The sequence below is a fragment of the Devosia sp. ZW T5_3 genome, from assembly GCF_044987315.1.
Taxonomy (GTDB): domain Bacteria; phylum Pseudomonadota; class Alphaproteobacteria; order Rhizobiales; family Devosiaceae; genus Devosia.
In genome coordinates, this window is record NZ_JBJDRE010000023.1 from 1 (window position 1) to 55415 (window position 55415).

A 55415-nucleotide genomic window follows, 5' to 3' on the forward strand; every position below is an offset into this window, starting at 1 on the left:
GCGCTTTCCTGATCGGTCGTATCCACCGTCGAGGCATTGAACGACAGCGCCCGCGTGCGCAGCCCCGCCACCGTCAAAAAGCTCCCCGCCCCCGTCTGGTCGAGCTTGAGCAACATATTCTTCCCGCTCTGAGCGGCCATGTTTTGGTCCTTTCAAGAATTGATAGGGCTAGGCGGCAGCCTCACTGAAAAACCGCAGCGTCACCGCCGCCCGCGCCAGCCCTGTGTCCCGGTCGATCATCGTATCGGTCCGCACATGCCCGGCATGGCTCACCACCAGCCCGGCAGCGCTCACTCCGCCCGCCAAAGCCACCACACGCTCGGCAATGGCCAGCGCCCGTCTGCGGCTGGGCTGATCGCCCCAGCAATGCACCAGCACCAGATGCTCCTGCCCCGGCGCAATATCCCCATCGCGCTGCACCACATCATGGCGGGCAATCACCACATAGGGCGCCGCACGCCCCTTGGGCGGTGCATCGAACACGCCATTGGCCCCGATGATCGCGACCAGTTCAGCATCGCTCCCCAGCGCGCTCACCAAAGCGCCCTGCAGCGCCACAATCGGATGCATGGCCTACCCCGTAAAACTGATTTCGCTGCAGGTGCAGCTCAGATAAGCCCGCCGCCCATTGAGGTCAGCTGCCCCCACCACATCCAGATTTCGCCCGCGATAAACGATCCGATCACCCGGCCCGATATCGCTGCGAAACCGCAGCACCACGACATGGGAAATCGCCACCCCGCGCCCATCGGCGCTCGTATCCTGCCGCCCCGAAAGGCTGCGCACTCGCGCCCAAGTGCTGGCCAGCGGCACATAAAGCACGCCATGCCCCGCATCATCCTCGACCACCATCTCGCGCCGGCGCAACTGCACCCGATCGGTCAGTGTGCCGATCGGCGGCACCCGCTCGTTCATAGCCGCACCCGCTTGTGCCCGGCCACCAGCCGGTCAAACCCGGACGGCACAACGGCTCCCGAACCCGCCACGATCACCGCGTCACGATGCTCGAACCAATATCCGACCAGCACCAGCAGCGCCTGCCGGATATCGGCCGGCACATCGCTGGGCTCAGTCCCGAACCCGGCGACATAATCGATCTCGATCCCCTGCCGCTCCCGCAGCAGCGGCATGCCCGCCACCGAGCGCGGCAGCAACAACCGGTCCGGCTCCCCCAAGAACTGCGCCAGCGGAATGGCATGCAGCGCCCCCGCTCCATCCACCGCGTTGATTTCCGTCACCGCAATAAACGGGCTCACCGGCAGCTTGACGACCCGGCTCTCCGGCCAGGCATCGAGCACCACCCGCCAGCTCTGTGCCAGCAGCGCCCGCCCCGTCACTCCCTCCACATGCATTCGCGCCGCCCCAATCAGCGTCGTAATCAGCGCGTCGTCGGCAATGTCATCGACCTTGAGAAACCCCTTGGTCTCGACAAGCGAAACCGGCTCCTCCGCGGGCCCCGCGAGAAGATAGGAAATCATGTTTTTTGCCTTTTGGTTTTGGTGCGCGGAGTCCGCTTGGATGACGCGTTAGGTGGGCACCGCGCCCCGAAGGGAAGTCCGTCAGCCTGAGTCAGATGGAGCGAAGGCCCGAGCACCGGAGCGGAGCGTACATTAAGTACGTGAGCACCGGAGCACAGGGCCTTCGCTCTAGCTGGCCAGGATCACGGACTTTACGAGGCGGCAAACTTCAGCAGCTTGATCGCATCGTAGTCAGAGATCCCGCCACCGACCCTTTTCGTCGTATAAAACAGCACATAGGGCTTGGAGCTAAACGGATCGCGCAACACGCTCACCCCCTGACGATCCACCACCAGATACCCACGCCGGAAATCGCCGAACGCCACCGACAGCGAGCCTGCCGCCATGTTCGGCATGTCCTCGGCCTCGACCAGGTCAAACCCCATGAACCGTGCCTTGCCATCGGCCGTTGCCGCGGGCTGCCACAGGTAATTGCCATCGGCATCCTTGAGCTTGCGCAACGCGCCCTGCACCTTGCGGTTCATCACCCAGGATGCATTCTGGCGGTAGCCGGCCTTGAGGGCATAGACCAGGTCGATCAGCACATCGCTGGCATTGGTGGCCGGCAGCGTGCCCGCCGCCCCCGTTGCCACATAGCCAAGATTGCCCCAGCTCCAGCTGGCCTCGGCCACATTGGTCGCCGTCAAAAATCCCTTGGGCTTGTTGACGCCATCGCCGCTCACAAAGGCCGTGGTTTCCTGCGCCGCAAAGGCCGCATTCACCTCCTCGGCAATCCACTGGCCGACATCCACCGCCGCATCGTCGAGAAAGGCCGAGGTCGCCGCCGGCATGGCATAGAGCTCCATAGTCGGATAGCTCAGTTCTGCCAGCGTCTGCGAATTGGTCACCGGGCGCGCCGCCGTTTCACCCACCCAGCCCACTGCCGGGCCGGTCACCGAAATCGGCCGCTTATAGACCGCGCTCGACACCTGTCGCACCCCGGCAATAGCGCGAATGGGCGACAAAACCGTCATCAGCCGCGTGATCTCGTTTTCCGTCTCGCCCGGTACCACATAGCCGCCATCGGCACCGACGCCGATGGACAGCGCCTTCTCCTCGCCGCGCTTCACATAGGAGGAAAACGCCTCCTTATATTCGCCCTCGGCCACAGCGGCCTTGCCATCAAGCAGCGGGCGGGCGCGATCGATCAGCGCACGATCCATCGCCGCCTTCTGCCCATCGAGCACCGCGTTCAGCCGATCCAGCTTGCCCTCCAGCAAGCCATCGGCCGAGCCGCGTTTTTCGAGCTCCCCCAGACGCTGGTTGTTGGTCGCCTTGAATTCCTCGAAGGCATGCGAGAATTCGGCGAAGAGAGCGCCAATATCGCTCCCCGCGCCGGCCTTGGTTTCAAGGCCGTCGTTGCTGTTGGTCATGCAAATGTCCTTATCGGTTGCGGATAGTTTGCGTCGCCGCCGCGATTGCGGCGCCGGTCGAAAGGGATGAGGGCGCAATCCGCGCGTCCTCCATCATGGGAAAAGTCACGATCGAGATTTCGAACAGATCGATCGCCCACAGCTTGCGCTTGCCGGCTTCGCGCGTGGCCTTGACGGTGCGAAAGCCGATGGAGAGTCCGTCCAGCGCCCCGCCCTCGATCAGGCGCTTCAGCGCATCGGCCCGCTCCACCCCCGGCACCAGCCGTCCGGCAGCGAACAGCCCATGGCCGTCTTCGTGCAGCGCCTCCCAGATGCCCACCGGCTCCTTGGGATCGTGCTGGAACAGCATCCGGATCCGATCGCGCCGCTGCGCCAGACTGTTGGCAAAAGCCCCCGGCATGACGATATCGCCCCCGGCATCCACCCGGCCAAACACGCTCGCATAGCCGGAAAATCGCCCCTCGCCATCGATGCGAATGGCTGCCATCAGCGCTTGCCCGAAGGTTTGCCCGCGCTCTTGTCGCCCGCCTTGGGGCCGGCCAACGTGCCCGCCAGGTTCCAGGCAAATTGCCGGAAGGTCTGCTGGGCATTTTCGCGATTTTGCTTATTGACCATAGATTTAGTCATCCTTCCTGAACAGTCGATTCAAGCTCGCTATCTCCTGCACGAAGTCGTTGAAGTGCTGATTCACCTTCGCCATTTCCCGCAGGCTCCACACCAGTAACGCCGTCGAACTGCTCGCCCACAAAAACAGCGCCAAATGCGCCAAATCCCCCCGCTCAATGACGGTGCGCGTAAGCTCGTCCATGTTCTTGCTCCTTTCTTCCCCTCGCCCCTTGAGGGAGAGGGACATCTTTTCCGCGTTCAGCGGTGAGGGGTTCTGCGTCCGCCCATGCTTGAATGCCTACGGAAGCAACCCCTCATCCCAACCGAAATTCGCCTTCGCGAATTCGGTGTCCCTTCGGGCACCTTCTCCCTCAAGGGGAGAAGGAAGAGGCCTAAAGCCCCACCATCGCCCGCTTCTCCGCGTCGCTGAGAAACGGCGCACTCCCCACGCGTTCCCACAGGGCCGCGCGGTCTTCGGCCAGTGCCTCCACGCCATCGAAGTCGGGCAGCACCACCGCCCCACCGAACGCCGGCGAGAGCCAATTGCTCAATTCCTCAGCCACCCGCACCACCAGCGGTACCAGGGTTTGTCGCCACAGCGCGCGGTTGGCTTCGGCCAGGTTCGCGTAAGTATTGTCGCCCGGAATGCCGAGCAGCATGGGCGGCACGCCGAAGGCCAGCGCGATATCGCGCGCCGCGGCGTGTTTGGCCTCGATGAAATCCATGTCGCGCGGTGTCAGCGCGATGGTTTTCCAATCGAGCCCGCCTTCCAGCACCATGGGCCGCCCGGCATTGGCCGCGCCGGCAAAGCCCTGTTCCAGCTCGCTCTTGAGCCGCTCGAACTGCTCCTCGGTCAAATTGCCGCCGCCCGCCGAATAGACCAGCGCGCCAGACGGCCGCGCCGCATTGTCGAGCAGCGCCTTGTTCCACTGCCCAGCCGCATTGTGGATATCGAGGCTGGTCTGCGCTGCCTCGAGCGGCGCCATGCCGTAATGGTCGTCCATGGGATGAAACAGCGCCATATGCAGCACGTTGGGCAGCGGCTCGCTGTCCTGCCGCAGCCGCATGGTCCGCCCACCGGCCGTATAATCATAAGCCACCGGCCAGCCATCGGCCCCGGCCACCACCTTCATCCGGTCAGGCCGCAGGCAAAACAGCCCACGCACCTGCCCCTCGACAATCCCCGCCTGGAGATACGCATTCCCCGCCGTCTGCAGGTAGGCATAGACCGCCTCCAGCATCTCCCCGCCCGATTGCCGCCCATTGGGGCGCTTCAGCAGTTCCACCAGCGGATGCTCGTCGAGCTTTTTGCCATCCTCGCTCACCACCAGCGGCACCCGATTGGCCGCCTCGGCAATCAACCGCACACAGCGATAGACCACCGGATTGCGCGCAAATCCCTGATTGACTAGGCTTGCAAATCCCCGCTGGCTCCAATTGGCCGGCCCCAGGGAACTCAGGCTCATCAGCGTATGCCCGGCAAAATTCTTGGTTTCTACAGGCGCGTTTGCGCCGCCGCCCATCAGGCGGCTGATCCAGTTCGGCATGTTTTTGATCCTTTCCGTAACGGAGCGAGAGCGCCCGGCTCCACCCACCGGGTCATTCCCGCGCAGGCGGGAACCTCCGTTGCCTATTCTTAAGGTCAGGCCGAAGGCTAAGTCCCCCGCACCCGCGGCCTTGCATCCTCCAGCAGCAATTCCGTCACCGCCCAGACCAGCGCATCCACCCGGTCCGGCGAATGCCCGCCGCTTTTGCCGTCCGCGCCGAAGCCGCACATTTCGTCTTCCAGCGCCGTCAGCCCCGCCACATGCCGCACCAGCCCACGCCCATAAAGCGCGGCGACCGGCTCCGCCCGCAGCCATTTGCTCCGCGTGGCCCGCACCGCACGCACCGGCACATTGACGTCAATCTGCTCGATTACCGATTGGACCAGGTCCCCGCCCTGATTGACCTCGACCACGATGGCATCGGCCTTATGGGCATGAAACGCCTCCACCGCCCGCCGCGCCCAGGCTAAGGGGGCCGCCGGTTTTAGCGTACGATCCTCCAATATCACCGCACCCTGGCCCACCCGGCCCGCCACGATAATCCCGCACGCGTCGGACTTGGCCGTCCCGGTCACTGGCGGATCGACCGCCACCACAATGCGTTCCGGCACCACGCCGCTCACCGGCGCAAACATGTGCCGCTGCCACAACGCATCGGGCAGGTCCTCGATCAGTTCCCCGTCCAGCTCCTGCCGCCCCAATACCGAGCCGCGATAGCGCCCGACAATGGCGTCGAGAAATTGCGGCGCCAATTGCGCCCGGTTCTCGGCCGTCGCCATGCGGCTCACCAGGGTTTCCGGGTCGCCCAGCAGCCGCTTGAGCAGCCGCGTCGGCTTGGGCGTCGTCGTGGCCAATTGCTGCGGCCGGTCACCCAGCCGCAGGCCGAATTGCAGCATGTCCCAGGCCTCTTCCGCCCGTGGCCATTTGGCAATTTCATCACACCAGGCCGCCGCGAATTGCGGCCCGCGAAACCGGTCGGGGTCGGACGCCGAAAGAATGCTCGCCTCCACCCCATTGGGCCAGATCAGCCGCTGCCCCTTGAGCACCGGGCGCTCCTTGTCCGAGTGCACATTGAGAATGCCGCTCTCGCCCCGCACCATGATGGAAATAGCCTCGGTCATGGTTTCGGCCACCAGGGCAATCGGCCCGATCTTGCGGGCCGCCAGGCTCCGCACCCATTCGGCGCCAGCACGGGTTTTGCCCGAGCCACGCCCGCCGAGCAGCAGCCAGGTGGTCCAGTCCCCGTCCGGCGGGCGCTGCTTGTCCAGCGCCCAATAGTCCCACTCGTAATAGTGTTGCTCCACCTCATCGTCGGATTTGGCGGCAACTTCGGCCAGCGTCTCAGCGGTTCTTGAACTGGTCAATGCGCTTGGCCAATTTGTCGCGCAGGTCGGTCATGTCCTTCTTGGTCGCCGGCTCCACATTGGGCTGCGCTGCGCCAAGCTCGATCAGCTTGTCCAGCGTCTTGACCGACATGCCGAGCACATTGGCCTGTTTTTCGATCGGTTCGTTCACCGCCATCTCCAGTCGCCTTACCTGCTTATCCAAAACCTTCATCATCAAGGCGATCAGCCCTTCCCGGCGCACCATGCGTGCCCGGGCACTGATCCAGCCCTCCGCCTCCCGCCGATGCCGCAACTGCGCCGGCGTAATGCCGTAGCGCTTGCAGATCGTCGCCGGCACAAACTTGCGCCCTTCATATTCTTCGCGAATGGCCGCCCAGTTCGGCGCCGCGCCATCCGAGCTCGCGTCATTCATCTCGCTGCCCCGCTGCCGGGCCGGCCTCTCCGCCTGACCCACTTTTCCGACCATGCCTGAACTATAGCTGACCAGCGTGACGCGGGGATAAGTTGGATAAGTGGGGCTCTTCACTACGCACAATGTGCTTCCCCCACAGTGTCATTCCCGCGAAAGCGGGAACCTCCGTTTGCCGCACCAAGGAAGAAAACAGAGGTTCCCGCTTTCGCGGGAATGACATTGTGGTTGGGGCTAGGTCAGAGCCCCGATCTGCCTCCCTCCCCCTTGTGGGGAGGGATTGAGGGTGGGGGTTCCGATCTCTCCGCCGACATAGAGTTCGTGGAGCCCGCACCCCCACCCTAGCCCTCCCCACAAGGGGAGGGAACCGGATCGCGGCTCCCTTCCAAAGCACCCAAACAAAAAGCCCCGCTCCAACCGGAACGAGGCCCAAATCCCCCAGCAAACCCACCAATTCTACCGCCGAACGAAATCCACATTCTTGCAGGCGATCAGCATGCAGCCGGACAATTGCATGCTGTCCTCGTCGACCAGCGTGACCGAGCCGTCCACCGTCTGGCCGTCATATTTCACCGTGCCGCGCCATTGGTTTTCGCCGGCGGGTCGGGCGCCATTGACCACCAGCTTATTGAGCATGGCGACGTTCTCCGGCTTGCGCGCGTCGCGGCGCAGCCAGGTCAGCTTGGCGCAGATCTGGGTGCCGTCCCCGCAATAGCTGACGACGAAGCGCGATTCCCCGGTCGTGGTCTGCCAGGTGCCGACCGGCGAGAGGTCCTGTGCAGCGGCGGGTGCGGCAAGTCCGATGGCCAGGGCAGCGATGGTCTTGAACAAGGTCATGATTGTTCCTCGACATATGTTCATGCCTCGGGCCACAGGGGTCCGCAGGGCGATGGAATGAAGTGTTGGTCGACCACATGCCAGAGCGGAGCTGAACTGGCCGCAAACTGCTCATTCAGTTTTCATTCATCGCATGGCGAAGGTGTGGCCGCCGCCTGTCATTCCCGCATGGGAACTATGCCGGAAGCGCAGGTCCGAATTTGCGGGCCGCATCCAGCGCCAGCCCCAGCCCCACGCTGCCCAGCACGTCGGTGCGCACCAATTCGGACGTGGGAAACAGCGCTCGCAGCCGATTGGCAATGGCGGGCACCTGGGTCGAGCCGCCTGTCAGGATCAGGCTGTCGATCTCGCCCGCACTCACCCCGGCCCGCCGCAAGGTCTCGGCAATGGTCGCTTCAATGCGCGCCACCGAATGCTCCAATGCCTGCGTCAAATCATTGATCGTCATGATGGTTTCCACTTGCCGCTCGCGCACGGTAAACTGGAACGCGGTTTCCGCCGCGTCCGACAGCTCAATCTTGGCCGCCTCGACCGCCCCTACCAGCCGATGGCCCAGTCGGTCCTCGATCAGCTCGATCATGGTCTCGACCCGCTCGGCCTCCTGCGCCTCGCGCATGGTGCCCCGCAAGTCGCGCAGCGTCTGCGCGGTGTAGAGCCGGTTGATGCGGTGCCAGGTCGAGAGGTCATAATAGGGCGCCACCGGCAGGTAGCGCTTGCCGTCCTTGGTCTCGCTGCCAAGCCCCAATTGCGGCATCACCTTGGCCATGGACAGCAGCCGGTCAAAGTCCGTGCCCCCCACATGCACGCCCGCCGTCGACAGAATATCGCGGGCCCGCTCCACCGACCGCGCCCGTTCCGGCGAGACCCGCACCACCGAAAAGTCCGACGTGCCGCCGCCAAGATCGACGATCAGCGCCAGCCGCTCCGCCGTCACCTGCCGCTCGTAATCGAGCGCGGCGGCAATCGGCTCATATTGAAAATCGATATTCTGGAAGCCCTGCTTGCGCACGGCGTCCTCAAGCTGGGCCTCCGCCGCCCGGTCAGCCTCCATATCGTCATCCACGAAATGCACCGGCCGCCCCACGACCACATTTTCCACCGGTCCAAGCAGGTCCGTCTCGGCCCGCCGCTTCAACTCGGCGATGAAAATGCCCAGAATTTCGATGAAGTCATAGCGCCGCCCCTTGACCCGCGTGGTGTCCCCGATCAGCGAGGTGCCCAGCACGCTTTTGAGCGAGCGCATCAGCCGCCCCTCGCCCCCGGTCACATATTCAGCCACCGCCTGGCGCCCGAAATGCACCAGGTTGTCCTCGAAGCTGAAGAACAGCACGCTGGGCATGGTCTGCCTGCCATCTTCGAGCGGCAGCAGGCGCGGCACGCCATCAGCGCCGACAAAACCCATGGTCGAATTGGACGTGCCAAAGTCGAGGCCGCAAGCAAGGGTCATGGGAGCCATCCATCATGGGAGACTGCGCCCAGCGGCGCGAGGGACGGCCCTCATAATGGCTCAAAGCCAACGACGCAACCTCGGAACGAGCAGAAGCCGCCCACGCACGGGGTCATTCCGGCGCAGGCCGGAATCCTTGCTGAAGGTCATCCACGTTCACGATTTTTGGAATTAGGCGGGTGAACCCAATCAAGCAGCCTTGCGACGCTGCTCCTGCGCCGGCCGCAAATCCACCACTTCCAGCCGCCCCATGCCCTTGCGCTGCGCCTTTTTCAGCGCCTGTGCACCAGCCTCGAAGAATGTCCGGTCGAACGCGCCCTGCGGATTGGTCACCGCCAGCCCGACGCTGACCGTCACCGTTCCAGCATGACTTTCCTTATGCGCCAGCCCCTGCCCGCGAATAGCCTTGCTGATCTTCTGCGCCAGCGTGCGCGCCATCAGCGCCGGCATATCCGGCAGCGCCACGACGAACGTCGCACGCCCCATGCGCAGGCAGGTGTCATCATCATGCGGCAGTGCATCGGCAATGGTCTGCATCACCGTCATCACGCAATCATCGGTCGCGCCCTTGCCATAGCACCCGAAATATTCGCGATAGCGGTCGATCTCGATCACCAGCAGGCTCATCGACACCCCGGCCTCGGCCGAACCCTCCCAGGCCCTGGTCAATTCCTCTTCGATGCGCGCGCCCAGCTTGGGCTTCATGCCGATCTGCCGGGCAATCGCTGCCTGCCCATAAGCCGGCCCCCGCTCCTGCCGCACCGGTCGCAACGCGCCCAGCGCAGTCCGCACCCGGCCCCAGAAATGCTCCGCGCTATCCTTGGCAATCACCACATCGGTCATATCGTCGCCTGTCCCGGGCACCTACAACAGCAGCAATGATCAGGACACAACATGGTTAATCGGTGGTTAATACTTATGGTTAAGCAAGTATTACCGAAAGTCTAAAGCTGCTCCGGCGGTTCCCATTCCGGCCAGTCCACCGCGTGCTCTTCCCAGGTATCGGGCTCGACTTCGGTTTCGAGGAACGTCCGCCCGGACACCGACACGCCCACATCCACCACCGTTTGCGGATCACCCGACACCAGCGGGTGCCACCAAGCCAGGCCCTTGCCTTCGGCGATGCGGCGATAGGCGCAGGTGGTGGGAATCCATTTGATCTCGGTGACATTCTGCGGCGTCAGCTTGATGCAATCGGGCACCTTGGCCTGTCGCCCCGGATAGTCGGTGCAATGGCAGCTATCCCCGTCCAGCAGCTTGCAGCGCACATCCGAGGTGATCAGGATGCCGGTGTCTTCGTCCTCGAGCTTGATCAGGCAGCAGCGCCCACAGCCGTCGCAGAGGGATTCCCATTCCGCTTCGCTCATCTGCTCGAGTGTTTTTTCTTCCCAAAAGGCCATCTTAACCTGACATGCGGCATGGTGTTGCCGGTTCGCTCTTATACGCCATTATTGGCAATCATATTCCAGCGATTGAGTTGCATTCAGCGCTTTGGCCAGACAATTGTCCGCCGGAGGCGCAGCCGGGGACCAAGCGGTGCAGGATCCGTTCTACACGAAAGACAAGCGGCCCAGGAAGTCGTCCATGCTGGCGGCCGATGCGTGGCTGGATTCCTCGCTATACGACTTCTGGCAGGGCCTGGGCCGGGGCTGGACCAAGTTCCAGGACATCATGTCGGTGTTCCGCGTCACCGGTATCAAACGTTTCTTCGTCGAAATTTTGTCCGACGCCTTCACATTCGGCGCCATCGGCGCGGTGCTGATGACGGCGCTCGCCCTGCCCGCCTTCGATGCCACCGCCTCCGGCGAGTATAACAAGGCCGAAAACTATTCCGTCGTGTTCCTCGATCGCTTCGGCACCGAGATCGGCCGCCGCGGCATTCGCTCGGACGATTCCGTCGCCCTCAAGGACATGCCCGATTACCTGATCAAGGCCACGCTTTCGACCGAAGACCGCCGCTTTTACGATCATTTCGGCATCGACGTCGTCGGCACTTTGCGCGCCCTGATGAGCAATGCCTCAGGCGACGCCTCCACCCAGGGCGGTTCCTCGATCACCCAGCAGCTGGCCAAAAACCTCTTCCTCTCCTCCGAGCGTACCATCGAGCGCAAGATCATCGAGGCCTTCCTCGCCGTCTGGCTCGAATGGCATTATTCCAAGGACGAAATCCTCAAACTCTATTTTGACCGCGCCTATATGGGCGGCGGCAATTTCGGCGTCGTGGCCGCCGCCGATTACTATTTCGGCAAGAAGGTGCAGGACATTAACCTCGCCGAAGCCGCCATGCTGTCGGGCCTGTTCAAGGCCCCCACCCGCTATGCCCCGCACGTTGACCTCGCCGCCGCCCGCGGCCGGGCCAATCTCGTGCTCTCCAACATGGTCGCCGCCGGCTTCCTCACCGAGGGCCAGGTCACCGCCGCCCGCCGCCATCCGGCCACCCCGGTCGATCGCACCGCCGACGCCAATTCGCCGAATTACTTCCTCGATTGGGCGTTCGAGGAATCCAAGAAGATCATCGAAACCACCCGTCACGCCTCCAATAACTTCGTGGTCCGCACCACGATCGACACCACGCTACAGAAATATGCCGAGGAGGCCGTCACCTCCACGGTGCGCGAAAATGGCGAGCAATATGATGTGTCGCAGGCCGCCATGGTGGTCACCGATACCGGCGGGGCCGTGCGCGCCATGGTGGGCGGCACGGACTATGGCAAAAGCCAGTTCAACCGCGCCATCGTCTCCACCCGCCAGCCCGGCTCGGCCTTCAAGGTCTTCGTTTATGCCGAGGCCATGGAACAGCTTGGCCTCAAGCCGACCGACACCATCACCGACCGCCCGGTCTGCATCGGCGATTGGTGCCCGCAGAATTACGGCCGCAATTACAAGGGCACCGTGACCCTGCAAAGCGCCCTGGCCCAATCGCTCAACACCGTTGCCGTGACCCTGTCGATCAAGACCGGCCGCGATCCCATTGCCGCGCTCAGCCACCGCATGGGCCTGCGCGCCGATTACCCCGTCACCCGCTCGCTGGCGCTGGGCGTCGCCTCGGTGTCGGTGCTGGACATGGCCTCGTCTTATGCGGTGCTGGCCAATGACGGCCTCAAAACCCCGGCCTATGGCATTACCCGCATGGCGACGCTCAATGGCGAACTGGTGTTCGAGGCCGATCCCAATGCGCCGCGCGAACGCCTGCTCAGCGAAACCACCGTGGCCGGCATGAATTCCATGCTGCGCGGCGTGGTCACCGGCGGCACCGGCCGCCGTGCCGATGTGCCCGGCGTGCCGGTCGTCGGCAAATCGGGCACGACCTCATCCTATCGCGATGCCTGGTTCTGCGGCTTTACCGGCAATTACGTCGCCGCCGTCTGGTTCGGCAATGACGATTACCACCCCACCAAGACCCTGACCGGGGGCACCCTGCCCGCCATCGCCTGGCAGAAATTCATGGCCTATGCCCACACCAATATCGACATCAAGCCGGTCTTCGGCGTCGATTTCGTCCCCACCCAGACCGTGGTTGCCGCGGCCGACCCGGCCGAGGAGCAGGTCGAAGTCGCCCAGCGCCCGCCAACCCTCACCCCTGCTGCCGCCCGCAAACTGCTCGACCTCGCCGGCCTGTTCCGGGGCGAACTCCGCGCCGCCACACCGATCAACAACCAGGCAGCCGTACCCGGCTCGAGCGCGGGGCTGTAAACCAATCGCGCCTTTCGCCCATCCGGCCCCGTTGCTATAGCCATACCAGCCAATCCCCGCGTCGAGGTCACCCCGCAATGCCGATTCCCGCCCCCTCGAGCCGCTGACCGCCCTTGCGTTTCGTCATTCACCTCCTGCTGATGATTGCAGTCGCCCTGGGCATCGGCTTTGGCCTGTCCTGGTATGCGCTCAATGACGGACGCCTGTTCGGCGGCGCGCAAATTGGCCCCTGGAGCGCCTGGCCCGATGTCGGATCAGGTCAGCCCAATCCCTATACACGCGCCCACCTGGCCCGCGCCGCGTCGCTGCAATTGGGCCTCAGCGAAGGCATCCAGTTCGCCGCCAGCGCCGACAGCGCCGGCGAACCGCTCATCCGCAATTGCACCTATCATCTGGGGGGCACGACGCCCCTCGCCACCTTCTGGACGCTCTATGCCGTGGATAGCGACGGCATCAATATCGCTGCGCCCGATGGCCAGGCCGCCATCCGCTCGGATAGTTTGGCCCGCGCCAATGATGGCGCCATAACACTCAATGTCGGCACCCGCCTCATGCCCGGCAATTGGCTCGAACTCACCGGCACCGGCCCGTTCAGCCTGGTGCTGACCCTTTACGACACCACGGTCTTCTCCGGCCTCAACGGCAGCACCAATAATATGCCCTCCATCGAGCGGGAGGATTGCGCATGATCCGTACCCTGCTCTGGCTATTGGCTGGCGCCGTATTGGGCGGCATCATCCACATATTGGTGATCCTGACCCTGCCCGCCCTCGCCAAGGAAACTGTCTGGACCCGTATCGAAGCGCTGGGCGCGACCAATCGCATGCTGGTGCTGCCCAAGGTCGAACCCGGCCAGCCCAATCCGCTGGGGCTCGATCCGGACCTAGCCTATGCCGTGTGTCAGGTCGACCTCAGCCAGGGCCCCGCCTATATGAGCGGCATGATGCCCGACGCCTTCTGGTCGGTCGCCATTTTCAACCAGGCCGGCATCGTCACCTATTCCACCACCAATCGCGACGGCATCGGCCAGACCCTGGAACTCGGCATTTTCAACGCCGCCCAGACGCGCCTGCTCGCCCAGCAACAACTCGACATCGCCGAAGGCCTGCTCGTGGTTGAATCGACCAGCGACAGGCTCTTCGTCCTCGTCCGCCTCGCCCCGCCCCACCAAGCCATGCGCGCCCGCTTCGAACAGGCACTCGCCGATGTGCAGTGTGGCACGCGCGGCACCCCGGCGAACCCGAGCACGGAACCGACCGTGGCGCCCTAAGAACGGGGGAGCGAGGGTAAGCACCCCCCCATCCACGATGTCACCCCGGCGCAGGCCGGGGCCCATCTCGAGATGCAACCCCAGCCGCAAGGTGCATGAGTGACCCGCATGGCTGAACATCAGGCGATCTAGCGGCGCGTTGTGATATCTCAAGATGGGTCCCGGCCTGCGCCGGGATGACACAGTGGCTAACCCGCCCCCATCACCCCGCCGGCCACCGCCAACCCAACCACCACCATCCACGGCGGCACTTTCCACACCACCAACAACACAAACCCCGCCACGACCAGCACCAGATCAACCGGCCGAACAATCGCGCTCACCCAAACCGGGTCATACAACGCCGCTCCCAAAATCCCCACCACAGCCGCATTGGCCCCACGCATCCCCGCCTGCGCCAGAGGCCGCGCCCGCAACCCATCCCAGAATGGCAGCACCCCAACCAGCAGCAAAAACCCCGGCAAAAACACCGCTACCAGCGCAATCGCCGCCCCCAGCACCCCATTGGGCACCGGCCCACTCACCGCACCCAAAAACGCGGCGAATGTAAACAACGGCCCCGGCACAGCCTGCGCTGCCCCATAGCCCACCAAAAACTGATCCTTGGCCACCCAGCCTTTGCCGACCACTTCGGCATCGAGCAGCGGCAACACCACATGCCCGCCACCAAATACCAGCGATCCTGCCCGATAAAAGGCATCGAACAGATTGAGTCCCTGCGATCCCACCACATTGGCCAATAGCGGCAGCCCGAACAGCAACACACCAAACAGCACCAGCATCGCCGCGCCAAACCGCTTGCTGATCCCAAACGAAACCGTGGAATGCGTCGCCGCCAATTCGCCCCGGCACCACACTAGCCCGGCCACGACACCAAGCCCAATCGCCGCCACCTGACCGATCGATCCCGCCGCCAACATGGTCAAAGCCAAAGCGCCCACCGCGATGGCCGACCGTTGCCGGTCCGGCGCCAGGCTCCGGGCCATGCCCCAAACCGCCTGTGCCACCACCGCAACCGCTACGATCTTGAGCCCATGCAGCACGCCCTGCGCCACCGGCCCATCCAGCGCCCCTGCCCCCAAAGCGAGCAAGACCAACAGGATCGCCGATGGCAGGGTAAAAGCCGTCCAGGCCGCCAGCGCACCGAGCGGTCCGCCACGCCATAGCCCCAGCGCAAAGCCGACCTGGCTCGAAGCCGGCCCCGGCAGGAACTGGCACAGGGCGACGAGATCGCCATAGCCCTGCTCGTCGATCCAGCGGCGGCGGGTGACCAGTTCGTCGCGAAAATAGCCGAGATGGGCAATCGGCCCACCGAACGAGGTCAGCCCCAGCTTGAGAAAAGCCAAAAAAACTTCGCCGGGATTGCCCTGACGGGCTGGTGTCACTTCGTTCATGCAGGTCCCATCTGGCAGGCCGCGCTATTTGGGCAGCACGATTTCCCGGTCGATCACCTGGGTCTCGTAACGTGACGGTATGACAACATCACTACGCCGCATACCCGCCCCGCCATCGCCGCAGAAATCGCGCCGGTTTGCCCGGTCGACATAGCCCGACATGCGCCGCAGCGCTTCGTCCACCGCCAGCGATTGCTCATGCGGCGTTTCCACCAGCAGATGGTCCAACGCATAATTGTAGGACTGGTAGCGATAATTCAGCGCCCGCACGAACCAGGCGATGTGAATGTCGTTCTCGGCCTTGCGATTGGCCACATTGCGCGCTTCGGCCGGTCCCAGCCCGCTCAGATTGGCCAGCGCGATTGCCCGCTGCCGATCCACCTCGACCACTTCGCAGATCGATTTGAACGTGCCCGGCACCGTGTCGAGATCGGCCGCGATATGCCGCCCCACTGTCGAGTAGCGCACCCGCGAGGATTCATACTGGGTAGTCCGAAGCCAGTTATAGTAGCGGTCCACCGAGAAATTGCGGTCCACCTCGGGCAGGATGCGGGTACGCTGCCACTCGACCGCCGTGTCATAGAACCAGTCCTTGGCATGGGCCGCGATCAGGAACCGCCAGACGCGATTATGCATCTCCCCTTCCTGGTCGGTCTGGTTGAAATCCGAATAGGGTTCCTTGCGCTGCCGCGCCAGCCATCCGCCCACCGCCGGCATGGCCGTGTCATGGGTAAAGCTGGGCGCCGCCCGGCCGAAATCGCCAACCGGCCGTGCGCCACCGGTGCAAGCCACCAACAGTCCCGCCAGCGCGATCGAACCAGCGGCCCGCAGTGCCACTCCCAAAATGTCAGCCACGCTTACGCTTTGGCCGCGAGGGGGCAAGCCGCTTGCTCGGCACAGCATTTGTCCCCCGCTCATAACGCACCCCGGTAAAGATGAAGATCTGCGCACCACCGCTCAGCCTCGTTGCGGATTTCGGCGCTGTTTCACGCAGATTAAATTTGACGAGCTTACCCAAGCCGGCCTCCAGCCAGTTCGCCCCTCCGTCCCTACCGGAGGCAGCCTCAAAAGGACCATCGGACAGGCGACGCCGCTCGGTCTGTCCGTCCCCGCGTGAATCTTTTCACGCCTGCGCATTAAGAGATCGTCAAGGTTAACAGTCCGCTAACGAATTCGCCGCAAAAGTGACCGCGCATCGAATGTGATGCGAACGCGAGTCGATGGTCCCGGATATGCTTGGCTTTCAGCCCTACGAAACATTTCAGCTGCTCATCGAAACCGGTGGCATCGACCGGACCAACACGCTGCTGATCGCGGCCTGCGACGCTTATACCCGCCGCGGCAAGCCCACGCCTCCCGAAATGGAACAGTTCGAGGCCCTGGCGAGCCGCCTGTTCCCCACGGCCGCTCCCCAGGCCCGCGCCAAGGGCGCCGCCATCCTGGGACGCGCGGAAATGCTGTCGCCAATGCTCGAGCGCCTCGTCGTCGAGAATATCGGGGAAGACCTCAACGGCTTCCTGCAATCGGCTGCGGAACTGTCCGACCAGACGGCGCTCGAAGTCATTGCCCGCCAGGATATCCCCGCCGCCGCAATCATTGCCACCCGCCCGGACCTGTCCAATGTGGTGCTGGCCAAGCTGTTCCAGTTGAACTCACGCAAGGTCTATCGGGCCCTCGCCGCCAACACCGCCATCCAGCCGCGCGGCGCCTATCTCAGCGCCCTCGCCCGCTCCGCCCAGATGGACCACGTGGTCGCCGAATCACTGGCCAAGCGCAGCGATTTCGACGCCGCCCTATTAGCCCCGGCCTTTTTTGATCTATCCGACACTGACCGGATCAAGGTCATCCAGGCCTTCGCCCACCGCGGCACGCCCATCGCCCCGATCAGCAAGACCATCGAACAGCTTACCGTCGCGAGCGCCGATCTCACTAAGGCGCTGATGAAGCTCTTCTCCGAAAACCGCCGCCCCGAAGTCACGCGCCTGCTCAGCCAGATCACCGGGCTCGATGAAGTGCGCTGCGGCCAGATCGCCCATGACGTCTCCGGCGCCTCGCTCTTCGTCATCCTGCGCGCCTTCGGCTGCTCGGCCTATGACGGCCTTAAAGTGCTGATCCACGCCACCAGTCACGATGGCGAACGCTCCCAGGCCCTGGCCGATTTCGCCACCCTGTTCGGCAATGTCACGCCCGAATCCATGGCCTATCTGATGAGCGCCTGGCGCGGCGAGGTGAACCTGCTCGAGCTCAACAAGCCCGAATACAAGCCCTTCAGCGAAGCCAGCCGCCGCACGCCGGCCGCCGCGCACAATCCAGTGGTCGACCAGGCCATCGAAGCCCTGGCCCGCATCGGCCTGCGCCGGGCCGGCTAGAGCTTTGAGCCCGCGTCCAATTCTATCCCCGGGTCCTCGCCCCGCAGATCGAGGCTGAGCACCCACAGATCGGGATCGAACTTGATTTCCTGCTGAATACGCTCGCGCACCTTGGCGGGCTCGACACGGCGAAAGCGGCGCTGGAACACCAGGGCCGCATCATTGCCTTCGCGCCCCACCATCGGCGCGGGGGTGAACAGGCTCACCGCACCATCGAGATGATCCACCTCGATGAAGACCTGCCCGGCAACGGGATCACCCCGCCGCGACACAACGCACATATTGCCCAGATCATTGTGGCGACGCACAAAGGCGCTGCACCAGAGATCGCTGCGGAGCGCAGCCATCAGATGGTCGCGCCGGCGTCCCGCAGCAGCCCGACGAGATCGGGGTTCACCTGCCCGGTCACCCGATAGCTGTGAAAATTCTCGAACTCGCGGATCGCCTTGGCCGTGGACTCGCCTGGCTTGCCGTCGATAGGGGCATGATAGAAGCCCAGGCTCGCCAGCCCGCGCTGGATCTGGCTGATCAACTGGGTGTCATTAGCCGGCTGCAGAGGAGCGGTCGCTTGCGCGGGCGCCGCCTGCGGCTGCACGACAGCAGTGACCGGCCGGGGGGCAGCCATGGGCTCAAGCGAAGCTACCTGTACCGGCGCCGGCATCGGCTGGCTGACGGGCATCATCGGCAAGGCGGGAATAGGCTGGCTCGATGCTCCGGCCGGGCGGCCATCGACTGCGGCAACGATAGAATCGATCGTCTGCGCGGCAGCATTACCCACCGTGTCCACCGCATCATCGATCGGCGACAGCGGCGGCAATTGGGCGACGACACGATCCGGTTGCGTCACTGGTTGGACCGGGACAGGAGCCTGTTGCACAGCCACTTGCTGCACGGGCGCCGGCGGCGTCACCGGCTGCGGTGCGGGAGCGGCCACGGCCTGGCGCTGCACCGGCACCATGCCTGCAGCATCGGCGCGCAGAATGGCATCCACCACTTCGCGGCTCAGCGCGCCGGTCGGCACCATGCCATTGCGTTCTTCGAAGGCGCGAATGGCCTGCGCAGTGCGCGGGCCGTAATAGCCATCGACAGCGCCATCGAAGAGACCCAGTTCGGTCAGCTTCTTCTGCACCTGGAAAGCATCCTTGTTGCCCACCGGCACATCGGGAATCGGTTGCGACACCGGGGTGACGCTGCCCGTCGTCTCATTGGTCACCGGCGTCGCCACCACGCTCTGCTGCATTGGTGTCGGCGCAATCGTGGGCGCATTGGTCGGCACGGCGACAGGGGTGGGCACGATTTCAGCCACACCCAGCGAGGGGGTGAATAGCGGCGCAGGGTGGCGCACCGTTTGGAAATAGAGGGCGTTGCTGGCGGCAAGCGCGGTCATCGTCACCATGGCCAATAGGCCGGTGGAGGCGAGCGGCGCGCGCATATAGCGCGAGAAGGTCCAGAGGCCGGCGCGACCCAGATAGGTCGCAACGGCGCTGCCCGCCAGCAGTGGCAGGCGGGAAAGTGTCGTTGCCGTCATTGCGCTTTTCTTTTTTCGTCGTGCCATGAACTGATGGGAGCGGCGGGCGGCTCTTTATGGAGGGGTGTCACGATCGCAGTTTCCTCCGTCTTTATTGCTGGACCGTTTATAGGCAGCAAAACAGTGACGGTTGTCCCCGCGCCAATCTCAGACATGGCCCGCAATGTGCCGTCATGCAAGTCCACCAGGCCCTTGACGATGGAAAGACCCAGCCCCGTGCCCTCATATTGGCGCGACAGCCCGTCCTGCGCCTGGAAGAACGGCTCGCCAATGCGCTGCAGCGATTCGGGTGCCATGCCGATACCCCTGTCGCTGACCGATAGATTGAGGCTCTGCCCCTGCCGCTTGAGCGACACGGTGACAGTGCCACCACGATTGCTGAACTTGATGGCGTTGGACAGCAGGTTGAGCATGATCTGCCGACAGGCGCGCTCGTCCGCCACCAGCATGGGCAGGCCCTTGCCGATCTCGGCGGCCAGGGTCACCTGACGTTCCTTGGCCAGTTGCTCGACCATGCTGAAGCAGGGCTCGATCAGCCCTTCGACATGGAATGGTTCGGCCTGCAATTCAAACTTGCCCGCCTCGATCCTGGACATGTCGAGCAGCATGCGCACCACTTCGAGCAGATGCTTGCCACTCTGGTGAATGAGCCCGGCATATTCGCGATGGGTCGGCGAGAGCTCCCCGCCAATGCCCGAGGTCATCATTTCGGAGAACCCAACCACTGCATTGAGCGGAGTGCGCAACTCGTGCCCGATGGTGGCGAGGAACCGCGATTTGGCATCCGAGGATTCCTCGGCAACCCGGCGCGCCTCGGCCATGGCCGTCTCGCCATCCTTGCGGCCGGTGACATCGCGATAGAGCGCCACGACTTCAAAGCGCGAACCATCTCCCTGTGATTCGAGCACGGGCGAAAAACTGATCTCGACCCAGATGAAGCGCGGCAGCTTGGTCGCACCCGCAGGATCATCCTGGCGCATACGCAGCTCGATCATGCGGGTGCGGCCAGCCAGGTTGGCATCGGCGAAGGCGCTGAGATAGGCGGGGCGGTCGAGCACATGCACGCGCTCGCCCAGGCCTGTTCCGGTCAATTCATAGCGCCGGCAGCCAAACAGCTGCTCGGACGAGCGCGAGGCCAGCAGCACTTCGCCCGTTCCGGAAAACCGGATAACTGCATCCTGCACATGCTCGATCAGGTGCCGGTAGGCGGTAACCTGCGCCTTGTCATAGACTTCATAGGCCGCGTTGATGCGGTTGGCCGTATGCCCGACAAGGCCGACAGCGACCAGAAAAACCAGCAGGGACGTGGGCGTCAGCACATCGTTGGACACCGGAATTGCGGAAATTCCGAACAGTGACGCAATGGCAGCGAGACCAGCGATGGCTGCCAATAGCCACCACGCCTGGCGCCGCAGCGGATGGCGGGCGACGAGCGAGGCCAGAATGGGTCCCATGGATGCAACAGCCAGGCCAACATCGCCAAAGCGCGTATCGGCCAAGGTCAGCAGCAAGCCCATGGCCATAATGGTGACCACCTGCCCGGCCGCGGCTTCATCGAACAGCTGGCGCTGGTGCAGCGACAGCGTCAGCATGCCGCCAGCAAGGCCCATGGACGCCAGCACGAAAGGCAGCAGCGCGCCGGTGACCACGCAATAGATTGCGAAAGGCATGAGCAGGCCGGAGGCGGCAATGGCCAGCCGTGCATTATTGGCCAGCGTCTTGCGGCGCAGCACTTCGGGCCGATGCCCGGAGCCGGCAACGGCCGGTTTCATCTCTTTGCTTTCGCCAAAAGAGAACAGGCTACGCATACAGTTTTTACTCACACTATGACGCCGCCGGGGCATACCAGGACAAGACATGAAACGCGTCTTATCTGCCTGAATGGGTTCAGGTCTTGTTGGTCCCAACCTGCGCGCTCAAGAGCTAAGACGACCTTAAGCGCGATGCCTTCGGGGAGGCGTCGGACCGCAGAAAGGCGGGTTTTGAGGAATAGCGTAAACAAGGCGTTGCCCATCTTTAGCGAGGGCAGCCAATTTGATTCAAATTTTATCGAAATGTCCCAGCACAGTTTAAACAGTGCCGGCTAGCTTTGGTGACGAGGGCAGCAATAGCCCGCCAGCAAATACGGAATATCTGGCAATGTTTCTGGTTCGATCCATTTTCTGGCTGACCGTCGCTTATATGGTGATCAAGCCCGGCGTCGATTTCGCCGATGCCGCCAATAGCCTGTCCAGCCAGGCTGTCGCCGCCGGCACCCAAGTGGTCGCCGAGCAGGTCCAGAACATTGAATGCGACACGCTGCAATGCATTGGCGGCAAGGCCGTGTTGTCGGCCGCCATGCAATCCAGTTCCGCGATCGGCACCCCCATGCATGAGACGCCGATCGCCAGCCCGGTCCCCTTTCCCAGGCCTCGGCCGGACCGGGCCGGTTAAGAGCGTCCAGAAGGGCGCTCTTCCGCCAATTCAGGGTCGCCTCGCTTGCCCAAGCGAGTTTCCTCCAGCGACCCTGGCCCCTGCCGCAGGCGCGTTGCCCCGTGCTTGCGGCTTTTTCTTGCGCCCGCGGGTGTGGAAAAGCGGGCTGGCATGAACTAGATACAGCCCATGACCGAGCCCCAAGCCTTCCAGGACATTGCCGAAAACCTGTCTTTCCTCGACGATTGGGAAGACCGCTATCGCTATATCATCGAACTGGGCCAGGCCCTGCCCAAGCTGACCGACGAGGAACGCTCGCCGGAAAACAAGGTGCATGGCTGCGTCTCGCAAGTGTGGCTGGCGGCTCAGACGGCCCAGCGCGATGGCCAGACCATTCTCACCTATCGTGGTGAAAGCGACGCCATGATCGTGCAGGGCCTCGTCGCCGTATTGCTCGCCCTCTATTCCGGTCGCCCGGCCCAGGACATTGTCGAAACCGACGCCATCGCCCTGTTCGACAAACTGGGCCTTCGCGAACACCTGACCACCCAGCGCTCCAATGGCCTGGTCGCCATGGTCAATCGCATTCGGGCCGAGGGGAAGGCGCTGAGCTAAGGCGCCGTTTCCGCAATCAGCGGCAACCGTGTTTCCAGCCAGCCCGTCTGCCTGCCCCCAGCCGGCCCCTCAGCACCGGCTGACAGCCCCATAATCCCTGCCAATTGCTCCAGCCCAATCCGCAGCACCAGCTTGGCGCTGCGCCGCGGCCAGCGCCGTTCGGTCTCGATCAGTTGCAAGCCCTTGCCCAGCCCGCAGACATCGAACACCACACCCCAACAATCCGTCGGCAGCAGCGACGCCATCCTATTCAGCCGCTGGCGCGCATCCGCCGCCGAATCTGATGCATCGCCCACGCCATTCCCGCCGCTGCGGCCAATCCGGCTGGCGTCATAGCTCATAGTGATGCGCGGGCTGAGCCGCGAGCGCTCCACCAATTGCGCCAGCCGCTTGCCCGCCGCCACATGGTGCGGCGCCAGGAACGGGCTGCCATCGGCCTCCTTGCTGACCGCCAGCCGGGCCAGCACCGCGTCGTCACTCTGCTCAGTGGCCGGCATGGCGTGGCTCCCACAAAGGCTGGGCATGCTGCTCGCCGATCACCTGTTCGAGCCGCGTAACGAAGGCATCGAACTCGGGGTCTTCGCGCAGATCTTCGATCAACGTACAGGCATATGAGACTGTTGTCCTATCTCGCCCGAACGCATCTCCCACCTCGCTTAGGCTGCGCCCCAGCATGACATGGGCGAGATACATGGCCAGCTGCCGCGCCCGCGCTGCCGAGGCTCGACAGCGTGACGCATGCATAAGCAACCGCATAGGCACATTTTTTTCGCGCGCGACCAAGGCCGCGACATCGTCACACGCCCAGGCATGACCTATGCCAGGCTGGCCTTGCACCACCGTCGCGATTGGTTGATAAGTAGGATGCACCCTCGGCCTCCATTGCAATCAAGGAATTTATTCCTACATATTGCAACGCAGAAAGCCAGCCGGGGATAAGTCGAATAAGTAGATGTGTAGACGGGCTTATTGGCGTGGGCACTCACTGGCCCAGCTCCTCCGTCGAGGGGAGAGGGTGTGGATCGGGGGCCCTACCCCGCAATCGGCCGAATGAAATGCCCCGGCCCGACTTCGCTCACCACCGGCTGCGGCGCGGCGGATAACCGCCGGATATTGTCTACATCCGCCATCTCGGCATTGTACTGCGATTGGGCGAACCGTATGTCCGGGTCCGGCACCGCCGACAGCAGCAGCCGCGTATAGGCATGCTGGGGATCGTTCAGCACGCTTTCCGTCGGCCCCCATTCCACGATCTGGCCGGCATACATCACGATAATGTCCTCGGCCACGTAGCGGGCCGTGGCGATATCGTGGGTGATGTAGAGCAGCGCCAGCCCGAGCGAGCGCTTCATCTCGTTCAGCAGATTCAAAATGCCCAGCCGCACCGAGACGTCCAGCATGGAGGTCGGCTCATCGGCCACGATGACCTCCGGCCCCACCGCCAGAGCCCGCGCAATACTGATGCGCTGGCGCTGACCGCCAGAGAGTTCGTGCGGAAACTTGGACGCCATCAGGGCTGGGTCGAGCTTGACCCGCTCCAGCAATTCCGCCACGGCCGCCTTGCGCTGCGCCGTGCTCAGCCCCTTCTGGTGCAGCCGCAACGGCCGCTCCAGATGATAGTGCACCGTGTGCGCCGGATTGAGCGCCGAAAACGGGTCCTGAAAAATCATCTGCACCGCCCGACGATAGGCAGCCATCGAATGGGTTACCGGCGCACCCCGGAACAGCAATTGTCCCTGATCGGGCTGGTATTCGCGCATGATCAGCCGGGCGCAGGTAGTCTTGCCACTGCCCGATTCGCCTACCAGCGCCAATGTGCGGCCGGCCCTCAGCGCGAAGGACACCGAGCGCGCGGCATAGACGGATGTGTCGCCCTTGCCGAATACCTTGGAGACATTGTCGAGTGCGAGGACGGGGTTTTGGTCAATCATTGCTGGGCGCCCTGCCTGATCTGCTCGCCATGCAGCCGGGGCATCGAAGCCCAGAGCTTGCGGGTATAGTCGTGCTGGGGCGCGGTATAGATGTCATGCGCGCCATTGACCTCGACCAGCTTGCCTTCCAGCATCACTCCGATCCGGTCACACACCTGCACCATCAACCCGAGGTCATGGGTGATGAACAACACGGAAAACCCAAGCTCGCCCCGCAGCTTGTCGATGCGCTGCAGGATTTCGCGCTGCACCACCACGTCGAGCGCAGTCGTCGGCTCATCCATGATCAGCAGTTTGGGATTGAGCGCCAGGCAGATGGCAATGACGATGCGCTGCCGCATGCCGCCCGAGCATTGATGCGGATAGGATTTGAGCCGGTCGACCGAAATATCGACCAATGTGAGCAGCTCGGCCGCCCGCTCGCGCGCCTGCGCGCGGTTCATGCCGAGATGAGTGTGCAGCACATCGTAGAATTGCGTCTCGATAGTTAGCACCGGATTGAGCGAGTTCATGGCGCTCTGGAACACCATGGCCACTTCGCTCCAGCGAAACTTGCGCAATTGCTCCTTGTCGAGATCGAGCACATTGCGTCCCTGCAGCAGAATCTGCCCCGAGCGGATCAGCGCCGGCGGGCGATGCAGCCGGCTGATGGCAAAAGCGATCGTGCTCTTGCCGCAGCCTGATTCTCCGGCGAGCCCGAAGAACTCGCCCGGCCCGATATCGAAGCTCACATCATCCACGGCGCGAAAATCGGTCTCGTCGCCGATATAGTCGATGGTGAGGTTTTTGACCGAGAGGACGGGCACGCTCATAGCCGCCCCTCCCCGGCCTGCACCAGCGCTGCCCACCGCCCCAGCCGCCCGCCCGTGCGCAGCCGCGGATTGGCGATTTCGTCGATGGCAAAGTTGATCAGCGCCAAGCTTAGCCCGAGCAATGCCAGCGCGATACAGGGCGAGAGCAGATCCCACCACGCCCCGACCGACAGCGCCGAAGCGTTCTGGGCGTTGTAGAGCATGATCCCCCAGGACACGGTATTGGGATCGCCCAGCCCCAGGAATTCCAGCGTCGCCTCGGCGATCACCGCGAAGATGACGCTGCCGATGAAATTGATCCCCACGATGGAAATGAGATTGGGAAAAATCTCGAACGCCATGATGCGCCAGGATGGCTCGCCCAGCATTTCGGCCGATTTGATGAAATCCTTCTGCCGGATCGACAGCGTTTCCGCCCGGGTCACCCGCACACCCCAGGCCCAGGAGGTCAGCCCCAGAATAACGGCAATCACCAGCGGGCTCGCCTGCCCGATAAAGGCGGCCAGCACCAGCAGCAGCGGCAGGTTTGGCACGACCAGCACCATATTGGTGAAGAAGTTGATGACCTCGTCGATCACCCCGCCTTTATAGCCGGCGATGATGCCCAGCACCGTGCCAATGAGGGTGATCATCAACCCGGCGCCAAAGCCGACAGCCAGCGAAGTCCGCGCACCATAGATCAGCTGGGTGAACACATCGCGGCCCACGCGTGTCGTGCCCAGCCAATGCTCGAGCGATGGCGGCTGATGCGGCCGCCCCACCCGCGCGGTGGGCGAATATTGGCTCAGCAGCGGCGCGGCAAAGGCTGCGATGATGATCAACAGCAGGATGACCGCGCCGATTACGGCCTTGCGGTTACGGAGCAGGCCCGAGAGGAGTTGCTGCATGGCTCAGGCCTTTCTCAGGCGCGGATCGAGCAGCACATAGCTCAGATCGACGATGAAATTGGAAACCAGCATGGCGCCGGTCATGATCAGCAATTGCCCCTGGATCACCGGATAGTCCCGCGCCAGGATCGCCTGATAGAGCACATTGCCGAGCCCGGGATAGTTGAACACCACCTCGGTTACCAACGAACCGCCCAGCACCGTGCCGATGGAAATGGCCAAGGCACTGAAGGTCGGCAATAGCGCATTTCGCGCCGCATACCACAGCATGACCCGACTTTCGCCCAGCCCCTTGGCCCGGCCCATGACGATGTAATCCTCGCCCAACAGGTTGATCATATTGTTGCGCATGGTCACGGCAAAGCCGCCGACCAGCACGATGAACAGGGTCAGCATGGGCAGCGTGCCATGGCGGAGGACGCTGCCGATATACTGCGCCGAAAAGGCCGGATCGAGCATGGGATCGGCCGCATAGCCACTGGGAAACCAGCCCAGTTGGTAGCCGAAGATGAACAGCATGACGAGCGAGATGACCACGGCCGGAACCGAGCTCGAAAAGATCGCGCTCATCGAAATGAACGTATCGAGCCGGCTACCCCGCCGCCACGCCGCCAGCGCCCCCAACAAAGTGCCGCAGGTGAAGCTCAGGATGGTGGCCAGCCCCATCAGCCCCACGGTCCAGATCAGCGCCCGCGCCAGCAATTCGGTAACCGGCAGCGGGAAATATTTGATCGATACGCCCAGATCGCCGGTGAACACACTCTGCAGATAGGTCAGATATTGCTGCCACAGCGGGGCTTCGATGAAGCCGAAGGTGAGCTTGAGCGCGTTGAGATTTTCCAACGACAGTTCCGAACCGGCACTGGCGAACATCATCTGAATGGGGTCGCCGGGCATCACCCGCGGCAGGAAGAAATTGATGGTGGCCGCCGCGATGAAGGCGGCGAGGTAGAAAGCGAGGCGCCGCAGCAAGAAACTCATTTATCTATCCCTGGATGATGCGGCCCAGGCCACAGGACGAAGAGGACCACCGCCCCCAGATGCGAAGTCTATTGGAGTAGAGCCCGCGCCAGCAAGCGAAACACCCGGGGGGCAAGCCCCTGCACACATGGTTGTTGACCATCGATCGAGCCGCCCTCCCACGCATGCCGCTAGGCGATGCCGTTAGCAGCGAAGATGTCTTCTACCTCCGCGTGCAGCGCCCGCACGTCGACCCGCAAATTCCCCCGCTTGGCATTGCCGGCGGCAATGCGCTTGAGACTTGCCTCGCTGAGCGGCCGCGCGGCGCGTGCCGCAGCCTGGCTCGCGGCCAGGTCGCCCTGGCTGTGCAACGCAATGTCGTAGCCGGCGTCAAGCGCCCGGGTCACCCGCTCCGACCAGGTGCCGCTCAGTGCCTCCATGCTCAGGCAATCGGTGATCAGCACCCCGTCATAATCGAGTTCATTGCGGATCAGTTCGCACACGACCGGCGACACCGAAGCTGGCCGCTCCGCATCAAAGGCCGTGAAGATCAGATGCGCCACCATGGCCCAGGGCGTGTCCTTGAGCTGGATGAAGGGTACAAAATCGGTCGCCATCAGGTCCTCAAGCGAAGCATCGACGACGGGACAGGCGAAATGCGGATCGACGGTCACCCGTCCGTAGCCGGGAATATGCTTCATCACCGGGATTTCCCCGGTCTCGAGCATGCCCGCGATCACCTCGCGGCCCAATGCGACGATCATGTCGGTATCGGCACCGAATGCGCGCTGCCCGATCACTTCATGCATGCCCTTGAGCGCCATATCGACTACCGGCGTGCAGCCGCTGTCGATATTCAGCTCTGCCATCATCGCGCCCATGGCCTGGCTCGATAGCCGCAGCGCCCTTTTGGCCAGCTCGAAATCCTTCTGCGCCAGCGCGCCAAAGGCACCGAAGCTGCGGAACGACGGCCAGCGCCCATTGTCGAGCCGCTGCACCCGCCCGCCTTCCTGGTCGATAAACACCGCCGCGTCGTCCCGGCCCACCGCCTCGCGGAATTGTGCCGTAAGCCGCTTGGCCTGCTCCGGATTGTCCAGATTGCGCCGGAACAGGAACAGCCCATAGGGGTTGGTTTCGCGAAAAAACGCCACCTCATCGGCGGATAATTCCAGCCCCGGCATGCCGACGAACAGAGCGAGCGGTGTGCTGGCCATCAGATCTTTCCCATGAGTGTGTCAGGCTCCGGCAGCGGGTTTGATCCGCAACAGGCCCTGATAAATGTCTTCCTTGTCGGCAGCGATCGGCACGGCGCCCACCGCATTGGTGTAAAAATCCATCGGCCCCGCCGAGCCGATGATCGCATAGGCATAGCCCTGCGCCTTCATCGCGATCAGGCTGTGATAGAGTAGCGCCAGCCCGAGCTTCCTGCCGCGCATAGTTTCATGCACGCCCGTCGGCCCGAAAAAGCCTCGGGCCGTCGCGTCATAGCAGGCAAAGCCCACCAGCGTGCCGTCAATAGTGGCGATCAGGCAGCCAAGCGGCTGATGCGCCATGGCGACGGCGACTTCGCTGGCCCAATAAGCGCTGAAATTGGTACGCACCCAGTCGGTGACGATATGCTGCTCAGGCGGCAGCGCGACACGGATGCTGGCCTCGACATCGCCAACGCGCGCGGCAAGCTCGCCGAGACGCCGGGAATAAAGGTTCACAAGCAAATCGGTCATACGCGCTCGCTGCCAGGTGAGTCTGCTCGGACAATACCAATCTAGACACGCTAATACCAATTTATACCGGCTGGCAAGCAAGTGGCGGACGCTATCCAGAAACGAGTTCATTGGTGGATGAGCGATTGCGGTGCACGGCGGCGTTCATTCAACATGAGAAAAATCGCCACTAGCCCCCAAAAGCCCAAAAAGGGCCGCGCATCATCTGCGCGACCCTTTTTTGTTTCAGTGTTCGTCCCGAAATCCGCTCGGCCTTGCAGCCGAATCAAACTCCGTCTGAGGTCGGAAACCTCAACGTTCCAACGAGTGTCGTCAAAACCAACTTCTCACGGCCACACGCTGCCTGAGCGGCCGTTGAACATTTGCGTTGCGCCACCGTCCTGTTGCCGAGGACGCGGCGGATCGTAGCGCGCCGGCTGCTTAAGCAGCCTTGCGGCCCAGGCCGTTATCCTTAGCCAGCTTCGAGCGGGTTGCCGAGTAATTCGGAGCAACCATTGGGTAATCGGCCGGCAGGCCCCACTTCTCGCGGTATTCTTCCGGTGAGAGATTGTAGTGGGTGCGAAGATGACGCTTCAAAGACTTGAATTTCTTGCCATCTTCGAGGCAGATGATGTAATCGGCCGCAACAGACTTGCGCACGGGTACAGCAGGCTTGAGTTCTTCAACGGCAACGGGTACTTCGTTGTTCTGAAGAGCACGCAGGGCGCCATGAACTTCGGCGATCAGCTTGGGCAGATCAGTCGGGCTCACAGCGTTATGACTTACATAGGCAGAGACGATCTCGGTGCTGAGTTCGATCAGATCGCTCTCAAAACCGGCCGCCGTTCCGGTATTGTCGCTCATAGTTCAACCTTTCATTATTTTTATTGGGCAGCAACAAGCTAGGTCGCCGCCATCCTTCATTTCTAGTGCCGTTTATTGCCACACGCAACCCAACGTCCACAACATTGCCACCACAACAATGATGTAAAATGATCACATCAAACTTTGGCCACTTTTAGACTTGAGCTCGTCGATTTCCATCAATTTGTCGGCCCGATAGCCAGTGCGATGACTTGCCCGCGCCAAAAGGTGCGCCGAAACCGGCGTGGTCAGCAGCAGAAATCCAACGCCGATTATTGCCCGCAACGCCACCGCCGCGTCGAAGCAAACCAATGCCACGGCAAACAAAATCAATCCGCCGCCCACCGCACCCGCCTTGGATGCCGCGTGCATGCGCATATAAAGGTCAGGCAGCCGTAACACGCCGATGGCCGCGAGCAGCGTGAATATTGCGCCTGCCAGCAATGCGGCGCAGCCCAGATAAATCAGCACATCAGCGATCATGGCTGGCCCTCCCCGCCGGAGCCGCTGACCGGCCTCTGCCGCGACAGTATGTAGCGGGCAAAGCCCACCGTTGCGAGAAACCCCAAAAGCGCCAGGGCAATGGCGATATCGAGGTACAGCGTCAGCCCGGTGCGGATAGCGATGGTGCCGACAAAGCCCATGGCCGACACTGTCAATAAATCAAGCGCCAGTACCCGATCCGGCAGGCTCGGCCCGATGATGACGCGCACCACCGACAGCAGCAGCGCCAATGCCAGAATGACCAGGGCGATCATGGTCACGACAGAAAGCACGGTTGCGCTCATGCGAACACCTCCTTGACCTTGGTCTCGAAGCCTCTGGCAATATCGGCAATCAGCGCCTCGCGGGAAGAGAGCGTCAGCACATGCACGTAAAGCACGCTGCGATCGTCCGACACATCCACGCTCAGCGTGCCCGGCGTCAGTGTGATCAGATTGGCGAGCAGGGTAATTTCCGCATCCGATGTGACGGTCAACGGCACCGCGACGATGGCCGGCCGCAGTGCCGATTTGAGATCTGGCGTCACCACGACAACAGCCACGCGGATGGCGCTGAGCACCAACTCATAGAGAAACAGCAGTGCCAGCGAAGTGACTCGCCGCAATTTGCGCAAGGCGCGGGGCGGCGCGAAGGCGCTGCGCAACAGCAGGACGGCAATGGCCCCGATGGCGCCACCAAACACCAGGTTCAGCCCGGAGAAATTGCCGGTGACGGCGGCCCAGCCCAGCGCCAGGACGATAACGATGATGGCCGGGCTCATGGCGTCGCCTCCGCCAAGCCAACCGCCGCGATGTAGCGCGACGGATCGACCAGATCGGCCGCCCCGGTGCGGGCGCCTTCAAACAACAGGTTCGGCCACAGCCCGACCAGCACGATCAGCGCCGTGAGCAGGACGCTCGCACCCAGCCCCAGCCATTGGTCGCGCGCGCCCGGCTGGTGCAATGTCACGATCTCATGTTCGGAGGCCCCCTCCACGCCCGAGCGCCAGAAGATGTGCGCCCAGAGCCGCGAGCCGGCGATCAGCGTCAGTACGGCATTGGCCAGCAGCGCCAGTACCAGGACGCCATCGGCCCAGTTCCCCGCCTGTGCCTGCTGCACCCCGGCATCGAGCAGCAGCAGTTTCGGCCAGAAGCCGAGGAAAGGCGGCACGCCGGCAGTCGCCAGCACCAGCACCAGGAACAGCACCGAAAGTGGCGTGCTGGCGGCGTAAAGTCCGCCCATGAGCCGCGTATCGCGCTGCCCCGTGCGCCGCTCGATCAGCCCGGCGACGAGATACAGCGCCGTCATGGTCAGGATGGCATGGAACACATAAAGCGCCGCGCCCGCGACACCCGTCTGGGTGGACAGCGCGATACCCGCCAGCACCGCCCCGATGCCCCCGATCACCAGAAAGCCGATGGCCCGGCGCAGGTTGGTTTCGGCAATCGCCCCCAGTGGGGCAATCAGCAGCGTCACGATGGCGACCAGCAGCAGCACCGGTTCCAGAAGATCCCGGCTCGCCGGCAAAAGCTGCACCAGCGCCCGCAGCAGCGCATAGACCCCCACCTTGGTGAGCAGCCCGGCAAACAGCGCCGAGATCACCGCCGGCGGCGTGTGATACGAGGCCGGCAGCCAGGCATTGAGCGGGAACGCCGCCGCCTTCATGCCGAAAGCCAGCAGCAATAGCGCAGCGATACCGGTCAGCGCCGCCGGATTGGCCGATGTCGCCTTGCCGATAATGTCGGCCATATTGAGCGTGCCGAGCAGCCCATAGAGCAGCCCCAGCGACAGCAGGAACAGCGTGGTCGCGAGGAAATTGAGGAAGCCATATTTCACCGCGCCATCGAGCTGCAACGGCCGCCCGCCGGTGACGATCAGCCCGAAGGAGGCGATCAGCATCACCTCGAACCACACATAGAGATTGAACAGATCGCCGGTCAGAAATGCCCCGGTGACACCCGCCAACAGCAGCAATACCAGCGCATGAAAGCCATCGCCGAGCTCATCGGGCCCGCGCTCGCCCTCGGCATAGATGATGACGATCAGCGTTACGAAAGCCGCCGCCAGCGCAAAGGCCGCGCCAAAGATATCGGCGGTAAAGCTGATGCCAAAGGGCGGCAGCCACTTGCCCATGGTCATGCTCAGCGGCCCCTCGACCGCGATGCGCTGCAGCAGCGCCACCTCACAGGCAATAATGGCGATGACCACCAGACCGGCAATCAGCGCCGGCACGTGCCGGATCTGCCGCAGCATCAGCAGCAATGCCGCACCCAGCAGCGCCAGCACCAGCGGCAGCACGATGACCCAATCGGCCAGCGCCGTCGGCGCCTCGATCATTGCTGGGGGGAGGGCCAAATGATCCATCTCAATAACTCAGCGGCGGGCGCGGCGCGTCTTCGGGCTCGGCCAAGCGCATCGTGTCGGTATTGTCGGCATCGAGCCCCTGATAGGCGCGATAGGCCAGAACCAGCAAAAAGCTGAACATGGCGAAGCCGATGACGATAGCCGTCAGGATCAGCGCCTGCGGCAGCGGATTGGCAATCGGTCCGGCCGGGTGGTCGAGCCCGCCCGGCACAATCGGCGCCACTTCCCGCGTCAGCCGCCCGGCGGTGAAGATCAACAGGTTCACGCCATTGCCGAAAATGGTCACGCCCAGCAGCATGCGGATGATCGAGCGCGACAGCAGCAGATAGACGCCCAGCGCAATAAACAAGCCGACGAGTACGGCCAGTGCATAATCCATCAGCTCTCCTCCCCGCTTTGCAGAGCCAGCGCGATCGAGGTGATGGTGCCCAACACTACGAAATAGACCCCGATATCGAAAATCATCGGCGTCGAAAGCGGGACAGTCGTGTCGCCCAGATCGAGATAGAGCCAGATACTGGTCATGAAGGGCGAGCCGGTAAAGGCCGAGGCCAGCCCGGACAAAGCCGCCGCGAACACCCCTGCCCCCGCCAGCGCCAGCGGATCGACCCGCAGCGCCTTGCGTGCTGTCTCGACCCCCGCCGCCATGCCCCAGATTGCCAGGGCGGAGGCTGCGATCAACCCGCCGATAAAGCCGCCGCCCGGCTCGTTATGCCCGCGCAGGCAGACATAGACCGAGAACATCAGCATGATCGCCACGATCAGCGGCGCGATGGTGCGGAAAATCACCGTGTTCATGATGCCGCCTTCCGCGCCCGTGCAGGCTTGGTCGGCGCAGCCTTCTTGCGCCGCAGCAGTGCGAGGATGGCAAGGCCCGCCCCCATCACCACCGAGATTTCACCCAGCGTATCAAAGCCGCGATAGTCGACCAGGATAACATTGACGATATTGGCACCATGCGCGATGGGCACGCTGGTGGCGGTGAAGAAATCGCTGAGCCGCGTATCGAGCGTGCCCGAGAGCACCACCATCAGCGCCAGGCTCACCCCGGCGCCGCAGACCAGCGCCAGGGTGCCGTCGCGCGCCAGATCTTCGAACGGCCGATGATCGCGCTCGTCGAGGCGCAGCCGCGTCATAACCAGCGCCAGGATCACCACCGACAGCACTTCGACCATGAATTGGGTAAAGGCCAGATCGGGCGCGCCAAACAGCAGGAAGATCAGCGCCACCGCCGTTCCCTGAATGCCCAGCGAAACGATGGCCACCAGCCGGTTGCGTGCCACCAGCACCGCGCCGAGCCCCACGACGGCCAGCAGCGCCACCGCCCATTCATAGGGCCGCAAATCTGGCCAGGCCAGCCGCGCCGACCAATCTCCCAGGTCGGACAGCGGCAGCAGCGCATCGATCCCGCCCAGCGCCAGCAACGGCACAAACAGGGCCAGCGCCAGCATGGCAAACACCGTCACCAGATAAAGCTCCAGCCGCCCATGATGCAGCGCCCGCGTCACCGCTCCGGCAAAGCGGATCAGTCCGAACATGACCCCATCGAATACCTGATCGGCCGTCCACAGCGCGGAACTTGCCCGCCGCAGCAGGGTGCGGATCGTCGCCGCCTGCTGATAGACCAGCACGGCCAGAGCCCAGGTCAGAACCGACAGCCACAGCGCAATACTCGCCGGATTGATCAGCAGCGTCAGATGGCTCGGCACCGGCGCGCCCATGATCGCCGTCGCCCCCGGCTCCAGCACCGAATGGCCGAACCAATCGGTCATTACCGCCGCAACAACGCCGGCCGCGCCCAGCACCAGCGGCCCGGTCAGCATGGCAATCGGGGCTTCATGGGCCGCTTTTGGCGTCGTCACTTCCGCTCCGAGGAACGGCTTGATCGCTACCAGCAGGCCCACCGCGCCCAGCAGCACATTGCCCGCCACCAGCACGGCCAAAGCAAAAATATCCTGCCACGGTCCGTCACTCAGCCCGGCATACATTTCTTCCTTGGCGAAAAAGCCCAGCGTAAACGGCAGGCCGAACATGGACAAAGCCGCCAAAGCCGCGCCGATAAAGGTCAGCGGCATGCGATCGGCCAACCCGCCAAGCGCGGTGATATTGCGTGTGCCCGTCTCATGGTCGATGGCACCTACCACCATAAAGAGCGCCGCTTTGTAGAAGGCATGCGCCACGAAATAGACGATCACGGCCGCCGTCGCCGTCTCACTGCCCAGCCCGATCAGCATCACCAAGAGCCCGAGCGAGGCAATCGTGGTTTGCGCCAGCATCTGCTTGAGATCGGTCTGCCGCAGCGCCGCCAGCGCCCCCCAGAGCAGCGTAGCCCCGCCAAACACCAGCAGGATCGTGCTCCAGGCCGCAGTGCCGCCCAAAGCCGGCGACAGTCGCGCCAAAAGATACACACCGGCCTGCACCATGGTCGCAGAATGCAGAAACGCCGAAACCGGCGTCGGCGCCTCCATGGCATTGGGCAACCAGAAATGGAACGGCACCTGCGCCGATTTGGTGAAGGCGGCGAGGAGGAAACACGCCAGCACCAGCCCGTAAAGCGGCTCGCCCGCCAGACTCCCCAGCGCCGAAACTTCCCAGCTGCCCGAAAGCTGCCGCACCAGAATGGCCCCGGCCAGCAGCGCCATGCCGCCAATATTGGTGATCACCAGCGCCTGGATTGCCGCCCGCCGCGCCGCCTGCCGGCTGTGATCGAACCCGATCAGCAGGAAGGACGTGACCGAAGTCAGCTCCCAAAAACCAAACAGCGCCAGCATGCTATCGGCCAGCACCAGCCCCAGCATGGCGCCCATAAAGGCCAGCATGAACCCCATGAACCGGCCCAGATGCACATGGCCTTTGAGATAGGCGGGCGCGTAGAGCGCGATCAGCGCACCGACGCCGGAAATGGTCAGCGCAAAGGTCAGGCTCAGTCCATCGATGAGAAACGACAGCTTGAGCCCATAGGCCGGTACCCAATCGATTGCCGTGGCGACGGTTTGCCCATCAGCAACCGCACCGAGGAATTGCAGCAGAAACACAAAAATAGCGGCTGGCACCAAAGCAAGCAACCAGCCGAGAATGGGCGCCGCAACGCGATGCAGCAGCGGCGCCAGCAGGGCGGCAATAAAGGGCGCAATTGCCACCAGCGCTATGCCCGCATTCAATTCCAAGCCCCGGCCCTCCGCGCGATTCTGTGTTGGCGATGTCCAGGCCAGACCTTAGCGAATGAGTCGGACGTCACAAGCTAAACCGGTTCACAGGTGTCCGACTTCTGGGGAAAGCGTGCCCTCGCATTCGCCGCAATCGAACCTACATCTCCCCCTACCCGCCAGCGTCACAACGCACTAGTCTCCGCCCGCCTCCCAACCGGACCTGCCCATGACCAAGCTCACGCCGCCCGTTGCCGCCAAGAAGCCCCACTTCGCGACCCATCACAATGATCGCCGCGACGATCCCTATCATTGGCTGCGCGCGCTCAACTGGCAGGAAGTGATGCAGAAGCCCGAGACGCTGGACCCGGAAATCCGCGCTTATCTCGACGCCGAAAACAGCTTCTACGAGAGCGAATTCGGCAAGCCGACTGCGGCCCTGCAGGAGGTGATCTACAAGGAAATCCGCGGCCGCATCAAAGAAGATGACAGCGGCATTGCCTCCCCCGATGGCCCCTTCGCCTACAATTCGCGCATGCTCGAGGGCAAGCAATATCCGCTGATCGTGCGCACCCCGCGCAATGGCGGCGAAGAGACCATTCTGCTCGATTGCAATGTGGAAGCGGGCGACGGTTATTTCGGCTTTGCCGGCGCCGAGCATGATCGCTCGCACCGCTATCTCGCCTGGGCCGCCGACCGCGCCGGCTCGGAATATTATGACATCGTCATCCGCGATCTCGATACCAGGGTGGACAGCGCCGAGATCATCAAGGAAACCGCCGGCTCCTATGTTTGGAGCAACGATTCCAGCGCGCTCTACTACACCGAATATGACGACAATCACCGCCCCTACCGAGTGCGCCTCCACACTATCGGCACCGATCAGGCCAGCGACCCGATCATCTTCGAAGAAAAAGACCCCGGCTTTTTCGTCGGCGTTGGCCGCACCCAGTCCGACAAATTCATCGTCATCGATGCCCATGACCACCAGACCAGCGAATGCTGGCTGATCGATGCCGAATTGGGCGGCGAACCGCGTCTCGTTGCCCCGCGTGTCACCGACCGGGAATATGACATCGAGGAGCGCGATGGCCTGCTCTACATCCGCACCAATGCCGACGGCGCCGAAGACTTCAAGGTCGTCACCGCGCCCGTGGACAATCCCGGCGCTGACAACTGGACCGATCTCATCCCCCATGAACAGGGCGTGCTGATTCTCGACACCATCGTGATCAAGAACCATTTGCTGCGCCTCGAACGCCACGAGGGCCTGCCGCGCATCGTGGTGCGCGACCTGCGCAGCCACAAGGAAGAGACCGTCAAATTCGACGAGGAGGCCTATTCGCTGGGCATGTCGGTCGGCTACGAGTTCGACACTTCGGTGTTCCGCCTCACCTATGCCTCGCCCACCACGCCCTCGCGCACCTTCGATGTGGACCTCGACACCGGCGCCCGCACCCTGCTCAAGGAGCAGGAAGTGCCCTCCGGCCACAACCCGGACGATTACGAAACCCGCCGCCTCTTCGCCACCGCGCCCGATGGCGAGCAGGTGCCCGTCACTGTGCTCTATCGCAAGGGCACCAAGCTCGATGGTTCCGCCCCGGCTTTGCTTTACGGCTACGGTGCTTATGGCATGTCCATGCCGTCATCCTTCTCGATTTCGGCGCTCTCACTGGTCGATCGCGGCTTCATCCATGCCACGGCGCATATTCGCGGCGGCATGGAAAAGGGCTATCGCTGGTATGTCGGCGGCCGCCGCGAGAACAAGACCAACACGTTTACCGATTTCATCGCCGCGGCCGAAATGCTGATCGAAAGGGGCTATACGTCCAAGGGGCGCATCGTCGCCCAAGGCGGGTCGGCCGGTGGCATGCTGATGGGCGCCATCGCGAACCTGCGGCCCGACCTATGGGGCGGCATTCTCGCGCAGGTGCCGTTTGTCGACGTGCTCAATACCATGCTGGACGAAACCCTGCCGCTCACTCCGCCCGAGTGGCCCGAATGGGGCAATCCGCTGGCATCGGCCGCCGACTATGCTCGCATCGCCGCCTATGCGCCCTATGAACAGGTCGCCGCACACGACTATCCGCCGATCTTTGCACTGGCGGGCCTGACCGATCCGCGCGTCACCTATTGGGAACCCGCCAAATGGGTGGCCAAGCTACGCGCAACCAAGACGGGCAATGCCCCATTATACCTCAAGACCAATATGGGCGCCGGCCATGGCGGCGCTTCTGGTCGTTTCGATCGTCTCAAGGAAACCGCCGAGTGCTATGCTTTTGCGCTGAATGCGGTTGGATTGGAAGGCAGTTTCCCTGCCAACTGATTGTTGTGGCGTCATAATCGGCTTATACATTCCTCGAACCTACCTCAGCGTCTAATCCCCAAAAGAAAACGGAGGCCTTCATGTCCACCAAGTTTACTCTGCCGTCCCTGCCCTATGCCTATGATGCACTGGGCCCCTACATGTCGGCCGAAACGCTTGAGTTCCACCACGACAAGCACCACCAGGCCTATGTCACCAATGGCGAAAAGCTGCTTGAGGGCTCGGGTCTCGAAATCCTGCCGCTCGAGGACATCGTCAAGGAGGCCTATGGCAAGAATGCCGGCCTCTTCAACAATGCCGGCCAGCATTACAACCACGTGCATTTCTGGAACTGGATGAAGCCCAATGGCGGTGGCAACAAGCTGCCGGGCAAGCTGCAGGCGGCAATCGATTCCGACCTGGGCGGCTTTGACAAGTTCCGTGCCGATTTCATCGCCGCCGGCACCACCCAGTTCGGCTCCGGCTGGGCCTGGCTCGCGCTCAAGAACGGCAAGCTCGAAGTCACCAAGACCCCGAATGGGGAAAGCCCGCTGGTCCATGGCGGCCATCCGCTGCTGGGCGTGGATGTGTGGGAGCACTCCTATTACATCGATTACCGCAATGCCCGCCCGAAATATCTCGAGGCCTGGTTCGACAATCTGGTCAATTGGGAACATGTCGAACTGATGTTCGAAGAAGCCAAGTAAGCCTCTTCAAGGCAAAAGCCCGCCGCGCACCGCGCCGGCGGGCTTTTTCATGCCTGTGGATTTCCCCCTACGAATTATCCCATTTTGGAACCGGCCCCTACCGCTCCACGTTGCCGCATGTTAACGGATTGTTAACTTTGGGGTTTACTGCGTGACTGAGCCGGTAAAAGTCGTTGCCATCATCGCTGCGAATACCGCGCTCTCCTCACTGTTGAGCATGGTGGTCGCCGGCGACACGCGCCTCAAAGTCCGCCAGTTTGATAATGAAGCGGCCCTGCTCGCCTATATGCATCTGGCGCCCGTCGATATTCTGGTCTGCGATTTCGACCGCGAAGGCCGCCCGGCCTATGAAATGGTCGAGGCTATCCGCCTCAACACGGCCCTGGTTTCCCGCGACGTGCCGGTCATCGCGCTGACCCGCACCATTACCCCGCCCATGCGCCATCAGGCCATCAGCGCCGGCATTGACGAAGTCATCATCAAACCGATGTCGCCGCGCCACCTGTTGCAGCGCGTCCAGTCACGCCTGCGCAATCGCAGCGTCGTGGGGATCCTGGGCGGCTATCGCGGCCCCGACCGCCGCAACCGCATTGCCACCGTCGTGCCACGTCCGGTACCAACCCGCCGCTCCACCGACAACGTTATTCCCCTCTTCCCCGACCGCCGCAAACCCCAGCATCCGGGACTTGAGGGCTGAACTAGCACGAACTCCCCCAAGAGGTCATGGTGAGCCAGTCGAACCACGAGGTCGAGTGAGTGGAGGCTTGAGTGCTACGACCTCGCCCTCAGGAGGTGCGGGGTTGAACGAAGGGCGGATGAGCGCCCCTACCGCTCCACCAACCGGCTCACCCGGCTCCACAAATCCTCGACTGAATCGGCAAACTGCACCACCCGGTCATGCCCAGGCAGGCCCGGTGACAGCACATCGGCGGCGTAGCCGCGCATCACCTCATAGGCCTTGTGCCGGTTGAGCATGACCACCGGGCAATTCCGCCCCAGCGCCCGCGCCGCCGTCCACACGCCGAACAGGTTTGACACCGAGGCCAGCGATCCCGGCAACGCCACCAGCGCATCCGCCAATTGTGCCACCCGGCCAATACGCTCCGCAGGTTCAGCGATCACCTCCATCGCCACCCCGGCCAAGGCCGAGGGCAAGACGATGCTGGCGTCAGCAATTAACTGCACTGTGCCACCCGCAGCGCGGGCCGCCGTGATCAGCGGCACCGGGATGACGCCCTTTTCAACCAGGCAAATGATGCTCGCCCCGCGCCGGGCGAAATAGGTGCCCGTCTGGCTCATCAGGCTGGCGCGTTCAGCGTCGCCCGGCCCCTTGTCCGAGGCGAAGACCGCCAGAACCGGCGCGGCGGCAGCAATATCGTTCATAATCAACGGCCGCGCTTGAGGCCGCCGAGAATGCCGCGCACCAGCGCGTTCCCCAGTCGATTGGCCACCGTGCGCGCCAGCGAATTCATCGCCGCTTCGGCCGGCGATTGCCGGCTCGAGGCACGCGTCGCCTTGGGCTCCTGGTAGGTGCGTTCCACCTTGGCCCGCTCGTCCTGCACCCGCTGCTGTTCCTCGGCCTGCTGCTTTTCCTGTGCTTTGCGCGCCAGCACCTCAAATGCCGAGTCGCGGTCGATCACGGTGTCGTACAGCCCGGCTACCGGCGAATTGGCGATGATGGCGCGACGCTCCTCGGGCAGCAACGGCCCGACCTGCGCCGAAGGCGGCCGGATCAGTGTGCGCCCCACCATGGAGGGCACGCCCTTGTCTTCCAGCAGCGACACCAGCGCCTCGCCAATACCCAATTGGGTGATCACTTCGGCCGTCGAAAAATCGGGATTGGGCCGGAACGTGTCGGCCGCCACGCGCACCGCCTTCTGCTCGCGCGGCGTATAGGCGCGCAGCGCGTGCTGTACGCGGTTGGACAATTGCGCCAGCACGGTCTCGGGAATGTCGACCGGATTCTGCGTCACGAAATAGACGCCAACGCCCTTGGAGCGCACCAGCCGCACCACCTGCTCGACCTTGTCGACCAGCACCTTGGGGGCATCGTCGAACAGCAGATGCGCTTCGTCGAAAAAGAACACCAGCTTGGGCTTGGCCGGATCGCCAACTTCCGGCAGCGCCTCGAACAGTTCGCTCAGCATCCACAACAGGAAGGTGGCGTAAAGGCGCGGCGCCCGCATCAGCTCGTCCGCCGCCAGGATCGAAATGAAGCCCTTGCCATCGCGGTCGGTCCGCATCAGGTCCTGGATATCGAGCGCCCGTTCGCCGAAGAAATTCTCTGCCCCCTGCTGTTCCAGCACCAGCAAAGCGCGCTGGATCGAGCCAATGGAGGCCGTCGAAACATTGCCATAGCGGGTCGAGATTTCCTTGGCCCGCTCTTGCAGGTCGACCAGCAACGCGCGCAAATCCTTCAGGTCGAGCAGCAGCAGCCCTTCATCATCGGCCACCTTGAAGGCGATGTTGAGCACGCCTTCCTGCGTATCGTTCAGTTCCAGCATGCGGCTGAGCAGCAGCGCGCCCATCTCCGAAATGGTGGCACGAATCGGATGACCCTGTCGGCCGAACAGGTCCCAGAAGATCACCGGGAACACATCGTCCTTGTAATCGGTGAAGCCGATAGCCGCGGCCCGCTCGGTCTGCCAGCCCTGCGCCTTGCCCATTTTGCCGACGCCGGATAGATCGCCCTTGATGTCAGCGGCAAACACCGGAACGCCCGCTGCCGAAAACCCCTCGGCCATCACCTGCAGTGTCACCGTCTTGCCGGTGCCGGTTGCGCCGGTCACCAGGCCATGCCGGTTGCCGTATTTGAGCGCCAGATATTCGGGATGCGTGCTTTGGCCGAGATAAATCTTGTCGTCGAGCAGCATGTCGCATCCCCTTCATGTTCCCAAGCCTTATAGCCGCCCGCCGCGCACGCGGACAAGCCAAAGGCTGATAATCATAACTTGGGAAACGCTTCGCCCCGTCGGCCGCCCTCCTGTACTTTGACCCCATCAAGTGGGGGGATAGCGCATGGCCGGGATTTCATTGCTCAACCGTCGTCAGGCGCTGGCCGGCATTGGCATGGCCAGCCTTGCGGTCACCGCCGCCCACGCCGCGGCCCCGCTCAATGCCGAGAATTTCGGCGTCATTGCCGCCCTGCCCGATGACCAGAGCAAGGCCATGCAGGCCGCGCTCGATGCCGCAGCCGCCCAGGGCGCCACGTTGCTCCTGCCCGCCGGTGCGATTTTTGTGCGCGATCTACAATTGCCCGGCCAGCTGAGCATTGAGGGCGTGCCCGGCGCCACCCAGCTCACAACCTGGAATGGCGGCCGCATTGCCCAGGCGCGCAATGTATCGAACCTCGTGCTGCGCGATATCGGCTTTGATGCCCGCAATACCGGCACGATCGACGGCGACGCCCTGCTCGACATTACCGGCAGCCATGCCATCACCCTCGAGCGTTGCAGCTTTGCGAACAGCCCCGCCAGCGCGTTGCGCATCACCGATTCGGGCGTCACCGTCACCAATTGCAATTTCGCCCGCCATGCCGACGCCGCCATTCACGCCATGGACAGCCGCGGCCTGCTGATTACCGGCAATTCCATCAGCGACTGCGGCAATGCCGGCATCCGCATCTGGCGCAGCGCCTCTGGCGCCGATGGCTCCATCATCACCGGCAACCGCATCGCCAAGGTCGATTGGCGCGGCGGCGGCAATGGCCAGAACGGCAATGGCATCAATGTGTTCCGGGCCGACGAGGTGATCGTGGCCGATAACCACATCGCCGATTGCGCCTTCTCCGCCATTCGCCTCAACGCTACCAATAATAGCCAGGTCTCGGGCAATATGTGCCTGCGCTCCGGCGAGGTCGCCATCTTCTCCGAGTTCGGATTCTCCGGCTCGGTCATCGCCAACAATATCGTGGATGGCGCCGCCGGCGGCATTTCCATGACCAATCTGGATAGCGGCGGCCAGCTCGCCGTGTGCAGCGGCAATATCGTGCGCAACATCACCCCGCTTTCACTGGTCAATCCCGACACCCGCCCCTATGGCATCGCGGCCCAGGCCGACGCTGCCGTCACCGGCAACACCGTCCAGAACGTGCCCGGCGTCGCCATTTCCGCCGGCTACGGCCCCTTCCTGCGCAATGTGATGATTTCGGGCAATGTGGTTTCCACCGCCAATATCGGCATCGCCGTCAGCGTGGTCGACGGCGCCGGCCCGGTCCACATCGCCAACAATCTCATTTCCAACGCCCGCGACCACGCCGTTGTCGGCATGGCTTGGCGCGACATCGTCGAACCCGACCTCATCACCAATGCCAATCGCTTTGCCAATGTTACCGTCGGCAGCGTGACAGTGGGGAACACGCCGCAGAGTTAAGCGACCAGCGTCCGCAGCACTCCGACATCTGCCCCGCGCACGCTTTTGATCACCTGCCCGGCAAACTTCTCTAGCACCGCCTTCTGCCCCGCATCCGGCTCGGCAAATTTCAACAGCAGCCCCGCCAGCATGGCCTGCGACGCTGCCGGATTGCCATCGTCGCATTTGATGGCATAGCCCCAGCCCTTGTCGCGGATGGCGCCGCATTGCACGCCTTCGGCGCCGATCTTCTGCATCACGCGGCCGTTGAACGCCGCCATGATCAGCGTATCGGCATGCCCCGTTCCCGCTACCAGATGCGGATGCGCCGTCGCTGCATCAAACAGCCGCCGCGCCGCCAAGCCAAGTTCCGGCGATAGTCCCTCGCCCGTCGCCATGCGCGCAAAGCCATAGGCAAAAGCCCGTAGCGGTGCCGCGAAAGTGGGGATGGAACAGCCATCCGTGCCACATTTATCTTCGGTCAGCTCCTCTCCGATCACCGCCTCGACAGCCGCCCGCACCGCCTTTTGCACCGCATGCCCGCGCCCGACATAGCCCGCGGTCGGCACGCCCATGGCCAAAGCCACGCTCAGCATGCCCGAATGCTTGCCCGAGCAATTATTGTGCAGCGCACTCGGGTCCGCCCCCGCTGCCCGCAAGGCATCGCGCGCCGCAGGATTGGTCGGCGCATGTGCCCCACATTCCAGATCGGCGACCGAAAGCCCCAGCCGGCTCAACAGCCCGCTGGCCGTCGCCACATGATCATCCTCGCCATGGTGCGAGGCACAGGCCAGCGCCAGTTCTTCACTGGTGTGGTGGAACTTTTCCTCGGCATGGCGCGCAAAAATCGGCAGTGCCTGCATGGATTTGATGGCCGAGCGCGGAAAGATCGCCCGCTCGATATCGCCCGCCGAGGCGATGATTTTGCCACTGGCATCGACCACTGCATAGGCGCCGCGGAACCGGTTTTCGACCCAGTTGCCACGTACGGTCTCGGCAAGAATGGGATTGGCGTCCATCACAAAAAACTCCGGTCCAGGCTGTCTTCACGAACAGCGCAGGACCGGAAAAGTCAACATGGCATGGGTAGGAGGCAGGCACGAAAACTTTGGGAAATCAGATGTCCCAGTCGTGGACCACGGTGAGGAATTTCGAATTCACCCAGCCGCGCGTGTCCTGGGAATCGACCAGACACCAATCGGCGCCGGCCTTGGCCTTTATACAGCGCTCGACCCAGACATGGCTGCCGGGCTCGAAGGCGCCAACCTGCTGGGAATAGGAAGCCGGCCATTTGCGCACATTGAGCTGGTCCCAATGAGCGACGCCGCTCACCTTGGCCAATTGGTCGACCTGATAGCCGGCAGCCATGGCGGGCTGCACGGCGAAAGCGCCCGCGGCGGTGATCACCAGGCCACAGAGCGCGGCGACCAAAACCTTTTCCTGATTCTTGTTCATCTGCGTCGTCCCTCGACAGAATTGCTTGTTATCGAGGACTATGCCGCCATCGCTTTGAACCGCGCCTGAGTCAGCCATTCAGAAAGTGTTCATCTTGGCGGCGCTGGCGCGGCGTGCCAGACTTGGCGCAACAAAATAGGAGAGCAATCAATGACCAAGGTTCTGGTAACCGGCGGCAGCGGCAAATTGGGTCGCGCCGTGCTGCGCGATCTGGTGGCGCATGGCTATGAGGTGCTCAATATCGACCAGCAGGCGCTGTCCGAGCCAATCTGCCCGATGGTTCGGATCGACCTCACCAATTTCGGCGAAGTCGCCGCCGCCATTCTGGGCGGGGTGGACGAGCGCAAGGGGCCGTTCGACGCCGTGGTGCATCTGGCCGCCATTCCCGCGCCGGGCCTGGCCGCCAATGCCCGCACCTTCGCCAACAACGTCACCACCAGCTACAATGTGTTCGAGGCCTGCCGCCTGGCCGACATCAAGAATGTGGTGTTTGCCTCCAGCGAAACCGTGCTGGGCCTGCCCTTCGACACACCCCCGCCCTATGCCCCGGTCGATGAAGACTATTTCCCGCGCCCGGAAAGCGCCTATTCACTGGGCAAGCTGCTCGACGAAACCATGGCCGCCCAATATTGCCGCTGGGACCCGTCGCTGCGCATGGTCGGCCTGCGCTTCTCCAACGTCATGTATCCGGAAGACTACAAGGCCTTCCCCAAATTCGACGCCGATCCGCGCAGCCGCAAATGGAATCTATGGGGCTATATCGACGCCCGCGACGGCGCCCAGGCCGTCCGCCGCTCCATCCAGGCCGATTTCACCGGCTTTGAAGCCTTCATCATCGCCAATGCCGACACTGTCATGAGCCGCTCCAACATGTCGCTCCTGGCCGAAGTGTTCCCCAATGTGGAGCAAAAGGGCAATATCGCCACCAACAGCACATTGCTGAGCATCGAGAAGGCCAAACGCCTGTTGGGCTATTCACCGCAGTTCAGCTGGCGGAACGAGGTGTGAGGCAGATCACGCCATGATCATCGTCCTGAACGGTTATCCGGGCGTCGGAAAACTCACTATCGGCCGGGAACTCACATCGATGATTTCCGGCCGCCTGCTCGACATTCACAGTGTCTACAACATCGCCTTCGCCTTAACAGAGTTCAAATCGCCGGAATTCATGGAGACGATTGAAAAGATCGAAGCGATCGCGCATGACCTGATCCGAGCGTTGCCGGCCGAAGTTCCCGTTGTGCTCACGACAGTCCTCGCCGGCAGTAGCGACTGGGGCGACGCAGAATGGCAGCGGATCGTGCGGCTTGGCCATGAGCGGCCACCACTGCTCGTTGTTCACGTTCACTGCGATCTGGACGAAAACATCCGCCGTATCGAGGCACCGGGCCGTGGTGCGAAGAGGAAGCCACAAGACGCGGACATGGCACGCCGAAACCATGCAGGCGCTCAGCCCCTGGCAGGTACCGACGAAGCCAACCTGCTACGTCTCGACGTAACTGGCCTCTCTCCAACCGAGGCCGCCACCGAAATCGCAACCTGGGCCCAAAAAGCCCCGGCTTGAGCACATCCTCTCACCACCCACCGCATCTCCCTCGGGCCTGACCCGAGGGCCACTCCCAACACGGCACTTGTGGCGAGCGATCCTCGGGTCAAGCCCGAGGAAGGCGCGGTGGCTTTGGCAATAATGGACCCCGCGCCCTCCCCACCACGATGTCATCGGAGCTAACCCTCAAAGCCCTGCCTTGATCATCTCCCGAATCTTCACGGCTTTCTCGAAGTGATCCAGAGCGTGGGTTTTGATCCACCACTCGGCGGCCTCCATCAGCAGTTGCGGATCATCGTTCCGATTGGCAAAAAATGCATAGAACGAGAGGCCAACGCCCGGCCCCTTCTTGGCGATCTTGTCTTCGCAAACCGAGATCGCTTTCGCCCTCAAGCTGGCCCTCATCTACCCACCGCAATATGCCCAATCCCCTTGGCCGCAATCTCGGCAAAGCTCTCCTCGTACCCCGCATCGGCATAGCGCATCACACCCAGCGCAGTGTCATTGGTCAGCGCATGCTCCAGTCGCTCATCGCCGCCCGGCGTGCCATCGGCCACCACGGTCACCCCCGCCGAAGTCATGTATCCCGCATAGCCCCCGCCACCCGAATGCACCACGACCAGATCGGCCATGGACGAACACAACAGCATCGCATCCAGCAGCGGCCAATCGGCGATAGCGTCCGAGCCATCCTTCATCCGCTCGGTCATGATATTGGGATGCGCCATCGCCCCCGCATCCAGATGATCGCGGCTGAACGCTACCGGCCCGGCCAGCGTGCCATCGGCTACCATGGCATTGACCGCCCGCGCCAGCGCCGTCCGCTCGCCATGGCCCAGCCAGGCAATGCGCGCCGGCAACCCCTCGAACGGCACATGCTGGCGCGCCAGCGCGATCCAATTGGTCACGATTCTGTTGTCGGGGAACATTTCGAGCAGCTTGTCGTCGATCTTCCGAATGTCCTCGGGGTCGCCCGACAGCGCCATCCAGCGGAATGGCCCGATGGCCCGCGCGAACAGCGGCCGCAGATAGGCCTCGGTGAAAATCTTGATATCGAAGGCATTTTCCACCCCGCCCGCCTTGGCATGGGTGCGGATCAGATTGCCATTGTCGAACACTTCGCTGCCGGCCGCCTGAAACGCCAGCATGGCCCGCACATGATCGACAATCGAAGCCCGGCTCGCCGCCATCAGTTGCCCCGGCCCCTCGACCCGCAGGCGCTTGACCTCCTCCAGCGACATCCCCTTAGGCACATAGCCATAGACTAGGTCATGCGCCGAGGTCTGATCCGTCACGATATCGGGCACGATGCCCCGCCGCGCGATCTCCGGGTAAATCTCGGCCGCATTGCCGACCAGCCCAATCGAGGTCGCTCGCTTCTCCGCCACCGCCTTGTCGATCATCGCCAGCGCCGTATCCAGGTCCGGCGCAATCTCTTCGAGATAGCCGATTTCCTTCCGCTTTTTTGCGCGTTCAGCATCGATGTCCACACAGAGAATGGCGGCCCCCGCCATGCGCCCGGCCAGGGGCTGCGCCCCGCCCATGCCGCCCAGCCCCGCCGTCAGAATGAACCGTCCGGCCAGATCGCCGCCAAACCGGTTCTCGGCAATGCGCATGAAAATCTCATAGGTGCCCTGGATGACGCCCTGGCTGCCAATATATTGCCAGGCCCCCGCCGTCAGTCCGCCCCAGCAGATCAGCCCCTTCTTTTCCAGCTCATAGAACACCTCAGCCTTGGCCCATTGCCCCACAATGTTGCAATTGGCCATGATCACCAGCGGCGCTTTGGCGTGGGTTTTCAGCAACCCAATCGGCTTGCCCGACTGGATGATCAGCGTCTGATCCTCATCCATTTTCAGCAGAGTTTCGACAATCGCCTTATGGCTCGCCCAATTGCGCGCCGCCTTGCCGAGCGCGGCATAAACGATCAACTCATCGGGGTTCTCCCCCACGCTCAACACATTCTCGAGCAGCCGCAGCAACGCCTCCTGCCGCCACCCTTTGGCGCGCAATTCAGGGCCGCCGGGAATGGGGAAGTTGGGGTGGCGGGGATTGGGTGTGGGCATGGCTGCGTTTCCAGTAGACCTCATCCTGAGCCTGTCGAAGGACGAGGTCGTGGCACCTCGGCAGGCGACCTCGTGGTTCGACAAGCTCACCATGAGGTCTTGGGCGAGCTTGGGAGAGTTACAATTTCGGCGGCAGTGTCCGCACAAACGCCACTGCCGCCTCGAGCAGCTGCCGCCGCAAGTCGTCATCGGCGCAGGTATCGAGCCCCGCCCGCACCCAGCCGCTCATCTGCCGGCCAGACATGATCATCGGCGCGACGTCGTCCAGTTCTAGGGCCCATGCATCATTGTCCTTGCCCAGCCGCACCATCAGCCCCACGTCGCGAGCGCCACAAAGCATGTGGCCATCGAGCAGCCAGACCAGCCCACCAAACATCGGCTTCTCGCTCAGCCCCCGCTGGTCGCCCAGATCCTCGCGCACCAATTCTTCAAGCCCCGGGTCGCGTGCCATGGCTCACCCCTTGGCCCCGTCCAGCGCGTAGCGCGCCAATTCGATCCCCATGGCCTTTTCGACCGATGGATAAACCGTCGGATCGAGCACTGACGAGCTGAGCGGAATGACCTTCTTGGGCACATGCAGCACGAAAATCTGCATGCCCTCCTGCAATTGCCCCACGCTCAGCGGTTCGCCCTCGGGGGAGAGCGTCGTGATCACATCGGGGAAAGTAGCGATGCGCGCGCCGTCGCGCCCATCCACCGCCATATATTCGTTCATCACATGCAGCACCGAGCCATCCGACAGCGTCACCGCGCCGATATCGAAGGCCTCCTTGGTGTAAAGCACCGCCTTTTTGATGATCTTGCCCTCGACCAGAATAGTTCCGCCCGTGGTCTTGGCGATGGCGTCGATCACCGCCGTGCCGCCCTTGCCCTCGGCCGCAATGATTGCCTCGCCCAGTTTCAGCGCCAGCGAAATGCCCCCCAGGGCCGCGTGTTTCCTCACATAGCTGGCCCGCACCGGATTGCGGCACGAAGCGATAAATCCGCCCGACATGTCCGAGGCCGTGCGCAAAATCGGCGATACTTTTGCCGTCGCACCCTTGACCACCAATTCGATATAGCGGTTCTCGCTGCGATTGCCGCCCACCGCCGTCTGGATCATCGGCTCAGGCGATCCCGCCAGCCCGATACTGCCCATATCCCCGGTCGGATGCGCCCGCACATCGCCCACCGCGTCGACCACCTTGGTGCCCAGAATGGCCGAAGGCAGCCAGCCATTGAGCGTCGAGGATTTGCCATTCTGCCCGATCATCAACCCGCTGAGCTTTTCCCCCAGCGCGTCCTGCAGCATGGACACCGCCTTGATGTAATCCACCCCCTGCATTTCCCAGGGCGTGGTCGAAGCCGGCGCGCCGATAGCCGCCGCCGTCGCCACCCAGTCATTGGCGTCCAACTCGTGAATGCTCACCAGTTCGGGCTTGCCGACGCTCACCGCCGCATAGCCCAGCATGCGTCCATGATCGGCCCAGCCGCCACCGCCGGCGGCATAGACGGAGCCGCCTTTGACAGCCGCCTCGACGTCTTTCTCAGTCAGAATCCGGCCCATTATTCTGTCTCCTGCAATTGCTTGTCGAGCGCGACCACGGCATCCAGCAAAACCTGGGCGCCCAGCGCGATATCGTCCGTCGTCGCAAATTCATCCGGGGAATGGCTGCGGCCATCCAAGCAGGGGACAAAGATCATCGCCGCCTTGGTGATCCGCGCCATCCATGCCGTGTCATGCCCCGCCCCCGACGCCATCCGCCGATGCCGCGCGCCCGCGCTGTCGCAGGCAGCATCCAGCACGGCAAGCAGATCAGGATCGCAAGGCGTCGGCTGATTGTCCGAAACGATGCGCGGCGCCTGCACGCTGACGCCGGTTTTTTCCGCTATCGCCGCAACACCGCGTTCCAGTTCATCAATGAACCGCTCCATGTCGTCGCGCAGTTCCGCCCGCGCGTCGATCAGCATACGAACCCGCGCCGGCACCACATTGGCCGCATTGGGCGTCATCTCGAATTCGCCCACGGTCGCAGCAAAATGGGTATCGCCCGCTGACAGCGCCTTGGCCAGTTCCTCGACCCCCAGCGCAATCCAGGCCGCCGTGGTCAGCGCATCCTTGCGGGCGGACATCGGCGTCGTCCCGGCATGGTCCGCCCTGCCCTCTACGACAATCTCGATCCGCGTAATCCCGGCAATCGCCGTCACTACGCCCACATCAAGCTGCTCGTTCTGCAACACCGGCCCCTGCTCGATATGCAGTTCCAGAAACGCCTTGATATCGTCGCGCTGCGCCACGGCGTGGGGCACCCCGCCCACCTTGGTGATGGCCCGTTCCAGCGTCACCCCATCATGCGTGCGCGCCAGCCACTCAGGCGGTCGCGTACCGCTCATGCCCCGGCTACCAATGCAGGACACGCCAAAAATCGAGACTTCCTCAGCCAGAAAATCCACCACTTCCAACGTATGATCGAGCACCACGCCCTGGTCCCGCAGCGCCCGCGCCACTTCAAGCGCCACCACCACTCCAGCAATGCCATCGAACCGCCCGCCATCAGGCACCGTGTCGGAATGGCTGCCGATCATGATACTGCCCAGCGCCGGATTTCTGCCCGGCACGACACCGATGAGATTGCCCGCCGCATCGATCTGGCTGACCGCGCCGGCCTGCTGCATGGCATGTTCCAGCCAGGCCCTTCCCTCCAGAAACATCGGCGTAAACGCCCGCCGCGTCCAAGGCCGATCCGGCTCGGTGATGGCCGCAAGGGCATCGATATCGGTGGCAATGCGATCGGCGCGGATGGGGGAATTGGGGATCACGTGGCCACCTCCGGTCGCACAAACCGCCCTACGCCCGGCTCGGCGACCGTCACCCCATCAAACACCTGTCGCCCGCGCAGATAGGTCAGCCCCACCGTCCACGGCAGCTCGATCCCGTTATACGGCGACCAGCCCGCTACATTGTGCCCACTCTCCGCCGCGTCATAAATCTTGGGCCGCTCAAACAGCACCGCGATATCGGCATCCTTTCCCACAGTCAGCGCGCCTTTGCTCCCTAGCCGGAAATGCCGCGCCGGGTTCTCCGCCATCAGCCGCGCCGCCCAGGTCAGCGAAATATCGCGCTCCAGCGCGCCCTTGACGAATAGCGGCACCATCACTTCGAGCCCAGGCACGCCCGAAGCATTGGCCAGCATGTCGGGATTGGTCTTGCGGTTTTCCGACCAGCTCACATGATCGGTCGAAACCAGCGTGACATTGCCCGCCCGCACATGCTCCCAGAGCTTTTCGACCTCCGCCCGCGAGCGGATCGGCGGATTGATCTTGGCCTTGCCACCCAGCCGGGCAACGTCATGTTCTTCGTCAAGCGTCAGGTAATGAATGCAGCATTCAATGGTGGCATCGAACCCCTGATCGCGATAACTGCGCGCAATCTCATAGCCCCGCCCCAAGGAGCAATGCACGACATGCGCCGGGCACCCGGTCTGTGCTCCCGTCTCATAAATCTGCAGGCCAGCCAGCAATTCAGTCAGCGGCGGCCGGCTCAACCCATGCGCGCGATAATCGGTAATGCCCAGCGCCTTGACCTTGGCGATGGCCGCGCGCACCGCCTCGTCATCCTCATTATGCACGCCCGCCGTCAGGCCAGTGGGAGTAATGGCGTCAAAGCACTCCTCCAGCAGCGCCGGCGGAATGCGTGGAAACCGCACCGGGTCAGTGCCAAAAGTCGAAAACTTGAACGCGGCGACACCCGCCTCGACCTGTTCCAGAATCCGGCTGGCGCCCTCTTCCGGCTTGATCGTGCCATATAGCGCAAAGTCCACCCGGGCCTGTGGTTCGGCATGCGCCACCTTCTGGCGCACCGCCTCGGCGGAGCTGACCAGATTGCCCTCGTCATAGGGCATGTCGACAATCGTGGTCACCCCGCCCGCCGCCGCCGAGCGCGTCGACCAGATAAAATCTTCCTGATCCTTCTGGCTGAGCGAATGGGTCTGCGCATCGATCGCCCCCGGCAGGATCAGCGCCCTGCCCAGCTCATGCCGCTCATGCGCCGCCGGCGCCACGCCCTCCCCTACATGCACGATTTTGCCATCGCGCACGGCCACATAGCCGTTCTCGATAATGGTAGATGGCAGCACGACAGTGCCGGACAGAACGAGATCGAAATCGGACATTTTTTTGCTACGCCTTCAAAAAAAACGTGGTGATTGGTTGAGGCCAAAAGCTCACGCCGCCGCCCTCCCCAATTGGCCGGTCCGCGCCATCAGCATCCGCTCCAGCGCCGAGAGCGCGTCGTAGATCAATACCGCCAGTACGCCCACGATCAGCCCGCCCTGCAGCACGAACGCGGTATTGTTGGACAAGAGCCCTGCAATGATCACCTCGCCCAGCGTCCTTGCCGCTACGGTCGAACCAATGGTCGCGGTCGCCAGCGAAATCACCGTCGACAGCCGTATCCCCGCCAGGATCACCGGCAACGCCAGCGGCAGTTCGACCTTGATCAGCCGTTGCCAGCCGGTCATGCCCACGCCCTTGGCCGCGTCGGTCACCGCCGGCGGAAGATTGGTCAGCCCGGTCAGCGTGTTCTCGAAAATCGGCAGCAGCCCGTAGAGAAACAGCGCCACCAGCGTCGGCGCCGTGCCAAAGCCCAGCATGGGCACAGCCAGCGCCAGCACGGCAACCGGGGGAAAGGTCTGCCCGATATTGGCGAGCGAGCGCGACAGCGGCAAAAACTCCGCGCCGAAGGGCCGTGTCACCACGATTGCCAGCCCCACCGCCACGATGGTCGCGGCCAATGTCGCCGTCGCCACGATGGCCAGATGGTTCAGCGTCAGGTCGAGCAGGCCGCCCTGATTGTAAATCGCCGGCTGCCCGTTCTTGGTGAACAACCCGAAAAACCCGGCAAAGGTCTCGGGCCGGACGAGGAACACGACCAGCACCAGCAGCGCAATGAACCTGATGACGAGCCCGGTCTTCATTGCGGTCGCGCTGCCAGCTTGGCCAATTGGGCCAGTGTCACCTGCCCCACAATCTGCCCATCGCGCCGCACCGGCAGCGCGGGCCGGCCCGACCATAGCAATTCGGCATAGGCATCGCGCAGCGAGGCACCGGCCTCCACTGGATCGCCTGCGGCTTCCCCTGCCTCGATATGATCGGCCACCTTGGCCAGCGACAGCAGCCGGAATGGCCGCTCGCTGGTGCCGATCAATTCGGCCACGAAGGGCGTTGCCGGATTGGCGATGATTTCGGCGGGCTTGGCAAACTGCAGCAGCTTGCCTTTGTCCATCACGGCGATCTTGTCGCCCAGATGGATCGCCTCTTCCATGTCGTGCGTCACCAGCACGATGGTCGTGCCAAACTTGCGCTGAATGGCCAGCAAATCCTCCTGCGCCTTGGCGCGGATCACCGGATCGAGCGCGCCATAGGGCTCGTCCATCAACAAAATATTGGGCTCGGCCGCCAGCGCCCGCGCCACGCCCACGCGCTGTTGCTGCCCGCCCGAAAGCTCATTGGGTAGCCGGTCGCGGAACTGGGCGGGATCGAGTTGAAAAAGGCTCAGTAGCTCATCGACCCGCGCGGCAATCTTCTTTTTGTCCCAGCCGAGCAGCTTGGGCACGGTCGCTACATTCTGCCCCACCGTGCGGTGCGGAAATAGCCCATGCCCCTGAATGGCATAGCCAATCCGCCGCCGCAGCTCATAGGCCGGCACCGTGCTGATATCCTCGCCATCGATGCGGATCGACCCCGAGGTCTGGGTCACGAGCTTATTGATCATCCGCATCAGCGTGGTCTTGCCCGAGCCAGACGTGCCCACAATGACGCAGATGCTGCGGGGGTCGATGGTCATGGTGACCTGATCGACCACCGCCGTTTCGCCATAGACCTTGGTGATATCGTCGATTTCGATCATGCGCTGCGTCCTCCGCGAGACGTCATTTCCACCAAGGCGTCGAGCACCACCGCTGCGGCGAAAGCCAGCGCCACCGTCGGCACTGCCCCCAGCAGCACCAGGTCCATTGCCGTCTGCCCGATGCCCTGGAACACGAAGACCCCGAAACCACCGCCGCCGATCAGCGCGGCAATGGTGGCCAGACCGATATTCTGCACCAGCACGATGCGAATGCCGGTCAGGATCACCGGAAAGGCCAGCGGCAATTCCACCGCAAACATGCGTTGCGAGCCGGTCATCCCCATGCCCTTGGCCGCATCGACCGCGGCCGGCGACACGCTTTGCAGCCCCACTACCGTGTTGGACACGATAGGCAGCAGCGAATAGGCGAACAGCGCCACCATGGCCGGCGCCACGCCAATGCCCGAAATCCCGATGGCCGACGCGCCCGGAATATTAGCGGCGACCCAGGCCAGCGGCGCGATCAGCAGGCCGAACAGGGCAATGGACGGAATGGTCTGCACAATATTGAGCACATTGAGCACTGCCGCGCGCAGTGGCTTGACCTTGTAACAAAGAATACCGACCGGAACGCCGACCAGCGTCGCAATCGCCACCGAGCCAAAGGCCAGCCCCAGATGCGTGCGCGCCTCCTGCCAGAAAGCCGGCGCGCGGGTGGCATATTCCTTGAGCATGGAAAGATCATTCCACGCCCCGCTCCACAGCAGCGCGCCAATGGCAACAGCGACTGCGAGCAGAATGGTCAGCCGCACCCATGGCCTGAAGCGCAGCCGCGTCAGTGCGTCAGCCACCATCAGCGCAAAGGCAAACACCAGTAGCCAGAACCCGGCCCCCGGCGACACCCGGGCAAAGGTATTATCCGGCGGCGTCAGATAGCTGCCCGACCAGCCGATCAGCATGGCGAGCACACCAAGCACGACAAACCCGGCGATCAATTTGACCAGCGTCGGAAAGCGCAGCAGCGCGACAACAAAGCCCGCCAACAAAGCACAGATCAGCACACCCGACGGCAATGCCGGCAATGCGTCGAGCAGCGAACGCGGCTCGCCCAGCACGATGCGATTGGCCCGGAACAAGGCAAACGGCAAAGCTGCCCCCGCCGCCGCGATCAACGCGATCAGCACACCCAGCTTGTCGAGCGCCAACCAGACGGGGCGGCTCGCTATCGAAGATGTTTCGGCGATGCTCATGCTGGCTCCAACTCTGCGATGTGGAGAGGCTTGCGATAGTCGGAGAGCCCCGATGCAATCCCCTCCCCCTTGAGGGGAGGGCTAGGGTGGGGGTGCTGCGGTCCCAACATGCTCGATGCCGTTGGAGGGTTCAGCACCCCCACCCTCGATCCCTCCCCTCAAGGGGGAGGGAGGCAGATCGCGGCTCACTGGGTGGGGGTATCGGCGCCCCCACCCCATGCGCCATCAATCCAGAAAACCGCCCTTGGTCAGGTAATCCGTCGCGACAGCCGAAGCCGCCTCGCCGCCAACCTGCACACGGCCATTGAGGTCCTGCAGCACTTCGAGTGTCAGCCCGGCAAATACCGGCTTGAGCAGCTCTTCGATCTGCGGATATTCGGTCAGCACGGCCTCGCG

Annotated in this window: 61 protein-coding genes and 1 pseudogene (1 of these 62 running past the window's edge); 12 read left to right on the forward strand and 50 right to left on the reverse strand. The window is 63.1% G+C overall.

The window, feature by feature from the left end:
• From ACI3KW_RS21355 to ACI3KW_RS21425, 15 genes are all read right to left on the reverse strand, one after another.
• Nucleotides 1–140: phage tail tube protein (locus ACI3KW_RS21355; RefSeq protein ID WP_404849809.1), on the reverse strand; the 140-nt coding region annotated here is incomplete at its 3' end.
• A 28-nt stretch (nt 141–168) separates the two neighbouring features.
• Entirely contained in the window at nt 169–570 is a 402-nt protein-coding gene (locus tag ACI3KW_RS21360; RefSeq protein ID WP_404849758.1) for a DUF3168 domain-containing protein, read from the reverse strand.
• Nucleotides 571–573: 3 nt separating this feature from the next.
• On the reverse strand, nt 574–915 hold the full coding sequence (locus ACI3KW_RS21365) for a phage head closure protein (protein ID WP_404849759.1): 342 nt from the start codon (nt 913–915) through the stop codon (nt 574–576).
• Nucleotides 912–1478, reverse strand: coding sequence for a hypothetical protein (locus ACI3KW_RS21370; RefSeq protein WP_404849760.1), 567 nt, complete (start codon nt 1476–1478; stop codon nt 912–914). The genes ACI3KW_RS21365 and ACI3KW_RS21370 overlap by 4 nt, the downstream gene beginning before the upstream one ends.
• 191 nt (nt 1479–1669) lie before the next feature.
• On the reverse strand, nt 1670–2890 hold the full coding sequence (locus tag ACI3KW_RS21375; protein WP_404849761.1) for a phage major capsid protein: 1221 nt from the start codon (nt 2888–2890) through the stop codon (nt 1670–1672).
• Between the two features lie 10 nt (nt 2891–2900).
• The gene (locus tag ACI3KW_RS21380; RefSeq protein WP_404849762.1) at nt 2901–3377 is read right to left on the reverse strand and encodes an HK97 family phage prohead protease; all 477 of its coding nucleotides are present in this window, start codon (nt 3375–3377) and stop codon (nt 2901–2903) included.
• Nucleotides 3377–3505: a hypothetical protein gene (locus ACI3KW_RS21385; protein ID WP_404849763.1), complete on the reverse strand. Its 129-nt coding sequence runs from the start codon at nt 3503–3505 to the stop codon at nt 3377–3379. Before ACI3KW_RS21385 ends, ACI3KW_RS21380 begins: the two co-directional genes overlap by 1 nt.
• A gap of 4 nt (nt 3506–3509) precedes the next feature.
• On the reverse strand, nt 3510–3698 hold the full coding sequence (locus tag ACI3KW_RS21390) for a hypothetical protein (RefSeq protein ID WP_113122999.1): 189 nt from the start codon (nt 3696–3698) through the stop codon (nt 3510–3512).
• 190 nt (nt 3699–3888) lie between these two features.
• A complete protein-coding gene (locus tag ACI3KW_RS21395; RefSeq protein ID WP_404849764.1) occupies nt 3889–5043 on the reverse strand; it encodes a phage portal protein in 1155 nt (384 codons plus the stop codon).
• Between the two features lie 107 nt (nt 5044–5150).
• A complete protein-coding gene (locus ACI3KW_RS21400) occupies nt 5151–6407 on the reverse strand; it encodes a DNA-packaging protein (protein WP_404849765.1) in 1257 nt (418 codons plus the stop codon).
• On the reverse strand, nt 6385–6801 hold the full coding sequence (locus ACI3KW_RS21405) for a hypothetical protein (RefSeq protein WP_404849766.1): 417 nt from the start codon (nt 6799–6801) through the stop codon (nt 6385–6387). The genes ACI3KW_RS21400 and ACI3KW_RS21405 overlap by 23 nt, the downstream gene beginning before the upstream one ends.
• Nucleotides 6802–7254: 453 nt before the next feature.
• Entirely contained in the window at nt 7255–7635 is a 381-nt protein-coding gene (locus tag ACI3KW_RS21410) for a DUF2147 domain-containing protein (RefSeq protein WP_404849767.1), read from the reverse strand.
• A 175-nt stretch (nt 7636–7810) separates the two neighbouring features.
• Nucleotides 7811–9082, reverse strand: a complete 1272-nt coding sequence (locus ACI3KW_RS21415) for an Hsp70 family protein (RefSeq protein ID WP_404849768.1) — start codon at nt 9080–9082, stop codon at nt 7811–7813.
• A 189-nt stretch (nt 9083–9271) separates the two neighbouring features.
• Entirely contained in the window at nt 9272–9925 is a 654-nt protein-coding gene (locus ACI3KW_RS21420; protein WP_404849769.1) for a diguanylate cyclase domain-containing protein, read from the reverse strand.
• 101 nt (nt 9926–10026) lie between these two features.
• On the reverse strand, nt 10027–10482 hold the full coding sequence (locus tag ACI3KW_RS21425; protein ID WP_113122687.1) for a YcgN family cysteine cluster protein: 456 nt from the start codon (nt 10480–10482) through the stop codon (nt 10027–10029).
• 184 nt (nt 10483–10666) lie between these two features.
• Between ACI3KW_RS21425 and ACI3KW_RS21430 the strand changes: the two genes are divergently transcribed.
• The 3 genes from ACI3KW_RS21430 (at nt 10667) to ACI3KW_RS21440 (ending at nt 14045) form a co-directional block, all read left to right on the forward strand.
• Nucleotides 10667–12775, forward strand: coding sequence for a transglycosylase domain-containing protein (locus ACI3KW_RS21430; RefSeq protein ID WP_262168922.1), 2109 nt, complete (start codon nt 10667–10669; stop codon nt 12773–12775).
• 113 nt (nt 12776–12888) lie between these two features.
• Nucleotides 12889–13464 (forward strand): DUF1214 domain-containing protein, encoded by a 576-nt coding sequence (locus ACI3KW_RS21435; RefSeq protein ID WP_404849770.1) that lies wholly within the window; start codon nt 12889–12891, stop codon nt 13462–13464.
• Entirely contained in the window at nt 13461–14045 is a 585-nt protein-coding gene (locus ACI3KW_RS21440; RefSeq protein WP_404849771.1) for a hypothetical protein, read from the forward strand. The genes ACI3KW_RS21435 and ACI3KW_RS21440 overlap by 4 nt, the downstream gene beginning before the upstream one ends.
• Nucleotides 14046–14233: 188 nt before the next feature.
• Here ACI3KW_RS21440 and chrA read toward each other — a convergent pair whose 3' ends face one another.
• Nucleotides 14234–15439: a chromate efflux transporter gene (gene chrA, locus ACI3KW_RS21445; protein WP_404849772.1), complete on the reverse strand. Its 1206-nt coding sequence runs from the start codon at nt 15437–15439 to the stop codon at nt 14234–14236.
• A gap of 24 nt (nt 15440–15463) precedes the next feature.
• Nucleotides 15464–16294 carry a hypothetical protein gene (locus ACI3KW_RS21450; protein WP_404849773.1) on the reverse strand — a complete coding sequence of 277 codons (831 nt, stop codon included), beginning with the start codon at nt 16292–16294 and terminating at the stop codon, nt 15464–15466.
• A 377-nt stretch (nt 16295–16671) separates the two neighbouring features.
• Here ACI3KW_RS21450 and ACI3KW_RS21455 point away from each other — a divergent pair, with 377 nt between their 5' ends.
• Nucleotides 16672–17808 carry a DUF2336 domain-containing protein gene (locus ACI3KW_RS21455; protein ID WP_404849774.1) on the forward strand — a complete coding sequence of 379 codons (1137 nt, stop codon included), beginning with the start codon at nt 16672–16674 and terminating at the stop codon, nt 17806–17808.
• Here the strand turns inward: ACI3KW_RS21455 and ACI3KW_RS21460 are convergent.
• Genes ACI3KW_RS21460 through ACI3KW_RS21470 form a run of 3 tightly spaced genes read right to left on the reverse strand, consistent with a single transcriptional unit; the run spans nt 17805 to nt 21108 of the window.
• Entirely contained in the window at nt 17805–18155 is a 351-nt protein-coding gene (locus ACI3KW_RS21460) for a DUF1491 family protein (protein ID WP_404849775.1), read from the reverse strand. The two genes, ACI3KW_RS21455 and ACI3KW_RS21460, sit on opposite strands and share 4 nt — an antisense overlap.
• Nucleotides 18155–19336, reverse strand: coding sequence for a peptidoglycan-binding protein (locus tag ACI3KW_RS21465; RefSeq protein ID WP_404849776.1), 1182 nt, complete (start codon nt 19334–19336; stop codon nt 18155–18157). Before ACI3KW_RS21465 ends, ACI3KW_RS21460 begins: the two co-directional genes overlap by 1 nt.
• The gene (locus ACI3KW_RS21470) at nt 19333–21108 is read right to left on the reverse strand and encodes a PAS domain-containing sensor histidine kinase (protein ID WP_404849777.1); all 1776 of its coding nucleotides are present in this window, start codon (nt 21106–21108) and stop codon (nt 19333–19335) included. The genes ACI3KW_RS21465 and ACI3KW_RS21470 overlap by 4 nt, the downstream gene beginning before the upstream one ends.
• A gap of 367 nt (nt 21109–21475) precedes the next feature.
• Between ACI3KW_RS21470 and ACI3KW_RS21475 the strand changes: the two genes are divergently transcribed.
• On the forward strand, nt 21476–21769 hold the full coding sequence (locus tag ACI3KW_RS21475) for a hypothetical protein (RefSeq protein ID WP_162740344.1): 294 nt from the start codon (nt 21476–21478) through the stop codon (nt 21767–21769).
• A gap of 168 nt (nt 21770–21937) precedes the next feature.
• Nucleotides 21938–22363, forward strand: coding sequence for a SufE family protein (locus tag ACI3KW_RS21480; protein WP_404849778.1), 426 nt, complete (start codon nt 21938–21940; stop codon nt 22361–22363).
• On the opposite strand, the gene ACI3KW_RS21485 is transcribed toward ACI3KW_RS21480, so the two are convergent.
• The 16 genes and pseudogenes from ACI3KW_RS21485 to mbhE all read right to left on the reverse strand — a co-directional run bounded on the left by ACI3KW_RS21485 (nt 22360) and on the right by mbhE (nt 35534).
• The gene (locus tag ACI3KW_RS21485; RefSeq protein WP_404849779.1) at nt 22360–22860 is read right to left on the reverse strand and encodes a DUF6456 domain-containing protein; all 501 of its coding nucleotides are present in this window, start codon (nt 22858–22860) and stop codon (nt 22360–22362) included. The two genes, ACI3KW_RS21480 and ACI3KW_RS21485, sit on opposite strands and share 4 nt — an antisense overlap.
• A 115-nt stretch (nt 22861–22975) precedes the next feature.
• Nucleotides 22976–23233 (reverse strand): annotated as a pseudogene (locus ACI3KW_RS21490) (helix-turn-helix domain-containing protein); the annotation flags it as partial.
• Nucleotides 23234–23394: 161 nt separating this feature from the next.
• Nucleotides 23395–24294 (reverse strand): ABC transporter ATP-binding protein, encoded by a 900-nt coding sequence (locus tag ACI3KW_RS21495; RefSeq protein WP_404849780.1) that lies wholly within the window; start codon nt 24292–24294, stop codon nt 23395–23397.
• Nucleotides 24291–25106 (reverse strand): ABC transporter ATP-binding protein, encoded by an 816-nt coding sequence (locus ACI3KW_RS21500; protein ID WP_404849781.1) that lies wholly within the window; start codon nt 25104–25106, stop codon nt 24291–24293. Before ACI3KW_RS21500 ends, ACI3KW_RS21495 begins: the two co-directional genes overlap by 4 nt.
• A complete protein-coding gene (locus ACI3KW_RS21505) occupies nt 25103–25993 on the reverse strand; it encodes an ABC transporter permease (RefSeq protein WP_404849782.1) in 891 nt (296 codons plus the stop codon). The genes ACI3KW_RS21500 and ACI3KW_RS21505 overlap by 4 nt, the downstream gene beginning before the upstream one ends.
• Nucleotides 25994–25996: 3 nt before the next feature.
• Complete coding sequence (locus tag ACI3KW_RS21510) at nt 25997–26974, reverse strand: ABC transporter permease (protein ID WP_404849783.1); 978 nt, start codon at nt 26972–26974, stop codon at nt 25997–25999.
• Between the two features lie 170 nt (nt 26975–27144).
• Nucleotides 27145–28167: a glycoside hydrolase family 3 N-terminal domain-containing protein gene (locus ACI3KW_RS21515; RefSeq protein WP_404849784.1), complete on the reverse strand. Its 1023-nt coding sequence runs from the start codon at nt 28165–28167 to the stop codon at nt 27145–27147.
• 21 nt (nt 28168–28188) lie between these two features.
• Nucleotides 28189–28677 (reverse strand): GNAT family N-acetyltransferase, encoded by a 489-nt coding sequence (locus tag ACI3KW_RS21520; RefSeq protein WP_404849785.1) that lies wholly within the window; start codon nt 28675–28677, stop codon nt 28189–28191.
• Between the two features lie 420 nt (nt 28678–29097).
• Nucleotides 29098–29520, reverse strand: coding sequence for a MucR family transcriptional regulator (locus tag ACI3KW_RS21525; protein ID WP_113122707.1), 423 nt, complete (start codon nt 29518–29520; stop codon nt 29098–29100).
• 132 nt (nt 29521–29652) lie between these two features.
• Nucleotides 29653–30003 carry a monovalent cation/H(+) antiporter subunit G gene (gene mnhG, locus ACI3KW_RS21530; RefSeq protein ID WP_404849786.1) on the reverse strand — a complete coding sequence of 117 codons (351 nt, stop codon included), beginning with the start codon at nt 30001–30003 and terminating at the stop codon, nt 29653–29655.
• Complete coding sequence (locus ACI3KW_RS21535; RefSeq protein ID WP_404849787.1) at nt 30000–30308, reverse strand: cation:proton antiporter; 309 nt, start codon at nt 30306–30308, stop codon at nt 30000–30002. The genes mnhG and ACI3KW_RS21535 overlap by 4 nt, the downstream gene beginning before the upstream one ends.
• On the reverse strand, nt 30305–30784 hold the full coding sequence (locus ACI3KW_RS21540) for a Na+/H+ antiporter subunit E (RefSeq protein ID WP_404849788.1): 480 nt from the start codon (nt 30782–30784) through the stop codon (nt 30305–30307). Before ACI3KW_RS21540 ends, ACI3KW_RS21535 begins: the two co-directional genes overlap by 4 nt.
• Nucleotides 30781–32367: a proton-conducting transporter membrane subunit gene (locus tag ACI3KW_RS21545; protein WP_404849789.1), complete on the reverse strand. Its 1587-nt coding sequence runs from the start codon at nt 32365–32367 to the stop codon at nt 30781–30783. The genes ACI3KW_RS21540 and ACI3KW_RS21545 overlap by 4 nt, the downstream gene beginning before the upstream one ends.
• Before the next feature lies 1 nt (nt 32368).
• A complete protein-coding gene (locus ACI3KW_RS21550) occupies nt 32369–32746 on the reverse strand; it encodes a Na+/H+ antiporter subunit C (RefSeq protein ID WP_404849790.1) in 378 nt (125 codons plus the stop codon).
• Nucleotides 32746–33165, reverse strand: a complete 420-nt coding sequence (locus ACI3KW_RS21555; protein WP_113122713.1) for a Na+/H+ antiporter subunit B — start codon at nt 33163–33165, stop codon at nt 32746–32748. Before ACI3KW_RS21555 ends, ACI3KW_RS21550 begins: the two co-directional genes overlap by 1 nt.
• Nucleotides 33162–35534 (reverse strand): hydrogen gas-evolving membrane-bound hydrogenase subunit E, encoded by a 2373-nt coding sequence (mbhE, locus tag ACI3KW_RS21560; protein WP_404849791.1) that lies wholly within the window; start codon nt 35532–35534, stop codon nt 33162–33164. Before mbhE ends, ACI3KW_RS21555 begins: the two co-directional genes overlap by 4 nt.
• 208 nt (nt 35535–35742) lie before the next feature.
• On the opposite strand from mbhE, the gene ACI3KW_RS21565 reads away from it, so the two are divergent.
• The 3 genes from ACI3KW_RS21565 (at nt 35743) to ACI3KW_RS21575 (ending at nt 39222) form a co-directional block, all read left to right on the forward strand.
• Nucleotides 35743–37839: a S9 family peptidase gene (locus ACI3KW_RS21565; protein ID WP_404849792.1), complete on the forward strand. Its 2097-nt coding sequence runs from the start codon at nt 35743–35745 to the stop codon at nt 37837–37839.
• Between the two features lie 80 nt (nt 37840–37919).
• Nucleotides 37920–38525 carry a superoxide dismutase gene (locus ACI3KW_RS21570; RefSeq protein WP_113122716.1) on the forward strand — a complete coding sequence of 202 codons (606 nt, stop codon included), beginning with the start codon at nt 37920–37922 and terminating at the stop codon, nt 38523–38525.
• A 151-nt stretch (nt 38526–38676) separates the two neighbouring features.
• Nucleotides 38677–39222, forward strand: coding sequence for a two-component system response regulator (locus ACI3KW_RS21575; RefSeq protein WP_262168964.1), 546 nt, complete (start codon nt 38677–38679; stop codon nt 39220–39222).
• Nucleotides 39223–39350: 128 nt separating this feature from the next.
• Here the strand turns inward: ACI3KW_RS21575 and ACI3KW_RS21580 are convergent, their stop codons facing one another.
• Together ACI3KW_RS21580 and ACI3KW_RS21585 are read right to left on the reverse strand one after the other, a co-directional pair.
• The gene (locus ACI3KW_RS21580) at nt 39351–39908 is read right to left on the reverse strand and encodes a hypothetical protein (RefSeq protein ID WP_404849793.1); all 558 of its coding nucleotides are present in this window, start codon (nt 39906–39908) and stop codon (nt 39351–39353) included.
• 2 nt (nt 39909–39910) lie between these two features.
• Nucleotides 39911–41398, reverse strand: a complete 1488-nt coding sequence (locus ACI3KW_RS21585; protein WP_404849794.1) for a helicase HerA-like domain-containing protein — start codon at nt 41396–41398, stop codon at nt 39911–39913.
• A 145-nt stretch (nt 41399–41543) separates the two neighbouring features.
• On the opposite strand from ACI3KW_RS21585, the gene ACI3KW_RS21590 reads away from it, so the two are divergent.
• The gene (locus ACI3KW_RS21590; protein ID WP_404849795.1) at nt 41544–42896 is read left to right on the forward strand and encodes a TIGR03808 family TAT-translocated repetitive protein; all 1353 of its coding nucleotides are present in this window, start codon (nt 41544–41546) and stop codon (nt 42894–42896) included.
• On the opposite strand, the gene ACI3KW_RS21595 is transcribed toward ACI3KW_RS21590, so the two are convergent.
• Both ACI3KW_RS21595 and ACI3KW_RS21600 read right to left on the reverse strand, forming a co-directional pair.
• Nucleotides 42893–43894, reverse strand: coding sequence for an asparaginase (locus ACI3KW_RS21595; protein ID WP_404849796.1), 1002 nt, complete (start codon nt 43892–43894; stop codon nt 42893–42895). The genes ACI3KW_RS21590 and ACI3KW_RS21595 overlap by 4 nt on opposite strands.
• Before the next feature lie 97 nt (nt 43895–43991).
• Nucleotides 43992–44330: an SH3 domain-containing protein gene (locus tag ACI3KW_RS21600; RefSeq protein ID WP_113122722.1), complete on the reverse strand. Its 339-nt coding sequence runs from the start codon at nt 44328–44330 to the stop codon at nt 43992–43994.
• A gap of 150 nt (nt 44331–44480) precedes the next feature.
• Between ACI3KW_RS21600 and ACI3KW_RS21605 the strand changes: the two genes are divergently transcribed.
• Together ACI3KW_RS21605 and ACI3KW_RS21610 are read left to right on the forward strand one after the other, a co-directional pair.
• Nucleotides 44481–45338, forward strand: a complete 858-nt coding sequence (locus ACI3KW_RS21605; protein ID WP_404849797.1) for an NAD-dependent epimerase/dehydratase family protein — start codon at nt 44481–44483, stop codon at nt 45336–45338.
• A 13-nt stretch (nt 45339–45351) separates the two neighbouring features.
• Nucleotides 45352–45894: an AAA family ATPase gene (locus ACI3KW_RS21610; protein ID WP_404849798.1), complete on the forward strand. Its 543-nt coding sequence runs from the start codon at nt 45352–45354 to the stop codon at nt 45892–45894.
• A gap of 168 nt (nt 45895–46062) precedes the next feature.
• Here ACI3KW_RS21610 and ACI3KW_RS21615 read toward each other — a convergent pair whose 3' ends face one another.
• The 10 genes from ACI3KW_RS21615 to ACI3KW_RS21660 form a co-directional block, all read right to left on the reverse strand.
• Nucleotides 46063–46281: a DUF6500 family protein gene (locus tag ACI3KW_RS21615; protein WP_262168977.1), complete on the reverse strand. Its 219-nt coding sequence runs from the start codon at nt 46279–46281 to the stop codon at nt 46063–46065.
• A complete protein-coding gene (locus tag ACI3KW_RS21620) occupies nt 46278–47942 on the reverse strand; it encodes a urocanate hydratase (RefSeq protein WP_404849799.1) in 1665 nt (554 codons plus the stop codon). Before ACI3KW_RS21620 ends, ACI3KW_RS21615 begins: the two co-directional genes overlap by 4 nt.
• Before the next feature lie 118 nt (nt 47943–48060).
• The gene (locus tag ACI3KW_RS21625; RefSeq protein ID WP_404849800.1) at nt 48061–48393 is read right to left on the reverse strand and encodes a TfoX/Sxy family protein; all 333 of its coding nucleotides are present in this window, start codon (nt 48391–48393) and stop codon (nt 48061–48063) included.
• A 3-nt stretch (nt 48394–48396) separates the two neighbouring features.
• Nucleotides 48397–49488 (reverse strand): DUF917 domain-containing protein, encoded by a 1092-nt coding sequence (locus tag ACI3KW_RS21630; RefSeq protein ID WP_404849801.1) that lies wholly within the window; start codon nt 49486–49488, stop codon nt 48397–48399.
• The gene (locus ACI3KW_RS21635; protein WP_404849802.1) at nt 49488–50741 is read right to left on the reverse strand and encodes a Zn-dependent hydrolase; all 1254 of its coding nucleotides are present in this window, start codon (nt 50739–50741) and stop codon (nt 49488–49490) included. Before ACI3KW_RS21635 ends, ACI3KW_RS21630 begins: the two co-directional genes overlap by 1 nt.
• Nucleotides 50738–52093 (reverse strand): dihydroorotase, encoded by a 1356-nt coding sequence (locus tag ACI3KW_RS21640; RefSeq protein WP_404849803.1) that lies wholly within the window; start codon nt 52091–52093, stop codon nt 50738–50740. The genes ACI3KW_RS21635 and ACI3KW_RS21640 overlap by 4 nt, the downstream gene beginning before the upstream one ends.
• Before the next feature lie 51 nt (nt 52094–52144).
• A complete protein-coding gene (locus tag ACI3KW_RS21645) occupies nt 52145–52897 on the reverse strand; it encodes an ABC transporter permease (protein WP_404849804.1) in 753 nt (250 codons plus the stop codon).
• A complete protein-coding gene (locus ACI3KW_RS21650; protein WP_404849805.1) occupies nt 52894–53829 on the reverse strand; it encodes an ABC transporter ATP-binding protein in 936 nt (311 codons plus the stop codon). The genes ACI3KW_RS21645 and ACI3KW_RS21650 overlap by 4 nt, the downstream gene beginning before the upstream one ends.
• On the reverse strand, nt 53826–55019 hold the full coding sequence (locus ACI3KW_RS21655) for an ABC transporter permease subunit (RefSeq protein WP_404849806.1): 1194 nt from the start codon (nt 55017–55019) through the stop codon (nt 53826–53828). The genes ACI3KW_RS21650 and ACI3KW_RS21655 overlap by 4 nt, the downstream gene beginning before the upstream one ends.
• 225 nt (nt 55020–55244) lie before the next feature.
• Nucleotides 55245–55415, reverse strand: partial view of an ABC transporter substrate-binding protein gene (locus ACI3KW_RS21660; protein WP_404849807.1) — the final stretch only. The gene runs 741 nt beyond the window's last position; the window shows 171 of its 912 coding nt (coding positions 742–912); its start codon lies beyond the right edge, outside the window — the gene reads right to left on this strand; its stop codon occupies nt 55245–55247.

Bases quoted from the DNA above. Each gene is read 5' to 3' on its own strand.
- ACI3KW_RS21505 (WP_404849782.1), bottom strand. From the start codon at position 25,993: ATGCAGCAACTCCTCTCGGGCCTGCTCCGTAACCGCAAGGCCGTAATC.
- ACI3KW_RS21470 (WP_404849777.1), bottom strand. From the start codon at position 21,108: ATGAAACCGGCCGTTGCCGGCTCCGGGCATCGGCCCGAAGTGCTGCGC.
- ACI3KW_RS21365 (WP_404849759.1), bottom strand. From the start codon at position 915: ATGAACGAGCGGGTGCCGCCGATCGGCACACTGACCGATCGGGTGCAG.
- mnhG (WP_404849786.1), bottom strand. From the start codon at position 30,003: ATGATCGCTGATGTGCTGATTTATCTGGGCTGCGCCGCATTGCTGGCA.
- ACI3KW_RS21515 (WP_404849784.1), bottom strand. From the start codon at position 28,167: ATGGCCAGCACACCGCTCGCTCTGTTCGTCGGCATGCCGGGGCTGGAA.
- ACI3KW_RS21615 (WP_262168977.1), bottom strand. From the start codon at position 46,281: ATGAGGGCCAGCTTGAGGGCGAAAGCGATCTCGGTTTGCGAAGACAAG.
- ACI3KW_RS21555 (WP_113122713.1), bottom strand. From the start codon at position 33,165: ATGAACACGGTGATTTTCCGCACCATCGCGCCGCTGATCGTGGCGATC.
- ACI3KW_RS21480 (WP_404849778.1), top strand. From the start codon at position 21,938: ATGACCGAGCCCCAAGCCTTCCAGGACATTGCCGAAAACCTGTCTTTC.
- ACI3KW_RS21455 (WP_404849774.1), top strand. From the start codon at position 16,672: ATGCTTGGCTTTCAGCCCTACGAAACATTTCAGCTGCTCATCGAAACC.
- ACI3KW_RS21485 (WP_404849779.1), bottom strand. From the start codon at position 22,860: ATGCCGGCCACTGAGCAGAGTGACGACGCGGTGCTGGCCCGGCTGGCG.
- ACI3KW_RS21475 (WP_162740344.1), top strand. From the start codon at position 21,476: ATGTTTCTGGTTCGATCCATTTTCTGGCTGACCGTCGCTTATATGGTG.
- ACI3KW_RS21465 (WP_404849776.1), bottom strand. From the start codon at position 19,336: ATGACGGCAACGACACTTTCCCGCCTGCCACTGCTGGCGGGCAGCGCC.
- ACI3KW_RS21390 (WP_113122999.1), bottom strand. From the start codon at position 3,698: ATGGACGAGCTTACGCGCACCGTCATTGAGCGGGGGGATTTGGCGCAT.
- ACI3KW_RS21405 (WP_404849766.1), bottom strand. From the start codon at position 6,801: ATGAATGACGCGAGCTCGGATGGCGCGGCGCCGAACTGGGCGGCCATT.
- ACI3KW_RS21650 (WP_404849805.1), bottom strand. From the start codon at position 53,829: ATGATCGAAATCGACGATATCACCAAGGTCTATGGCGAAACGGCGGTG.
- ACI3KW_RS21440 (WP_404849771.1), top strand. From the start codon at position 13,461: ATGATCCGTACCCTGCTCTGGCTATTGGCTGGCGCCGTATTGGGCGGC.
- ACI3KW_RS21385 (WP_404849763.1), bottom strand. From the start codon at position 3,505: ATGGTCAATAAGCAAAATCGCGAAAATGCCCAGCAGACCTTCCGGCAA.
- ACI3KW_RS21610 (WP_404849798.1), top strand. From the start codon at position 45,352: ATGATCATCGTCCTGAACGGTTATCCGGGCGTCGGAAAACTCACTATC.
- ACI3KW_RS21595 (WP_404849796.1), bottom strand. From the start codon at position 43,894: ATGGACGCCAATCCCATTCTTGCCGAGACCGTACGTGGCAACTGGGTC.
- ACI3KW_RS21495 (WP_404849780.1), bottom strand. From the start codon at position 24,294: ATGATTGACCAAAACCCCGTCCTCGCACTCGACAATGTCTCCAAGGTA.
- ACI3KW_RS21420 (WP_404849769.1), bottom strand. From the start codon at position 9,925: ATGACCGATGTGGTGATTGCCAAGGATAGCGCGGAGCATTTCTGGGGC.
- ACI3KW_RS21625 (WP_404849800.1), bottom strand. From the start codon at position 48,393: ATGGCACGCGACCCGGGGCTTGAAGAATTGGTGCGCGAGGATCTGGGC.
- ACI3KW_RS21370 (WP_404849760.1), bottom strand. From the start codon at position 1,478: ATGATTTCCTATCTTCTCGCGGGGCCCGCGGAGGAGCCGGTTTCGCTT.
- chrA (WP_404849772.1), bottom strand. From the start codon at position 15,439: ATGAACGAAGTGACACCAGCCCGTCAGGGCAATCCCGGCGAAGTTTTT.
- ACI3KW_RS21570 (WP_113122716.1), top strand. From the start codon at position 37,920: ATGTCCACCAAGTTTACTCTGCCGTCCCTGCCCTATGCCTATGATGCA.
- ACI3KW_RS21395 (WP_404849764.1), bottom strand. From the start codon at position 5,043: ATGCCGAACTGGATCAGCCGCCTGATGGGCGGCGGCGCAAACGCGCCT.
- ACI3KW_RS21605 (WP_404849797.1), top strand. From the start codon at position 44,481: ATGACCAAGGTTCTGGTAACCGGCGGCAGCGGCAAATTGGGTCGCGCC.
- ACI3KW_RS21500 (WP_404849781.1), bottom strand. From the start codon at position 25,106: ATGAGCGTGCCCGTCCTCTCGGTCAAAAACCTCACCATCGACTATATC.
- ACI3KW_RS21565 (WP_404849792.1), top strand. From the start codon at position 35,743: ATGACCAAGCTCACGCCGCCCGTTGCCGCCAAGAAGCCCCACTTCGCG.
- ACI3KW_RS21545 (WP_404849789.1), bottom strand. From the start codon at position 32,367: ATGGATCATTTGGCCCTCCCCCCAGCAATGATCGAGGCGCCGACGGCG.
- ACI3KW_RS21535 (WP_404849787.1), bottom strand. From the start codon at position 30,308: ATGAGCGCAACCGTGCTTTCTGTCGTGACCATGATCGCCCTGGTCATT.
- ACI3KW_RS21425 (WP_113122687.1), bottom strand. From the start codon at position 10,482: ATGGCCTTTTGGGAAGAAAAAACACTCGAGCAGATGAGCGAAGCGGAA.
- ACI3KW_RS21460 (WP_404849775.1), bottom strand. From the start codon at position 18,155: ATGGCTGCGCTCCGCAGCGATCTCTGGTGCAGCGCCTTTGTGCGTCGC.
- ACI3KW_RS21410 (WP_404849767.1), bottom strand. From the start codon at position 7,635: ATGACCTTGTTCAAGACCATCGCTGCCCTGGCCATCGGACTTGCCGCA.
- ACI3KW_RS21640 (WP_404849803.1), bottom strand. From the start codon at position 52,093: ATGTCCGATTTCGATCTCGTTCTGTCCGGCACTGTCGTGCTGCCATCT.
- ACI3KW_RS21585 (WP_404849794.1), bottom strand. From the start codon at position 41,398: ATGCTGCTCGACGACAAGATTTATCTCGGCCAAAGCACGCATCCCGAA.
- ACI3KW_RS21655 (WP_404849806.1), bottom strand. From the start codon at position 55,019: ATGAGCATCGCCGAAACATCTTCGATAGCGAGCCGCCCCGTCTGGTTG.
- ACI3KW_RS21510 (WP_404849783.1), bottom strand. From the start codon at position 26,974: ATGAGTTTCTTGCTGCGGCGCCTCGCTTTCTACCTCGCCGCCTTCATC.
- ACI3KW_RS21415 (WP_404849768.1), bottom strand. From the start codon at position 9,082: ATGACCCTTGCTTGCGGCCTCGACTTTGGCACGTCCAATTCGACCATG.
- ACI3KW_RS21590 (WP_404849795.1), top strand. From the start codon at position 41,544: ATGGCCGGGATTTCATTGCTCAACCGTCGTCAGGCGCTGGCCGGCATT.
- ACI3KW_RS21540 (WP_404849788.1), bottom strand. From the start codon at position 30,784: ATGAGCCCGGCCATCATCGTTATCGTCCTGGCGCTGGGCTGGGCCGCC.
- ACI3KW_RS21380 (WP_404849762.1), bottom strand. From the start codon at position 3,377: ATGGCAGCCATTCGCATCGATGGCGAGGGGCGATTTTCCGGCTATGCG.
- ACI3KW_RS21550 (WP_404849790.1), bottom strand. From the start codon at position 32,746: ATGGATTATGCACTGGCCGTACTCGTCGGCTTGTTTATTGCGCTGGGC.
- ACI3KW_RS21580 (WP_404849793.1), bottom strand. From the start codon at position 39,908: ATGAACGATATTGCTGCCGCCGCGCCGGTTCTGGCGGTCTTCGCCTCG.
- ACI3KW_RS21620 (WP_404849799.1), bottom strand. From the start codon at position 47,942: ATGCCCACACCCAATCCCCGCCACCCCAACTTCCCCATTCCCGGCGGC.
- ACI3KW_RS21645 (WP_404849804.1), bottom strand. From the start codon at position 52,897: ATGAAGACCGGGCTCGTCATCAGGTTCATTGCGCTGCTGGTGCTGGTC.
- ACI3KW_RS21630 (WP_404849801.1), bottom strand. From the start codon at position 49,488: ATGGGCCGGATTCTGACTGAGAAAGACGTCGAGGCGGCTGTCAAAGGC.
- ACI3KW_RS21360 (WP_404849758.1), bottom strand. From the start codon at position 570: ATGCATCCGATTGTGGCGCTGCAGGGCGCTTTGGTGAGCGCGCTGGGG.
- ACI3KW_RS21525 (WP_113122707.1), bottom strand. From the start codon at position 29,520: ATGAGCGACAATACCGGAACGGCGGCCGGTTTTGAGAGCGATCTGATC.
- ACI3KW_RS21375 (WP_404849761.1), bottom strand. From the start codon at position 2,890: ATGACCAACAGCAACGACGGCCTTGAAACCAAGGCCGGCGCGGGGAGC.
- ACI3KW_RS21520 (WP_404849785.1), bottom strand. From the start codon at position 28,677: ATGACCGATTTGCTTGTGAACCTTTATTCCCGGCGTCTCGGCGAGCTT.
- ACI3KW_RS21430 (WP_262168922.1), top strand. From the start codon at position 10,667: ATGCTGGCGGCCGATGCGTGGCTGGATTCCTCGCTATACGACTTCTGG.
- ACI3KW_RS21600 (WP_113122722.1), bottom strand. From the start codon at position 44,330: ATGAACAAGAATCAGGAAAAGGTTTTGGTCGCCGCGCTCTGTGGCCTG.